Here is a 56277-nt window from a genome sequence, read left to right on the forward strand (position 1 = left end):
ACGCCGCGCAGGTCGGCTGGCGCGCCACACTGGGCACCCTGCTGTCCGTGGTGCGCCCATGGCGCGGAACGCTGACCGCGACCATCCTGCTGGGCGTGGCGCGCGTCGCGGCTTTCATTGGCGTGGGCGTATTCAGCGCACTGATTGTCGCGGCCATCCGCGACGGCCGCGACATCGGAGCCCTGCTCGCGGGCCTGCTGGTCGCGGCGCCGCTGGCCGCGCTGTTCCACTGGCTGGAGTCCTGGCTGGCGCACGCGATGGCCTACCAGCTGCTGGCCGACATGCGCGTCAAGCTCTACGACAAGCTCGAACGCCTGGCCCCGGCGTACCTGCTGCAGCGCCGCTCCGGCGACCTGGTCGCGCTGGCCACGCAGGACGTGGAGATGGTGGAGTATTTCTACGCGCACACCATTGCACCGGCCATCGTATCGGTGCTGGTGCCCCTGTCCGTGCTGGGCTTCCTGGGGTTCTACAGCTGGCCCGTCGCGCTGGCGCTGCTGCCCTTCCTGGCCTACGCGCTGGTGTCGCCGGTGCGCGGCCGCCGCAAGGTCGATGCCCTGGGCGACAAGGCGCGCGAGGCGCTGGGTGAAATGAGCGCCCACACCACCGACACCATTCAAGGCCTGGCCGACCTGACCGCCTTCCAGGCCACCGGCCGCCGCCGCGACCAGTTCCTGCAGGTCGCCGACCGTTATCGCGCCCGCCGTCTGGACATCCTGCGCGACCTGTCCCGCCAGACCGCGTGGTTTGAAGTGGCGATGGGCCTGGGCGGCCTGGCCGTGGCCGTCATCGGCGCACTGCAGGTGCAGGCGGGCGCGCTCGCCGCCGGCATGCTGCCGCTGCTGGTGCTGATTGCGCTGGCCACCTTCCTGCCGGTGTCGGAGATCTCGCAGGTCAGCCGCCAGCTGGCCGACACCATCGCCGCCACGCGCCGCCTGCACGTGGTCGCCAACGAGCCCGAACCGGTCGTCGACGGCCCCCTGCCCGCGCCGGTGGCCGCCAGCGGCCTGTCGCTGGCGTTCGAGCATGTGAGCTTCGCCTATCCCGGCAAGAACGAAGACACCTTGCGCGACCTGAGCTTCACGGCCCCGGCCGGCGCCACCGTCGCGATCGTGGGCGCCTCCGGGGCCGGCAAGAGCACCGTGGCCAGCCTGCTGCTGCGCTTCTGGGATCCGCGCCAGGGCGCCGTGAAGCTGGACGGCGTCAATGTGCGCCAGCTCCAGCTCGACGGCCTGCGCGAACGCGTCGCACTGGTCACGCAGGACACCTACCTTTTCAACGACACGCTTGAAGGCAACATCCGTCTGGCGCGTCCCGAGGCCAGCCGCGAGGACCTGGCGCGCGCATTGGAACAGGCCGCGCTGGCCGACTTCGTGAAGAGCCTGCCCGACGGGCTGGCGACTCGCGTGGGCGAACGCGGCATGCAGTTGTCGGGCGGACAGCGCCAGCGCATCTCGATCGCCCGCGCCTTCCTGAAGAACGCGCCTGTGCTGATTCTGGACGAGGCCACCTCGCACCTGGACACCCTGTCCGAAATGCAGGTGCGCGGCGCGCTCGACGTGCTGATGCGGCACCGCACAACCCTGGTCATCGCGCACCGGCTATCCACCATCCGCGACGCCGACCTGATCCTGGTGCTGGACCGCGGCACGCTGGCGGAAGCCGGCACGCACGACCAGCTGCTGCGCAAGCAAGGCGCCTACGCGCGCCTGGCGAGCCACCAGGGCGGCTACGCGGCCAGCGGTGCGGCGTCCCTGCCGGGCTAGTCCCGCGTTGAAAAAAACCGACAGACCCTCCTGTCCCCGGCGCGCGGCCCGTTGATTCGCCTACATCGCTTCGATAGAATCAGCCATTCGGGCTTCGCGCCCATTCCTTTTTTCTCCATCACCCACCGACAGGGAGGCCGCATGATGAACCCCATGCCCAACGCCGTCCCGCGCGTGTCCCCGCGACGCCATTAAGTCGTCGCCCGCGCGGCACCATCGCCAGCTTGCTATCTGGCGACAGGTCCGCCACGTCCATCTGAACCCATAACGCTCCGCCGTCGCCCCCCTGGCGTCCGGCTTGTTTTCCTTCTTTCCCCACAAGGACATCCCGGCGTGTCTTGTGCCGCCGGGCCATTGCAATGGCTAGAAAAAAAATCGACTTTCGAGGACAGGCGTTCAAGGACGTCCTGGGCTTTACCTTCCGCTATTGGGGCCGGCAGCCCCTGCGCATCGTGGTCATCGTGGCGCTGGCCCTGCTGTCTGCGGTGGCCGATGTGCTCACGCCGATGTACGCCGGCCGCCTGGTCGACGCCGTGGCGTCTGGCGCCGCGGGCGGCCAGTTGGCCTGGGACGCCGCCATTACGGCGTTCTGGCTTCTGGTGGCCCTGGGCGTCGGCGGCACCCTGCTGCGCCAGGCGGTGTTCCAGAACATCATCACTTTCACCCTGAAGATGATGAACGGCATCGCCTCCAATGCCTTCTACCGCGTACAGCGCTTTTCCACGGACTGGCACGCCAACAGCTTCGCGGGTTCCACCGTGCGCAAGATTACGCGCGGCATGTGGGCCGTGGACCTGCTGAACGACACGCTGCTGGTGGCGTTGCTGCCGTCCGTGGTGATGCTCGTCGGCGCTACTGCGCTGCTGGGTGCGCACTGGCCGCTGATGGGGCTGGTGGTGGGCCTGGGGTCGGTGCTGTATATCGCGGTCACGGCCGCACTGTCGCTGGGCTACGTCGCGCCCGCCGCGCGCCTTGGCAACGCGTGGGACACCCGCATGGGCGGCGCGCTGGCCGACGCCGTAAGCTGCAACGCGGTGGTCAAGGCGTTTGGCGCCGAGACGCGCGAAGAAGCCAGGCTGGACCGCGTCATCGACAAATGGCGCCGGCGCACGCGCCGCACCTGGATCCGCGCCACGCTGAACGGCGGCGTCCAGGGCGCGATGCTGGTGGCCATGCAGGCCGCCATCCTGGGCGCGTCGCTGCTGCTGTGGTCGCGCGGGCAGGCCAGCGTGGGCGACATCACGTTCACGCTGGCCATGTTCTTCGTGCTGCAGGGCTATCTGCGCGACGTGGGCATGCACATCCGCAACCTGCAGCGCTCTGTCAACGACATGGAAGAACTGGTGTCGCTGGAAAAGCAGCCGCTCGGCGTGGAAGACAGGCCCGGCGCGGGCGCCATCGCGGTGACGGCCGGTGAAATCCGGTTCGAGGACGTGACGTTCCGCTACGGCTCGCAGGGCGCGGCGCTGTACGACGGCTTCTCGGCCCGCATCGCACCCGGAGAGCGCGTGGGCCTGGTCGGCCATTCGGGGTCCGGCAAGACCACGTTCATCAAGCTGATCCAGCGCCTGTACGACGTGGACGGCGGCCGCATCGCCATCGACGGGCAGGACATCGCCCAGGTGAAGCAGGCGTCCCTGCGCAGCCAGATCGCCATCGTGCAGCAAGAGCCCGTGCTGTTCCACCGCACGCTGGCCGAGAACATCGCCTATGCCCGCCCCGGCGCCACGCAGGCCGAAATCGAACAGGCCGCGCGGCTGGCCAGCGCGCATGACTTCATCATGGCGCTGCCCAAGGGCTACGACACGCTGGTGGGCGAGCGCGGGGTGAAGCTGTCCGGCGGCGAACGCCAGCGCGTGGCGATAGCGCGGGCGTTCCTGGCGGACGCGCCCATCCTGATCCTGGATGAAGCCACGTCCAGCCTGGACAGCGAAAGCGAGGTGCTGATCCAGCGCGCGATGGAGCGCCTGATGGAAGGCCGCACGACGCTGGTCGTGGCGCACCGCCTGTCGACGGTCCGCGCGCTGGACCGCCTGCTGGTGATGGACCGCGGCCGGATCATCGAAGAAGGCAGCCACGATGCGCTGATCCGCCTGAAGGGCGGCCTGTACCGGCGCCTGTTCGAGCGCCAGGCCCTGGAGCTGACCAAGGGCCTGAGCCCGGCGGAACTGCTGGACGACGGCGCGGCGCCCCCGCCCGCCAAGGAGCAGGACGTCGACGCGTCGTCCTACGCCTTCGGCAAGTAAGCCCTGCCCGACCGGAGCAAGACGCCCGGCGCGACTACGTGCCGGGCGTCTTTTTTACGTGTCGCGGGCGCGCGCCGGCCGCGGCGTCAGGCCGGACGCTGCGCGAAGGTCAGGCGCAGGCCGAAGCCGATCAACGCGACGCCGAACACGGCGCCTTGCACCTTTTGCGCGCGGGGGCTGGCCGCCATCCAGCGGCCCACCGCCCCGCCCGCCAGCGCGCAGAGCACGTCAAAGGCCAGTCCCAGGCCGACCAGGATGACGCCCAGCACGGCGAACTGCTGGCCGATCGGACCGTGCGCGGGCGACACGAACTGCGGCAGCAGCACCGAGCAGAACAACAGCGCCTTGGGATTGAGCACATTGGTCAGCACGCCACTCAACAACGCGGCGCCCAAACCCGCAGGACGCGGCGCCGCCGCATCCGTGGCCGCGGGAACCACCGGCTGCGCACGCAACAGGCGCACGCCCAGCCAAACCAGATAGCAGCCTCCCGCCGTGCGCGCGGCGTCAAATGCCCAGGGATGGGTTTTGAACAGCGCCGCCAGGCCCAGCGCGGCCAGCGTCACATGCGCCGCCCGTGCAATGGCCAGCCCCGCCGCAACGGCCAGGGCCTGGCCGCGGCCGCGCAGCAGGCCGGTTTCCAGCAGCAGGATCATGTCCGGCCCCGGCACCACATAAACGATCAGCAAAGCCCCAAGAAACAACGCCATATCAGCCATCTTCGCGCTCCCCGCAGCTGTTTTCGATGGCGTCATTCTAGGAAAATCGGGCTGGCATGTGCTTGCTATTCATGCCAACTGAATTACTATGCCTGGCATATTTCGCTAATTAATACCCTTCTATTTTTATTCCATGCCAAAGCGTGAACTCGACGCCTACGACCGGCGCATCCTTGAAGCCCTGCAGAAGAACGGCCGCCTGACCAACGTAGAGCTGGCCGAGCAGATCGGCCTGTCCCCTTCGCCCTGCCTGCGGCGCGTGCGGATGATGGAAGAAGCCGGTGTGATCCAGGGCTACGAGGCGCGGCTGGACCCGCACGAGGTCGGGCTGGGGCTGACGGTGTTCGTCGGGGTCAAGGTGGAACGCCACCATGAACGGGATGCCGAGCGCTTTCGCAAGGAAGTCAGCGCCCTGCCGGAAGTCATCGCCGCCCACCTGGTGTCAGGCGAGTCCGACTTCCTGCTGCAGGTGGTGGTGCCGGATCTGCGCGGCTACGAACAATTCCTGCTGCACACCCTGCTGAAGCTGCCCGGCGTTAAAGACATCCGCAGCAACTTCGCCATCCAGACGGTCAAGCAGCAGAGTCCGCTGCCGCTGGACCACCTGGCAAAGTAAGGCCCGATCCCCTCAGGGCATGGCCGCTGCGGCCCGGTCCACGGCCGCGCTGCGCCGTTCGAAGCGCGCCTGGGACATCGCCAGGTAGCGTTCCACCACCGCCGGCTCGGACGTCTTGGGCGTGCCGCCCGGAAACGGCGGCTTGGGGTCGTATTCGATCTGCAACTGGATCAGCTTGGCGACGTCGTCGCCGCACAGCGCCGCCACCACCTTCAGCCCCATGTCGATGCCCGACGTCACGCCGCCCGCGGTGTATACATTGCCGTCCACGCACATGCGCTCGTCGCTGGGCGTTGCGCCGAAGCGGGACAGCAGCTCGCGCGCGCGCCAATGGCTGGACGCCCGCTTGCCGCGCAACAGGCCGGCCGCCCCCAGCAGCAGCGATCCGGTGCAGATGCCGAACAGATATTGCGCGCCCAGCCCCTGCCGGCGCGTGAACGCCACCCAATCCGGATCGACGATGGCGTCATCCGTGCCCGGCCCGCCCGGCACCACCAGCAGGTCGCAGGGCGGCGCCGACGCCAGCGTCTGGGTGGGCACGAAGCGCAACCCCCGATCGCAGCGCACCGGCTCCAGCGTTTTTGCGACAAAATCCACGGTAAAGCCCGGCGCGTTCGCCAGCACCTCGTAAGGCCCGGTCATATCCAGCTGGGTCAGTCCCTCGAACAAGACAAAATTCACATGCATGACGATGCTCCCTTGGAAACGCCAGCGCCCAGCATAGGCCCACGGGCCCGGCCGGCTGCGCCAGAAAAGTCGCCAAATGCGCCACAACGCGTGGTGTTCGTGTTGTACGACGGATTTCAGCCGCTGGACCTGGCCGGCCCGTGGCAGGCGTTCAGTTCGGCCAACGAAGAGGCGGGCCGCACGCTGTACCAGCTAAGCACGATCGCGGCCGCGCCGGTCGTCTCCACGTGGGAACAGGGACTGCGCATGCAGGTGGACGGCACGTTCGAGGAAGACGTCGATACGCCCATCGACATGCTGCTGGTGCCCGGCGGCCCGGGCGTGGACCGCGCCTCGGCCCACGGCGAAACCCGCGCCTGGCTGCGCCGCCGCGACGCCGGCTCGCGCCGCACCTGCAGCGTCTGCACGGGCGCCTTCGTGCTGGCCGCGGCCGGCCTGCTGGAGGGCCGCAGCGTCACCACGCACTGGCGTTCGGCCGACCGGCTGCGCCTGTTGCACCCCGCCCTGCGGGTGGATGACGACCGCATCTACATTGAAAGCGGCAAGTACTGGACGTCCGCCGGCGTCACCGCCGGCATCGACCTGGCGCTGGCGCTGATCGAACGCGACCACGGCGCCGCACTGTCGCAGCAGGTGGCGCGGCGGCTGGTCGTCTTCATGCGCCGCAACGGCGACCAGCGCCAATACAGCCAGGCGCTGCGCCTGCAGGACCGTGTCGCCGCGCCCTTCCGCGAACTGGTCGAGAAAATGGAGGCGCGGCTGTCGGCACGCTGGTCGGTAGATGAAATGGCCGACGCCTGTCACATGTCGCGCCGCACCTTCCAGCGCAAGTTCGCGGCGCACTTCGGCGTCGCGCCCACCGAAGTGCTGCGGCGCCTGCGCGAGGAACGGGCCCGCGCGCTGGAAGGCGCCGGCAAGATGACGCGCAAGGCCGTCGAACAGCATGTCGGGCCCCTGCACAAGCGGACCCGGCCATGATCCGGCAGGCTAGCCCGCCAGCCCCACCGACATCCCGCCGCACACGTACAGCACCTGCCCGGTCATGAAGCCCGCGCGCGGGTCCAGGAACATCGCGACCGTATGCGCCACTTCTTCCGGGCGGCCCACGCGGCCCACCGGAATCGAGGCTTCCAGCGCCTGCGTTTTGGGTGCGCCGGGCGGATTGGACTGGTTGAAGAGTTCAGTCGCGACCGGACCTGGCGCCACGGTGTTCACCGTAATGCCGTCGCCCGCCAGTTCCAGCGCCCAGGTGCGCGTCATGCCCGCCAGCCCGGCCTTGGATGCGCCGTACACCGACCGCCCGCCCTTGCCCAGGGCCGCGCGGCTGCCTATGTTCACGACCCGCCCGTAGCCCGCGCGGCGCATACCCGGCAGCAGCGCCTGCATCAGCAGGAGCGGCGCGGCAATGTTCAGCGCCATCGTGCGCGCCAGTTCTTCCTGCGTGACGTCTTCGATGTTGGCGACCTGGATCATTCCCGCGTTGTTCACCAGGTTCAGCACCGGGTGTTGCGCCGCGAGTTCGCGGGCCGCGGCCTGGGTCGCGGCCGCATCGCCCAGGTCGACGGACCGGAAGGTCTCGCCGGGCAGCGTTTCCTCGGGCGGCGTACGGCTGAAATTGACAACCTGGTAGCCGTCCTCAAGCAGCCGCACCACGATGGCGCGGCCGATTCCCCGGCTGCCGCCGGTGACTAAAGCGATGGGCGTGTTCATTGCGCTTTGATTCCCTGGTCTTTGATGAGCCCGCCCCATTTCTTGCGCTCCGCAGTCTCGAACGCGGCAAGGTCCGCGCCGAACAGCGTGCCGGGTTTGGCGCCCATGGTGGCGAAATTGGCGGCGATGGCCTGCGTCTGCAGGCCGCTGCGGGCGGCGGCGATCAGCTGCTCGACGACCGGCCCCGGCGTATTGCGTGGCGCATACAGCGCAAACCAGGCCGTGACATCGAAGCCCGGCAGGCCGGACTCGGAGACGGTGGGCAGGCCGGGCACCGACGGATCGCGCGCGGCCGAGGTCACGGCCACGCCGCGCACCAGGTTGCCGTCCTTGATCTGCGCCAGCGCGCCCGGCAGGTTGTCGAACAGCAGGTCGACTTGTCCGCCCGCCACGGCGGGCAAGGACGCGGACGTGCCCTTGAACGGCACATGCAGCATCGTCACGCCAGCCATGGCCTCGAAGTACGCGCCGGTCAGGTGCACTGACGACCCGATGCCGGGCGAGGCATACGTCAACTTCTTGTCCGGCGACTGCTTGGCCGCCTTGATCACGTCCGCGACCGTCTTGTAGGGCGACTTGGCGCTGACGGCGATGACATTGGGCGTGGTGGACACCAGTGCGATGGGAACCAGGTCGCGTTCGGGGTCGAACGCCATGTTGCTGTAGAGGAACTGGTTGATCGTCTGCGTGCCGATCGTGCCCAGGCCCAGCGTGTAGCCGTCCGCCTTGGCCCGCGCCACATAGGCCATGCCGATGTTGCCGCCCGCGCCGGGCTTGTTCTCGACCAGCACGGTCTGCTTCAGGCCTGGCTGCAGCGCATTGGCGATGGCCCGGCCGAAGATGTCCGCGCCGCCGCCCGGCGGATACGGCACGACAACGGTGACGGGATGTTCGGGATAGCCCGCGGCATGGACGGCGGGCAGCGCCAGGACAGCTAGCGCGCCGAAGGCGATGCGCCATGCGGCGCGCGGATGCGGCAGTTGCGTCATGGTTTTGTCTCCTATCGAATCCGCTGATTGCGGATTTCTTTTTAAAGTACGTAAATACGTACTATATTCATAAGAACATATAAAACCGACTGGAGACAAGCAGATGAAACGCTGGACGCAACGCCCCGAAGGATCCACCTGGGGCGACTTCGGCCCGGACGACGAGCTCGGCCGCCTGAACCTGCTGACCGAGGAAAAAGTGCTGCAGGCGGTGCGCGAGGTCCGCGCCGGCAAGGTGTTCTGCCTGTCGCTGCCGCTGGACCTGCCCGGCGGCAATGTGCTGAATCCGCGCCGCCACGCGCCCACGCTCAAGCCCACGTTCCGCGAGGGCACGCCCTACCTGAACTTCGCGATGTCGGAGGTGCAGCCCGAAGCCGTCGACGTGCTGTCCGACGACCAGGTGACGCTTTCCATGCAGTACTCCACCCAATGGGACGGCCTGTGCCACGTGGGCGCCCTGTTCGACATCCAGGGCGACGGCGAGGCCCGCCGCGTCTACTACAACGGCTATGCCGCCGGCGTGGACGTGTTCGGCGGCGCTGACCCGGACACCGCCGAGCAGGCCTGCTGCCCGCCCGGCGGTTCCTATGCGCGCAAACTCAGCGTCAGCCGCTATGCGGAAAAAGGCATGCAGGGCCGCGGCGTGCTGGTGGACCTGGCGCGGGCGTTCGGCCCGGGCCGCACGCTGGTGGGCCATGAGCAGCTCCAGACCGCCATGCGCGAGCAGGACGCCGTGCCGGAAAAGGGCGACATGCTGGTGCTGCGCACCGGCTTCGCGGAAGCTGTGGTGGCCATGAACGGCAACCCCGATCCGCACAAACTGGAGCAGACGGGTGCGGTGCTCGATGGCGCCGACCCGGCGCTGCTGGACTGGATCACCCAGTCTGGCATCGCGGCGATCTGCGCGGACAACTACGCCGTGGAATCCTATCCGGCGCGCACGTCCGGCCCCGGCCACTCGATCCTGCCGCTGCATCATCATTGCCTCTTCAAACTGGGCGTGCCGCTGGCCGAACTCTGGTATCTGAAGGACCTGGCCGACTGGCTGCACGAACACGGACGCAGCCGCTTCCTCCTGACCGCCCCGCCCCTGCGCATGCCCGGCGCGGTGGGCTCCCCCGTGACGCCCATCGCCACGGTGTAGACCATGACCCTGCCGTACTCGACGTTCTCCGCCCACCTGGACGCGCTGGCCGCGCGCCAGCCCGGCGCGCCCGCGCTGATCGACCAGGACCAGCCCATCGGCTGCGCCGAGCTGCGCACGCGCAGCCGCGCGCTGGCCGCGGGCCTGGCCGGCATCGGCGTCAAGCCCGGCCATCGCGTGGCCGTCTGGCTGCCCAATTGCGCGGCCTGGGTGGAATCTTTCCTGGCCTGCGCCCACCTGGGCGCGCTGGTGCTGGCGGTCAACACGCGCTTCCGGGCGCTGGAAGTGGCCGACATCCTGGGCCGCGGCAAGGCCGACTGGCTGGTGTACTGGCCGGGCTTCAAGGGCATCGACTTCCAGGGCATCCTGGACGGCGTGGCGCCCGCGGACCTGGCCGGGCTGCGCGGCGCGGTCGCCCTGGCCGGCGCCGACGGCGCGGCGCCCGTGTCCGTGCACGGCAAGCCCGTGCACCGCTACGATGCCCTGCTGGCCTGCGCCGACCCGGCGCCCGCGGCGCAAGCCAATGCCGGCGTGCTGTGCTTCACTACGTCCGGCACCACGTCCAAGCCCAAGTTCGTGCTGCACGACCAGCAGACCCTGTTGCGCCACGGCATGGCGGTGGCGCAGGCATTCGACTACGACGACAAGGCCTGCGTGCTGGCCAGCGCACCGTTCTGCGGCGCCTTCGGCTTTGCGACGCTCGTCGGCGGGCTGGCGCGCGGCGTGCCCGTCGTGTGCGCGCCGGTGTTCAATGCGGCGGAATCGGCGCAGGCCGTCGCCCGCCACGCCGTGACGCATACCTACGCCAACAACGAGGCCTTGGTCGGCATGATGCAGGCCGCCGCGCCCGAGGCCTTCTCGTCCGTGCGGCTATTCGGCTTCGCCAGCTTCACGCCCGCGCTGGACAACATGCTGGACCTGGCCCGCGCGGCGCACGTGCCGCTGACCGGACTGTACGGCTCCAGCGAGCTGATCGCGCTGGTGGCCGGCCAGCCCCGCGATCCGGCCGAAGGCGATGTGTCGGCCCGCCACCTGCCCGGCGGCACACTGATCTATCCCGATGCGCGGGTGCGCGCCCGGGATCCGGAAACGGGCCAGGTACTGCCGCACGGCCAGTCCGGCGAAGTCGAAATCCTGTCGCCCAGCCTGATGCAGGGCTACCTGGACAATCCCGAGGCCACCCGCGCCGCCCTGACCGACGACGGCTACTTCCGGACCGGCGACCTGGGCTATACGCTGACCCCGCGCCAGTTCGTGTTCCAGACCCGCATGGGCGATTCGCTGCGGCTGTCGGGCTTTCTGGTCAACCCCGTGGAGATCGAACAGGTCGTGGAGACCCTGCCCGGCGTGCGCGCCTGCCAGGTGGTGGGCGCCACGCGCCAGGGCAAGATCGTGCCGTATGCGTTCGTGCTGCTGCACCCGGGCGCGCAGGCGGACCCGGCCGGCTGGACCGCCGCCTGCAAGGCCGCGATGGCGGGCTTCAAGGCGCCCGCGGGCTTTACCGTGCTGGACGCCTTCCCGTCGGTCGAAAGCGCCAATTCGGTCAAGATCCAGAAGCATCGCCTGCGCGAGATGGCGGACGCTATGCTCTTGGATTCTTCATCCTAGCCGTCTCCCGCCATGCCCGCCCGCAAGCTTTTCTCGCGCAGTCCCCAGCCGCTCTATCTGCAAGCGGCCGCGCTGTTTCGCAGCCACATCCAGAACCGCACCTGGCGGCCCGGGCAGCAGATCCCGCCGCTGGAGTCGCTGATGGACACCTACGGCATCTCGCGGGCCACCATACGCCAGGCTTTCGGCCTGCTTGAGGAAGACGGCCTGATCCGGCGTTCGCGCGGGTCGGGCACCTTCGTCAACGCCGAACTGCCCGAAACGCCCACGCTGCTGATCCCCAAGACCTGGGCCGAAACCGTGGAACTGAGCAATCAGTTGGGCACGGTGTCCCTGGTGGAGTCCAACGCGGACTCGCCCCTGCCCGACTCGCTGGGCATGCCCTGCGGCGCCGATCGCAGCGGCAGCTTCCAGTACCTGCGCCGCATCCACACCACCGAAGCCGGGCCGTTCTGCTATAGCGAGGTCTTCCTGGACAGCGGCCTGTTCCGCAAGCACCGGGCCCGCATCCAGAAAAGCACCGTGGCGCCGGTGCTGGACCAGTTCTACGGCGCGCGCATCTCCGAGGCGCGCCAGGTGCTCAACGTTATCGAAGCGGGCCAGGAATCGGCGGAATCGCTGCAGATCCCGGTGTCGTCGCCGGTGGCCGAGCTGCGCCGCTATGCCTGCATCGACGGCCGCGTCGTGTATTTCGCGCGGCTGGAATTTCCCTTCCGCAAGGTGCGGATGGAGTTCGACCTCCTCACCAGCCGCTGACCGCAACCCGCAACCGCAGAACCAAGGAGCCCATCGCCCCCGATCGCCAACCGCCGCCGTCCGAACCCACAGGGCGCAGCAGCAAAACAAAAGAAGCGCCCGCAACATCCGAAAAGAATCCGGCATACAGGGAGACAACCATGAAACATGCCGACAAGACCCGGATTTCATTGCAGTGCCGCAGGAAGACAACCCGATTGTTCGCCACCGCGGCCCTCGCCGCGGCGGCAGCCGCCTCGCAGGCGCAGGCGCCCGCCGTTTCCGACGATGTGGTGCGCCTGGGCCTGATCCTGGATATGAGCGGCATCTACGCCGACGTGACCGGCAAGGGCAGCGCCACCGCCGCCGAAATGGCGATCGTCGACTTCGGCGGCACGGTCCTGGGCAAGAAGGTGGACCTGCTGGTGGTGGACCACCAGAACAAGGCCGACATCGCCGCGGCCAAGGCCCGCGAGTGGTACGACACACAGAAGGTGGACGCCATCATGGACGTAGCGGGCTCCGCCCCCGCGCTGGCCGTGCTGGAAGTCGCGCGGGAAAAGAAGAAGATCGTGGTCTTCAGCGGCCCCGGCACCGAACGCATCACCAACGACCTGTGCTCGCCGTACTCGGTGCATTACACCTACGACACATGGTCGCTGGCCAACACCACCGCGCGCGCCACCGTCGAACAAGGCGGCAAGAGCTGGTACTTCCTGACGGCCGACTACGCCTTCGGACATACGCTGCAGGCGTCGGCCACGGACGTGGTCAAGGCCAACGGCGGCACGGTGCTGGGCGCCTCGCGCCACCCGCTGGGTTCCAGCGATTTCGCGTCCTATCTGCTGCAGGCGCAGGCCAGCAAGGCGCAGATCGTGGGGCTGGCCAATGCGGGCGGCGACACGGTCAACGCCATCAAGGCGGCCAGCGAGTTCGGCCTGACCAAGGGCGGCCAGAAGATGGCCGGCCTGCTCCTGTACATCAACGACATCCACGCCATCGGCCTGGACGCCGCTGCGGGCCTGACGCTGACAGAAGCCTTCTACTGGGACATGAACGACCAGACCCGCGCCTGGTCCCAGCGCTACTACGACAAGCTCAAGAAGATGCCCAACATGAGCCAGGCCGGCACGTACTCGTCGGTGATGCACTACCTGAAGGCGGTGCAGGCCGCGGGCACGGACGAACCGGCGGCAGTCATGAAGCAGATGAAGTCCATGCCGATCAATGACTTCTTCGCCGCCAACGGCCGCATCCGCGAAGACGGCCGCATGGTGCATGACATGTACCTGTTCGAGGTGAAGAAGCCCTCGGAGTCCAAGCGCCCCTGGGACTACTACAAGCTGGTGGCCACCCTGCCCGGCGACCAGGCCTTCATGCCGCTGTCCAAATCCACCTGCCCCCTGGTGAAAAAGTAGCGGGCCGCGGCGGGCGACGGCCCGCCGCGCTATCCTGGCGGCTTTGGACTCGACGCGCCGACATGCCGCAAAGCGCCGCCCGCACCATCGAAGGAAGAATCGACCAGCTCCGGCTTGCAGTGCCCCAGCACCGCAAGAATGTGTTTCTGCGCATCGGCGCCGAAACGATATGGGCCATCGACCTGGACCCGGCCCATATCTCCGACCTGCGCGCGTGCCACATGAACGGCATCGCCGTCCGCGTGGGGGTATTGGAGGCCGGACACGGGCAGAACCGCTTCTGCTGGGCCGTGCCGGCCCGCGGCAAGCCCATTCCCCCAATCAGCTATCAGACCGCCCAGCGGCGCAGCGGGCGCGAAGCCGCGATCGGCGGCGCGGTGGGCGCGGCGGCCCTCGGGGCGGCCTGGCTGGCCGGCCTGGACACCATGGCGCGGATGTTCCTGATGGTGTTTGCGCTGGTTGTCGCCCTGATCGCGCTGATCCTGGCCGGGTACGCCCTGTTCGCCCTCTGGCACAACCGCCGCGAGCGTCCGCGGATCCTGGCGGCCGAGGCCCTGTACGACCCCGCGCGGCGGCCCGCCGCCACGCCGGCCGGCCCGCCGTCGCCACCGTCCCGGCCCGAGCCGGCGGCGCTGCGCGATGAGGGCGCCCCGCCCATTCTGCACGTGCGGGGCCGCCTGGACGGCATCACGCATGAGTCGCGGCACGTGCACAAGGGCCCCAGCTACGGCCACTATCGTTTTTCCGTCGGCGGCCGGAACTTCATGATGACCGTCGACGAATCGCTGGGCAGCTGGCAACCCTTCCTGGCCCAGGACGACCGCGTAGAGATGGCCGCCCACGCCAGCCCGGAACCAGGCCAGCCCCATGCCGTCTATGCGTTGCGCAATCTCGAGGACGGGCGCAATTACATGTGCCACCTGCGGTTCCGCTCGGGCCTGTCCGGCGACACGCCCATCGGCGTCGGCATGAACCAGCGCGGGCCCATGCTCAAGATGATCGGCGCGCTGATGCTGACGGCATGGCTGATTCTGGTCGGCATTTCCTGGTTCTCGGACGGCGACGCGTCGGCCGGCAATTTCCCCGAAGTGGCGACCTTCATCCTCGCCATGTTTTTCCTGGTGTGGCTGGGCTTTGCGCTGCCCCTGCTCTGGCTCGACACGCGCTGGCGGATGGGCAGGCCGACCCGGCGCCAGCGGATGACAGAACGCATCTACGCCATGCTCGACCTGGGCACGCCGTTCGCGCCGACCCGGCGCATCGAAGAAGTGTGACCCGTCCGGCGTATCCTTCCGGAACGCGCCATCGCCGCAGGAGACTTGCATGACCACGCCCGCCCCGCGCCCCATCGCCGCCACCATCGCCGCCGTCGTGCGCGACGGCCACGTGCTGCTGGTGCGCCGCGCCAACCCGCCCGACCAGGACCGCTGGGCCTTCCCGGGCGGCAAGATCGACGCCGGCGAACGCCTTGAAGCCGCGGCCGCGCGGGAACTGCTGGAAGAAACCGGCGTAACCGCCGAGCCGCTGCGCGTCTTCGACGCCGTGGACGTATTCGACCGTGACGACGCGGGCGCGCTGCGCCGACACTTCATCCTGATCGCGGTGCTGTGCCGCTGGCGCAGCGGCGAGCCGGTGGCGGGCGACGACGCGCGCGACGCGCGATGGGTGCCGCTGTCCGACCTGGACGGCCATGCGCTCGCAACCAGCTTCGGGGTGGCGGAACTGGCACACAAGGCCGCGGCGCTCATGGCCGCGGAATAGACAACGACACATGCTCCGATCCCATTCGATGTTCGATTCCTACCTCCAACGCTGGAACCTCGCGCCCGATGGGGCGCCCATCGTCACTCACGCCGCCCAGTTGCTGCCCGTCCTGCATGAAGGCGCGCCCGCCATGCTGAAGGTGTCGATCGAGGAAGACGAAAAGCAGGGCGGCGTGCTGATGAACTGGTGGGACGGCCAGGGCGCCGCGCGCGTGCTCGCGCACGACGACGAGGCGATCCTGCTGGAACGCGCCACAGGCACGCGCTCGCTGGCGCACTATGCGCGCACCGGACGCGACGACGAAGCCACCCGCATCCTCTGCGACGTGCTGAAAGCGCTGCATGCGCCCCGCGACAAGCCCCTGCCCGCCCTGCGGCCGCTCGAGGAATGGTTCGTGGAACTCTGGCCCATGGCCCGCGCGCACGGCGGCATCCTGGCGGACAGCGCCCGCCACGCCCGCGCCCTGCTGGACGATCCCCGGGACGTGGCGGTGCTGCACGGCGATGTCCACCACGACAATGTGCTGGACTTCGGCGAGCGCGGCTGGCTGGTGATCGACCCCAAACGCCTGCACGGCGAACGCGCCTTCGACTACGCGAACATCTTCTGCAACCCGGACCTGTCCGATCCCGTGCCGCCCGTGGCCATCGTGCCGGGGCAGTTCGAGCGGCGCCTGGAAATCATCGCCGCGCTCTCCGGCCTGGACCGCCGGCGCCTGCTGCGCTGGATCGTCGCGTGGTGCGGCCTGTCGGCCGTCTGGTACATGGGCGACGGCGACGACGCCGCGATCGACCTGAACATCGCGCGCCAGGCGCAGGCGCTGCTGGACCGGTGAATTCAGGTGTGCGGTAAGGTGTAGGCCCCTCACCCCTTGCCTCTTCATTCCTGGAGTATCGAATGACCGGATTGTTCATCGTGGTGGCGGCGCTGGCGTTCCTGATGCTGGCGGCGTATCGCGGCTACAGTGTGATTCTGTGCGCGCCCATCGCGGCCATGGGCGCGGTCCTGCTGACCGACCCGTCCGCCCTTGCACCGGTGTTCTCGGGCATCTTCATGGAGCGCATGGCGGGCTTCGCCAAGCTCTATTTCCCCGTGTTCCTGCTGGGCGCCGTATTCGGCAAGCTCATCGAGCTTTCCGGCTTTTCCCGCGCCATCGTGCAGGCGGTGCTGCGCCTGATCGGCGCCGAGCGCGCCATTGTGGCTATCGTGCTGGTGTGCGCGGTGTTGACCTACGGCGGCGTGTCGCTGTTCGTGGTGGTGTTCGCGGTCTATCCGTTTGCCGCCGAGATGTTCCGCCAGGGCGGCATCCCCAAGCGGCTGATGCCGGGCGCGATCGCGCTAGGGGCATTCACCTTCACCATGACCGCCCTGCCCGGCACACCGCAGATTCAGAACATCATTCCCACGACGTTCTTCGAAACCACGACCTGGGCCGCGCCCTGGCTGGGGCTGATCGGCGCCGCGTTCACGCTCAGCGCCGGCATCGCCTACCTGGAATGGCGCCGCAAGCGCGCCGCAGCAGCTGGCGAAACCTACGGCACCGACCTGCGCAATGAGCCCGCCACGCCGCCCAGCGAGCGCGACCACCATCCGCTGATCGCGCTGCTGCCGCTGGTGGTGGTGGGCGTGATGAACTACCTGTTGACGCGCTGGATCCCCGGCTGGTATCCGGCCGGCTCCGTGGTGGACCTGCCCGGCCTGCCCAAGCCCCTGCCCGTGCGCGCCGAGGAACAGGTGGCGCTGTGGGCCGTGATGGGCGCGCTGATTGCCGGCATCGTCACCATCCTGCTGTTCTCGTTCCGCGCCATCAAGGCGCACTTCGCCGAAGGCAGCAAGAGCGCGGTGTCCGGCGCGCTGCTGGCGTCCATGAACACCGCGGCGGAATATGGCTTTGGCGGCGTCATCGCGGCGCTGCCGGGCTTCCTGCTGGTGGCCGAGGCGCTGAAGGCCATTCCCGATCCGCTGGTGGGCGAAGCCATCGCAGTGACCACGCTGGCCGGCATCACGGGGTCGGCCTCGGGCGGCATGAGCATCGCGCTGGCGGCAATGTCGCAGACCTTCATCGACGGGGCGCTGGCGGCCGGCATACCCATGGATGTGCTGCACCGCGTGGCCGCCATGGCCAGCGGCGGCATGGACACGCTGCCGCACAACGGCGCGGTCATCACCCTGCTTGCCGTTACCGGCCTGACGCACCGCCAATCCTACGGCGACATCTTCGCCATCACGGTCATATCGACGCTGTCGGTATTCCTGGTGATCGCCGTCTTCTACCTGACCGGCATCGTCTGATCGAAGGCCGCGGCGAACACCCCGGTCAGCCACTGCGTGAAGACGCGCACCCGCGCGGGCACCTGCCGGTTCTGCGGATACAGCACCGACACCGGCATGGGCGCGGGCGGCGCGTGGGGCAGCACGATCCGCAGGTGACCGGCTGCCAGCTCGCGCTCGATGCGGTAGCGCGGCACCTGCGCCAGCCCCAGGCCGGCCAGCGCCGCACTGGTGTAGAGCTCGGCGCCCGTCACGCTGACCACCGAACGCGGCCGCACCAGCACATTGCGCCCGTCCACCGTGAAATCCAGCGGCACCCCGCGACCCGTGGCGCTGGACACGTAGTCCACGGCCCGATGGCCGTCCAGGTCGTCCAGGCTGGCGGGCACGCCAAAGCGCGCCAGGTAGGCCGGACTGGCCACTGTCACCTGCGGCATCAGCGCGATGCGCTTGCCCGCCAGCGTGGAGTCCTGCGGGACGCCCGCGCGCAGCACGCAATCGACCCCCTCGCGGACCAGGTCCACCAAACGGTCGTCCTCGCCCAGGTGCAGCGCAATGCCGGGATGGCGGTCCAGGAAGTCCGGCAGCCCCGGCATGACGAAGAAGCGGGCCAGCGTGCCCTGCGCGTTGACCCGCAGCAGGCCCTTGGGCGCGGCGTCCAGGAAGGCGCCGTCGGCCTCTTCCAGGTCCGCCAGCAGGCGCACGCAGCGCTGGTAGTGCGCCTCGCCGTCGTGCGTCAGCCGCACCTGGCGCGTGGTGCGCTCCAGCAGGCGCGCGCCCAGGCGGGCCTCCATGCGCTTGATCAGGTTGGTGACCGTGGCCCGCGGGATCCGCAGATCTTCGGATGCTTTGGAAAAACTACCGCGCTCCGCGATGCGCACAAACACCCGCATTTCCTCGAAACGATCCATCCCCGCCCCGGCCATTGTTAAAGCAAATGAAATTATCTTAGCAAATCAAGGGTAATTATCTTTGCGCCGGAATAGTCGATCATTCGTGTCATCCACTTAACGGAGAACCCCATGAACGACCAAGCCCCCCAACGCGTCGCCCTCGTCACCGGCGGCTCCCGCGGCATCGGCGCCGCCATCGCGCGCCGGCTGGCCGGCGACGGCTTTGCCGTCGCCATCAATTACGCCGCCAGCGCAGCGGAGGCCGACGCCCTGGCCGACGAACTGCGCCAGGCCGGCGGACGCGCCCTGGCCGTGCGCGCCGACGTTTCCAAGCCGGCGCAGGTGCGCGCCATGTTCGAGGCCGTGGAGGCCGGCCTGGGCAGGATCGACGTGCTGGTCAACAGCGCCGGCGTTTTGCAGGTGCAGCCGCTGGCCGATACCAGCGACGAACTGTACGACCAGACCTTCGACATCAACACCCGCGGCACCTTCAACACCCTGCGCGAGGCGGGCGCCCGTCTGGCCGATGGCGGCAGCATCGTCAACGTGTCCAGCACCACCGTCGCGCTCAACCTGCCCGGCTACTCGGTCTACATCGCCAGCAAGGCGGCCGTAGAGAGTTTTACCCAGGTCTTCGCCAAGGAACTGCGCGGCCGCCGCATCAGGGTCAATGCGGTGGCGCCCGGCCCCGTCGCCACGGCGCTGTTCTTCAAGGGCAAAAGTCCCGAACTGATCGAGCACTACGCCAAAATGCCCCCGCTGGAACGACTGGGCGAGCCCGAGGACATCGCCGGCATCGTATCGTTCCTGGCGGGCCCCGACAGCGGCTGGGTAAACGGCCAAATCCTGCGCGCCAACGGCGGCGTCGCCTGATTTTTTTTCGCGCGCGGCCGCCGCGCCGCGCCGCCTGCTCATCCCTACGCACGAGCCCGCCAGTCCTGGCGGGCGTTTCTTGCGCCGCCCCGCGCGGCGCGAGTTCATTGAAGCCCTCATCCGTTCTACCCATGGCGGCATCGACTGATGGGGGGAGGCGTCAACGCCGTTTCTCAAAATTCCGCTTTGCGCGCTCGGGACTTTGATTTACGGATAAGTCTGGCCAGTTGGACGAGGTTTGCATGAGACGGAGACCGGAAGGTGTGGTTTAGCCTGACCCGGCAGTACTCCGACTCACCTTGATCGATTGGACGAAAGCAATGAATCAACTCATTCATCCGGACTGCCATCCCTTCACCGCAGCAGGCAATCTGAAGCAGATCTCCGCGTATTACGAGGAGGGACGCCGCGTCATGTGGATGATGCTGCGCGCGCAACCGCGCCCGTGCTTTAACCTGGAACTGATCGACGAGATCATGACCCTGGCGCGCGCCGCCAAGGATTCCGGCCTGCCCATCGACTTCTGGGTCACGGGCTCGCTGGTGCCGCAGATCTACAACGTCGGCGGCGACCTCAACTTCTTCGCCGAGGCCATCCGCACGGGCAAGCGCGAAGCGCTCCGGGCCTACGCCCGGGCTTGCGTCGACTGCGTCCATGCCGCCACGCGCGGCTTCGACACCGGCGCCATCTCGCTGGCCATGATCGAAGGCACCGCGCTGGGCGGCGGCTTCGAGGCCGCGCTGGCCCACCACTTCGTGCTGGCGCAGAACAACGCCCGCATGGGCTTCCCGGAAATGGCGTTCAACCTGTTCCCCGGCATGGGCGGCTATTCGCTGGTGGCGCGGCGCTCGGGCATGAAGCTGGCCGAAGAACTGATCGGCTCGGGCGAGTCGCACACCGCCGAGTGGTTCCATGCCCGCGGCCTGGTGGACGTGGTGTTCGAGCCGGGCGACGCCTTCAAGGCCACGCGCACGTTCATGGACGTCATGCGGCCCAAGCTCAACGGCATGCGCGCCATGCTGCGGGCGCGCCAGCGCGTGCTGAGCCTGTCGCGCTCCGAACTGATGGACATTACCGAAGACTGGGTCGAGGCCGCGTTCTCGATCGACCCCAAGGACCGCGCCTACATGGAGCGGCTGGTGATTGCGCAGAACCGCCGCAGCTCGGTCAACACGGAGTCCGGGGAAGTGGCCACGATGCACTGACCCGGCGGCGCGCCGCCGGTTGCGTCAGGCAATCAGGTGCAGCCGGCGGCGCTGCGTGAGCCAGGCGGTGAACGCTTCGGCGGGCATGGGCTTGGCGTACAGATAGCCTTGCTTGGCGTCCACGCCCAGCGTGTCCAGGAACGCGGTTTCTTCCTGGGTTTCGACGCCCTCGGCGATCACCTTGAGCTCGAGCGTGCGCGCCACGGCGACGATGGCGCGCGCCAGCGCCTGCGACACCGGATTCTCGTTCACGCCGCGCACGAAGCTGGCGTCCAGCTTGATCGCGTCCAGCGGAATGCGCGCCAGCTGCGATAGCGAGGAGTAGCCCGTCCCGAAGTCGTCCAGGTGGACCCGCGCGCCCAGCTGGCGGAACTGCTTGATCAGTTCGATGGCGGCGCCTTCGTCGTCGATCAGGCAGCTTTCGGTCAGTTCGATATCAAGCAGGCAGGGATCGAGGCTGGCGTCGCTGATCGCCCGCATGAATTCGCTGACCACGCCCTTGTCGTCAAGCTGGCGGGCCGACATGTTGATCGCGATGCGGATGTTCAGGCCGTCGCGCTTCCAGGCCGCGGCCTGCCGGGCGGCCTCGCGCATCACCCAGACGCCCAGCGGCGAGATCAGGCCGGATTCCTCGGCGTAGGGAATGAAGGTGTCGGGCCCGACCATGCCGCGCTCCGGCGAGCGCCAGCGCACCAGGGCCTCCACGCTGTCGACCTCTCCCGTGCGGCCGGCCAGCTTGGGCTGGTAGTACAGCATCAGGTGATTCTCGGTCAGGGCCTTGCGCAGATTGGTGTCCAGCCACACGTAGTCCGCATTGCGGCGGTCCATATCGTGCTGGAACACGCGATAGGTGTGGCGGCCCGCTTCCTTGGCCACGTACATGGCGATGTCGGCGCTGCGCACCACGCTGTCCAGGTCGGCGCCATGGTCGGGGTACATCGCGATGCCGATGGAGCAGCTGGTGTAGACCTCGATCAGGCCCTGGCGGAAGGGCTCGCGCAGCCGTTCGATGATGCGCTGCGCGGTGGCTTCGAGCTGCCAGGCCTGCGCCTCTTCCTGCAGCACGATAAATTCGTCCCCGCCCAGGCGCGCCAGGGTCTGGCCGTCGGACAGGCAATTGGAAATCGCGACCGCCACCGCCTTGAGCAGGCGGTCGCCGAAGCCGTGGCCATAGTGGTCGTTGATGCGCTTGAAATTGTCCAGGTCCAGGAACAGCACGCCGCCGCGCCCTTCCCGGCCCGCCGCAAGCGCCGACTTCAGCCGCGAGGTGATCGCGTGGCGGTTGGGCAGGTTGGTCAGCATGTCGGTGTTGGCCAGCACCCGCAGGCGCTCCTGGGCCTGCCGCTCTTCGGTGATGTCGGTGCCGGAGCAGATCAGGTAGACGCGCTTTTCGCCGCTGCCGCTGGTGACGAACTTGTTGCGGAACAGGAAAAGCCGGGGGCCCTTGACCGTGTTGATCGTGCGCTCGACTTCATAGGACTGGCCGCGCTTGTAGAACTCGGCGATATTGCGCCGCGAGGCGACGGCCTCTTCGCGCGTCATGAACATCTCGAAGACGCTGCGGCCCACGATGTCCTGTTCGCGCTTGCCGGTGTATTCCTCGCTGAGCTTGTTGAAGCGCTGCACCCGCCCGTTCTGGTCGACGATGACGATGACCGAATTGGCCTCGGACACCACCGTTTCGGCAAAGGACAGGCCTTCCACCAGGTCCTTGGCGACGGATTCCGTGTCGGTATGGGCGGACGCCGTGCCGGCCCATTCGTTGGGATTGATCTTGCGGCCGACCAGATGCAGGTGCAGCAGTTCGCCATACAGCGAAATGTCGATCCGCACGCTGGATGTGATGCCGGTGAGCCCGCGCACGGCCTCCGCCTGGTCCGGGCGCAGCGCCATCGCGATATTGGTGGCGCCCTTGACGGCGGCGAGTTCAATCGCGTCGCTGTCGGCGGACAATCGCCAATATGGGCTATGCGTACCGAAATGCGTGTGCAGGATCGACTTTTCGTCCTGGTTCTCAGTCATTGGTATCCCCCCGCCGTCCTAAGGCCCGCAAAGCACATTACGTTCTCCTTAATTTGGGGTCAACCACATTATTGAGGTCCGAAAAACCCATATTGCAATTTATTGCATAGGGGTTCGCCTGAGTTATGCAAACCTTTGAAATACTGCGGAGTTTCAAGCGCGACAAGTCCGAATCGCAAATCTAATATTTCGTTTTTTTCAAACCTCGTATGAACGAAAACGCCGGAGAATCCCTGGAGGATTTCCGGCGTGTGGCGTAAATGGCGCAAAGCGCGCCGGCGCAGGGATATCACTCGCCCTTGACGCCAGCCTCGTCGATGACCTTGGTCCAGCGCGCCACTTCGGCCGAGACGCGCGCGCTGGCGTCAGCCGGCGTGGTCCAGGTGGCGATGGCGCCCTGATTCAGCAGCGAAGTCTTCACTTCCGGCTTGGCCAGGATCTTCTTGAGTTCGCTGTTCAGGCGTTCGATCACCGGCGCCGGGGTGTTGGCGGGTGCGACGATGCCGAACATGGAGCTGACCTCGAAGTCCTTCAGGCCTGCCTCCGCGGCGGTGGGCACGCCCGGCAGCGCCTCGACGCGCTGCGACGAGGTCACCGCCAGCGCGCGCAGCTTGCCGGCCTTGATGTTGGCCTGCGAGGCCGGCACGGTTTCGATCATGCTGAGCACCTGGCCGCCCATCAGGTCGGTCATGGCGGGGCCGCTGCCCTTGTAGGGCACGTGCAGGATGTCGGCGCCGGCCATGCGCTTGAACATTTCGCCGGCCAGGTGCTGGGGCGAGCCGTTGCCGGCCGAGGCCATGGTCATGAAGCCGGGCTTGGACTTGGCCAGCGCAATGAACTCGGACAGCGTGTTCGCCTTCACCGACGGGTTCACCACGAACACCAGCGGCACCGTGCCCACGATGGACACCGGCGCGAAGCTCTTTTCCACGTCGTAGGTGACGCGGCCGCGGTACAGCGCGGCGTTGATGGAATGGCTGGTCAGCGCGCCCATCAGCAGCGTGTAGCCGTCCGGCTGCGCCTTGGCGACCTGGTCGGCGCCGATGTTGCCGGCGGCGCCGGCGCGGTTCTCGACGACGACGGTCTGGCCCAGCGCGCCGGTCAGTTCCTGCGCCAGCACGCGGCCGATCACGTCGGTCGCGCCCCCGGGCGGATAGGGCACGATCAGGCGTACGGGCTTGTCGGGATAGGCGTCGGCGGAGAACGCCGGGGCGGACACGCCGGCGCACAGGGCCAGCAGGGAAAACAGAACGGCGCGGCGCGGCCGCAGACGCAGGTCTGACATGTGGGTATCTCCAGCCGGGATGGGTATAGGAATGAACGGACGCCCGGTTCGTCAACGGCGCCAGTGTAGGAGGCCTGGCTTGATTGAAGAATCAACATTTTTCTATCGACTGATCTACAAAAACGATCAATTTGAAAGGCGGGAGAAACCGCTTGCCGCCACCGCGAAGGGCTGGATATGATGTCTGCCCTGGATTATCAATAATATTATCGGGACTGAAAATGACGGACGAGACCAAGGGCGGCAAGCCCGCCAAGGGCCCCTTTGACAGCGACAGCGCCACCGCGCAGGGCGTGGCCCGCGGGCTGACCAACTACGGCGACAAGGGCTTTTCGCTGTTCCTGCGCAAGGCCTTCATCAAGGGCGCCGGCCTGTCGGACGACGCGCTGGCGCGTCCCATCATCGGTATCGTCAACACCGGCAGCAGCTACAACCCCTGCCACGGCAACGCCCCGCAACTGATCGAAGCCGTCAAGCGCGGCGTAATGCTGGCCGGCGGCCTGCCGATGGACTTCCCCACCATCTCGGTGCACGAGAGCTTCTCGCAGCCCACCAGCATGTACCTGCGCAACCTCATGTCCATGGACACCGAGGAAATGATCCGCGCCCAGCCCATGGATGCCGTTGTGCTGATCGGCGGCTGCGACAAGACCGTGCCGGCGCAGCTCATGGGCGCGGCCTCGGCCGGCGTGCCCGCGATCCAGCTCGTCACCGGTTCGATGCTGACCGGCTCGCATCGCGGCGAACGCGTCGGCGCCTGCACCGACTGCCGCCGCTACTGGGGCCGCTACCGCGCCGAGGAAATCGACGCCGTCGAGATCGCCGACGTCAACAACCAGCTCGTCGCCAGCGTCGGCACCTGTTCCGTCATGGGCACCGCCAGCACCATGGCCTGCATCACCGAAGCGCTGGGCATGATGGTGGCCGGCGGCGCGTCCGCCCCTGCCGTCACCGCCGACCGCGTGCGCGTGGCGGAACGCACCGGCGCCACCGCCGTCGCCATGGCGGCGTCGCGCCTGACGCCCGACCGCATCCTGACGGGCAAGTCCATCGAGAATGCGCTGCGCGTGCTGCTGGCCATCGGCGGATCCACCAACGGCATCGTCCACCTGACTGCCATCGCCGGCCGCCTGGGCATCGACATCGACCTGGCGGGCCTGGACCGCATCAGCCGCGAAACCCCCGTGCTGGTGGACCTGAAGCCGTCGGGCCAGCACTACATGGAAGATTTCCACGACGCCGGCGGCATGCCCGCGCTGCTGCGCGAACTTCGCCCCTTCCTGCACCTGGACGCGCTGACCGTGTCGGGCCGCACCCTGGGCGAAGAACTGGACGCCGCGCCCCCCGCCTTCAAGCAGGACGTGATCCGCACGGCCGCCTCGCCCATCTATCCGGTGGGCGGCCTTGCCGTGCTGCGCGGCAACCTGGCGCCCGGCGGCGCCATCATCAAGCAATCTGCCGCCAACCCCAAGCTGATGGAGCACGAAGGCCGCGCCGTGGTGTTCGAGGACGCCGAGGACATGGCCCTGCGCATCGACGACGACGCGCTGGACGTGACCGCCGACGACATCCTGGTGCTCAAGCGCATCGGCCCCACCGGTGCGCCGGGCATGCCGGAAGCGGGCTACATGCCGATTCCCAAGAAGCTCGCCCGCGCGGGCGTCAAGGACATGGTCCGGATTTCCGACGGCCGCATGAGCGGCACGGCGGCCGGCACCATCGTGCTGCATGTCACGCCCGAGTCCGCCATCGGCGGGCCGCTGGCCTACGTGCAGAACGGCGACCGCATCCGCCTGTCGGTGGCCCAGCGCGAGATCGCGCTGCTGGTGGACGACGCCGAACTGGCGCGGCGCGCGGCGGCCAAGCCGATCACCCGGCCCACGGCCGAGCGCGGCTACCGCAAGCTGTTCCTGCAGACCGTGACGCAGGCCGACCAGGGCGTGGACTTCGACTTCCTGCGCGCCGGCGTCACGAACGACACCGTACCCAAGAAGTAAGCAGCCCCTTCAAGCCATGAACGCCATCACGCCCGACGCCTTGCAGGAGCAGGCCCCCGACGCCATACAGTCCGCCGTGGCCGTCCTGGAAGAAGACATCGTCTTCGGCCGGCTGCATCCGCGCGAACGCCTGACCGAGGACGAACTGATGGCGCGGTTCGGCATGAAGCGGCATGCGGTGCGGCAGGTCCTGGCCGACCTGGAACTGCTGGGCGTGGTCGAGAAAAAACGCAACATCGGCGCGGTGGTGCGCGATTTCTCGGTCCGCGAAGTAATGGAACTCTACGCGCTGCGCGCCGTGCTGGAAGTGCATGCCGCCAGCCAGATGCCGCTGCCCGTGCCCGAAGCGCGGCTGGCGGCGCTGGTGGCGGTGCAGCGCGAGCACGACGCGGCGGTGGCCGCCGGCGACGCCCGCGGCGTTTTCCGCAGCAACCAGCGCTTTCACCACGAATTCTTCAGCCTGCTGGACAACGCGGTGCTGGGCCAGGCCATCGAAGAATACGCGCGCCGCACCCACCCGATCCGCTTCGGCTCGCTGGTCACTGCCGGACACCGGGAACGCGCCCGCCAGGAGCACTGGACCATGATCCAGGCGCTGCGCGACGGAGACCGCGATGCGTTGATGACGGTGTGCCGGGATCACCTGATTCCCTCGCGCGATGCGTACCTGGCGTCGCAGCAGGCGTTTTCACAGACCAGCGGGGCGTATCCGGCAACAATTTGACAAGCCCCTCCCGGATTCGGTAATAATAACAATTACTATTTCCGCAATTCGCATGAGCAGTTGTCCCGTTTCGTCACCCGAGGCGCCGGCGGCTTGATCAAAAGGTTGGATCTTGAGTACGCCGGGATGCGCCTTCCCCTCCTCCATCGAAACGCTCTATAGCGACCACCACTCCTGGCTCAGGGGCTGGCTGCGCCGTCGCCTGGGCAACGCCGATCAGGCCGAGGACTTGGCGCACGACACGTTTATCCGCCTGCTCAGCAGCGACCGCGTGCCCGCCACGCTGTCGGAACCTCGCGCCTTCCTGACCACGGTCGCCCAGCACCTGCTATCCAACCACTGGCGCCGCGAGAAACTGGAGCGCGCGTATCTGGACGCGCTGGCCCAGGCGCCGCAGGCGGTGCACTGGTCGCCCGAAGACCGGGCCATCGTGCTGGAGACGCTGCTGGAACTGGACCGGCTGCTCGACGGGCTGCCGCCCCTGGTGCGCCGGGCCTTCCTGCTGTCGCAACTGGAAGGGCAGACCCATGCCCAGGTGGCCGACGCGCTGGGCATTTCCATCCCAACCGTCAAGCGCTACCTCGTCAAGGCCTTGCAGCGCTGCTGCTTTGCCGATCTTTCCTTCACGGGATGAGCCGACCTTGAGCGCTTCTCCCTGGTACCGCAGCACCCGCGACGCGTCCACGTTGTCCCCCGCCGTCGCCCAGCGCGCCCTGGAATGGCTGGTGGAATTGCAGGCCGACGCCGTCGCGCCCGAAACGGTGCGCGAATGGACCTGCTGGCGCGCCGCGCATCCCGACCACGAGCGCGCCTGGCTGCGCATCGAATCCGTGCGCGGCACACTGCAGCCGCTGGTCTGTCCGGCCAGCGCCGCCATCGCGCACGCGGCCCTGTCCGCCCCTGCAGCCCCGCATCGCCGGCGCGCGCTCAAGGCGATGGGCGTCCTGGCGCTGGCGGGCGGCGCAACCTGGAGCGCCGGCCAGTACACGCCTTGGCGCGAGTGGACGTCCGATCATCGCACCAGGGTGGGCGAACGCCGCAACCTCATATTGCCGGACGGCACGCGGCTGGCGCTGAACACGGACAGCGCCATCGACGTACGCTTTAGCGCGGCCGAACGCCGCGTGGCCCTCATCGCGGGGGAAATCCTGGTCGCCACCGCCCATGAAGCGCGCCCGTTCCTGGTCGAAACCGGCCACGGCACGGCGCGCGCGCTGGGCACCGAATACACCGTGCGCCTGCTGGACGCGTCGACGGAGGTGGGCGTCTACCAGGGCGCCGTGCAGATCCGCCCGCGCGACGACGCCGGCCACGGACTGACCCTGCAGGCGGGCCTGCGCGCGAACTATTCGTCGCACGGCGTCGACGCCCCCTCCCCGGCGGAGGAAAACCGCCTGGCATGGAAGGACGGATTCATCGTGGCGCGCGCCATGCGCCTGGACGACTTCATCGCCGAGCTCGGCCGCTATTGCCGGGATTCGCTGTCCTGCGACCCGGCCGTGGCCGGCATGCGGCTGTCGGGCTCGTTCCCGGTCAACGACATCGACAAGGTGCTGGCCGCGCTGCGCGCCACCCTGGACATCCGGGTCGAGGCCCATACCCGCCTCTGGGGCGGCAGGCGGCTGCGCCTGATCCCCGGACCCGACGCGGCGCGGGCCTGAGCCGCTGTTACAAAAAAACCGCTGGAAAACTGATCCGTTTTTCGTCGCCGCGGGTCATGGCTGGTGAGAACACAGAAATCCTCATCTACCCATCGAAAGGCCAGCACATGAATCACGTCCGGGCGCCCAAGCGCCAGTCCCCCCACTTCCTGCGGCGCACGGCCACGGCGCGTCTGGCCGGACGCATCGCCACCGGCGCCCTGCTCGCCGCGCCCGTCCTGGCGGCCCCGGTGGCCGCCTACGCGCAAGCCGCCCCGGCCCGCGCCTACAACATCCCGGCAGGCACGCTCGAAGACACGTTGGGCCGCTACGGACGCGAGGCCGGCATCGTGGTGTCGTTCAAGCCCGAAGTCACCGCCGGCCTGCAAAGCAGCGGGCTGCGCGGCAACTACGGTGCGCGGGCCGGGCTGGACGCCCTGCTGGCCGGCACCGGCATCCGGGTCCTGCCGCAGTCGAACGGCAGCTACGTGCTGGACCGCCCCGCGGGCGCCGGCATCGCGACCACCCAGCTTCCCGCCGTGACGGTGACCGCGTCGGCCGCCGATCCCCGCCTGCCGGCCCCCTTCGCGGGCGGCCAGGTGGCGCGCGGCGGCGGCCTGGGCGTGCTGGGCACCGGCGACGTGATGGACGTGCCGTTCAGCACCACCAACTACACGGCCGAAATGCTGGAGAACCAGCAGGCCCGCACCTTGGCCGACGTCGTGATCAACGAATCCTCGGTGCGCACGACGACCGCCAGCGGCGGCTTTTCCGACGAGTTCCAGATCCGCGGCTTTTCGGTGGCCGCCGGTGACGTGGGCTTGAACGGCCTGTACGGCCTCGCGTCGGCCAGCCGCATGCCCGCCGCCATCATGGAGCGCGTGGAAGTCCTGAAAGGCCCCGGCACGCTGATGAACGGCATCGGCCCCAGCGGCAGCATCGGCGGCGGCATCAACGTCGTCACCAAGCGCGCTGGCGATGAGCCCCTGACTCGCCTGACCACCACCTACCAGAGCAAGTCGCAACTGGGCGGCCAGCTGGACATGGGCCGCCGCTTTGGCGAAAACAATGAATGGGGCATCCGCGTCAACGGCGTCTACAACAACGGCCACACCAATATCGACGACGGCAAGCAGGAGCAAGGGATCGGCGCGCTGGCGCTGGACTACCGCGGGCCCCGCCTGCGCTGGTCGCTGGACGCCTACACCCAGCACGAAGACATCGACAACTTCCGGCCGCAGATCGGCTTCCAGTCGAACGTGACGTCGCTGCCGTCGCCGCCGTCCGGCCACCGCAATTTCTACCCCGGCACCAAGCTCAAGCTGAACGATTCGACCGTGGCCACGCGTCTCGAATACGACATCAACGATCACCTGATGGTCTACGGCGCCACCGGCTACCGCTACGGCACCGCCGAGCAGACCTTCCCGTCCGGTCCCGCGGATGCGCTGGGCAATTTCACGGTGTCGAACGCCTATTACGACTCGTACTCGCGCACCTGGACGGGCGACGTGGGCCTGCGCGCCCGCTTTGACACCTGGGGTGTGGGCCACACCGTGACCCTGTCCGCCACGCGCCTGGACCAGGAGTCCGGCAACGCTTATGTGACGTCTTCGGGCCCCGGCGTCCCGTCCAGCATCTACCGCCCCGCGCCGCTGCCCCCGGTCACCGCCTACCGCGGCGCGCCGCAGAAGGCGTCCAAGACGGAACTGACCAGCTACACGCTGACCGACACGCTGTCCTTCGCGGACGACACCCTGCTGATCACGGGCGGCCTGCGCAACCAGCGTGTCGCGCTGGACAACTATTCGACGAGCACCGGCGCGCGCACCAGCGCCTATGACGAAAGCGCGATCTCGCCGGTCGCGGGCATCGTGTTCAAGCCCGTCTCCAATGTGTCGCTGTACGGCAACTTCACCTCGGGCCTGACGCGCGGCGGCATCGCGCCGGCCACCGCCGCCAACGCCGGCCAGGTGTTCGCCCCCTACAAGTCCAAGCAGTACGAGGCGGGCGTCAAGGTCGACTGGGGCAAGGTGATCACCAGCGCCTCGGTGTTCCAGATCACGCGGCCCAACTCGATGACCGATCCCGACACCCGGATCTACAGCTTCGACGGCGAACAGCGCAACCGCGGCCTGGAACTGTCGGCCTTCGGCGAAGCCATGCCCGGCCTGCGCATGATGGCCAGCGCCACGTTCTACGACGCGACCCTCAAGCGCACCGCGGGCGGCGTGAACGACGGCAACGAGGCCAACGGCGTGCCGAAGCACACCTTCAACCTCGGGGTGGATTGGGACACGCCGTGGGTGCGCGGCCTGAGCCTGAACGCCCGCGTGATCCACACGTCGTCGATGGCCTTCAACGCGGCCAACACGCTGAGCCTGCCCTCGTGGACGCGCTACGACATCGGTGCGCGCTACAACACCGAGATCCTGGGCCGCGCCGTCGTGTTCCGCGCCAACATCGAGAACCTGTTCAACAAGGACTTCTGGATCGCCAGCGGCTCGTACGCCACGGTCTCCGCGCCGCGCACCTTCCTGCTGTCGGCGCAGATCGACTTCTGACGCCAGCCGGGCCGCGGCTTGCCGCCCCGGCCCGCGCCAAGGCCTGCCCGGCGCCCGGGCGGGCCGCGCCGCCTTACCGCGCCTGGGCCGCCAGGTATTCCCGCAACGTCTGCACCAGGGCCATCGCCGCCGGCGACAGGCTGCGGTTGCGCGCGGTCACCAGGCCGATCGACCGCTCGGCCACCGGCCCCGTCAGCGGCCGCTGCACGATGCCGTTCTGCGCCACCGCGCTGGCGGCGATCTCCGGCAGCGCCGCCACCCCGAATCCGCATTCCACCATCGCCACGATGGTCGTCAGGTGTTCGGCCTCGAACGCCGGCGTGAAGCGGATGCGGTTCTGCAGGAACGCCCATTCCGTGTACTGGCGCACGCTGCTGGGATGCACCATCGACACGTGCTCCGCCGCGGCCGTGTCGGCCCAGCGCAGCGGCCCTTTCGCGCGGGCCAGCGGATGGGCCTCGGGGATCAGCAGGATGAAGCTGTCCGACATCAGCGGCACGTAGTGCAGGTCGGCGTGCTGCGGATCGGCCGCCGTCAGCGCGAAATCCACTTCGCCCGCCCGCACCAGGTCGAACGCCGGACCCGACAGGGTGTCGCGCACTTTCAGCGCGACCTGGGGATGCGACTGGCGGTAGGTCATCAGCACGCGCGGCAGCAGGCGGGCCGCCAGCGACGGCAGCGCCGCCACCGACACCTGTCCCTGCTCCGCGCTGGAAATCCCGCCGACCGCGGCGATGGCGTCGCGAAACGCCGCCTGCAGGGTCGCGGCCTGCTGCAGGAAGACCTCGCCGGCCGCGGTCAGGCGCACCGTGCGTGTGGTGCGGTCGAACAGCCGCACGCCCAGCGCATCCTCGATGCGCTGTATCTGCGTAGACAGGGCGGATTGCGACAGGTGAAGCTGCCCGGCCGCCTGACGGAAGTTCAAGGTGCGGCCCAGCACCAGCGTGGTGTCGATGTCACGCATCGACAGATTGATCTGCACGGATTGTCTCCCGCCTTATTGATCTGATTTGCCGATCATTCTATTCAAAAATTCTGATTCATCAATCAACCGCCCTTCTCTACACTCGCCCCCAACGTAGTTCCAGATCCAGGAGAAAACATGCAAACAGACGCGAAGGCGCTGCCCAACCCGGGCGCGGCGCATGCGGTGGTGGTGGGCGGCGGCACGATGGGCGCCGATGTCGCCGTGGTGTTGACCCGCGCGGCCTGCCGCACGACGGTGATCGAATCCAATGCCGAGCGCGCGGCGGGCCTGCCCGCCCGCGTGGCGGAAAACCTGAAGACCATTGGGCGCGAAGCCAACGCCGCGCTGCTGGCCACGGCGCCGTCCCTGGACGAGGTGGACTGGTCCAGCGTCGACCTGGTGATCGAATGCATCCCCGAGCGCCTGGACATCAAGCAGGCGCTCTTCGCGGACCTGGCGCGGCGCGCCCGGCCCGACGCCATCCTGGCCAGCAACAGCTCCAGCTTCCCGATCAGCGCGATCGGCCAGGGCCTGGACACCCGTGGCCGCATGCTGGGCCTGCACTTCTTCATGCCCGCGCACCTGGTGCCGCTGGTGGAAGTGGTGCTGGGCGAGGCCAGCGACGACGCCTGCGCGGACAGCCTGATCAACTTCATGCGGCGCTGCGGCAGCGTGCCCGTGAAGGTCAAGCAGGACCTGCCGGGCTTTTTGGCCAACCGCCTGCAACACGCCTTGTCGCGCGAGGCCTTCGACCTGATCGACCGCGGCATCGCATCGCCGGAAGACGTGGACGCCGCCGTGCGCTTCGGCTTCGGCTTCCGCTTCCTGGCCGCCGGCCCGGTCATGCAGCGCGACCACGCCGGCATCGACGTCCACGCCGCGGCGGGCGCCACCATGTACCCCACCTTCTGCAATTCCGACCACCCGGCGCGCTGCCTGACCGAACGCGCCGCCGACGGGCGCTATGGCATGAAGGCGGGCGAAGGCTTCTACGCCTGGACGCCCGACACCATCGCGGCCGAACGCGCGCGCTACGACCGCCTGCTGCGCGCCGGCCTGGACCTTATCGCCCCCGAACTGCCGGAGATCCAGCCTTGAACGCCCCCGCCCTGCCACGCGCCGCGCTGGCCGACTCGCCCGTCATCATCACCGTGGCGCCCAACGGCGCCTACAAAAAGGCCGCCGACCATCCGGCCGTGCCGCTCACCGCCACGGACCTCGCGCGCGAAGCGCGCGAATGCCTGGAAGCCGGCGCCGCCATGATGCACATGCACGTGCGCAAGCCGGACGGCAGCCATCTGCTGGACGCCCAGGCCTATCGCGATGCGCTGGCCGCGGTGCGCCGCGAGGTCGGCGACGAACTGCTGGTGCAGGTGACCAGCGAAGCCGCGGGCGTCTATAAGGCCGCCGAGCAGATCGCGATGGTGCGCGAACTGCAGCCCGAAGCGGTGTCGATCGGCCTGCGCGAAATCGCCGTGCCCGACATCCCGGAAGCGGAACTGGCCGCCTTCCTGGCCTGGCTGGCCGAGCGGCGCATCATGACGCAGATCATCCTGTACGACGATGCCGACGTGCGCCGCTGGCTGTCGCTGCGCGCGCGCGGACTGGTGCCGCCCGGCGCCTGGTCGGTGCTGTTCGTGCTGGGCCGCTACAGCGCGGGCCAGACATCGTCGGCGTACGACCTGCTGCCCTTCCTGGCCGCGTACGACCACTCGTTGCCCTGGGCCATCTGCGCCTTCGGCCCCGAAGAAAACGCCTGCGTCACCACCGCGGCGGCCTTCGGCGGCCACATGCGCGTGGGCTTCGAGAACAACCTGAAGCTGCGCGACGGCGCCACCGCCCCCAACAACGCGGCGCTTGTCCGCCAGGCCGCGCAGGGCGCACAGGCGCTGGGCCGGCCGCTGGCCACGGCCTTGGACGCGCGCCGCATCTACGGGGCGATCGCCTAGCGTTCCGCCCCGCCTACGCTGCTCCGGGCGCCCGCCCGAAGCAGCGTTATTCACGCTTGTATATAGCGCTCGTTTTTCGCTTTATGTCGCTGTGTTGCAGCATTGACGTAGCGCAAAGCCATCTGCTAAAAAGTTCCGCATCCGCACGTTCAACGCAATACCCCAACGTATCTGCAGCGAGGTGGTGTGTGCAAAACGAGTCTGATGGCTACACAAAGCCCCAGGAATTCCGAAGTTTCCTCTTCCTGACGGCAGTCATGGCCCCCGTATTGACTGTCATCATCGTGGCGGGCTATGGATTCGCGGTCTGGTTCTATCAGCTTTTCGCCGGCCCCCCGGGAAGCTGATGCGACGCGACGGAACTTCCCCCATGTCCGCGCCCCCTCCCGCTGGGACTTCCACAGCCCCCCCCGAATTGCATATCGCCAGCCTGGTGGTGCATGCGACTCCGCGCCGGCTATCTGACGTCCGCCTTGCGGTGCTGGCCATCGCCGGCGCCGAAATCCATGGTGCTTCCGACACCGGCAAGCTGGTGGTCACCCTGGAAGCCCGCTCTACCGACGACATGATGGCGCGAATTTCCGAGATCCAGCGCCTGGACGGCGTGCTGGCGTCGGCGCTGGTCTACCAGCATTCCGATTCGCTTGCCGCGATGAACGAGGAGATTGAAGATGGCCATGGCTCGTAGAGACTTCATCAAGCAATCCGCCGCCGCTGCCGCCGCCACCGTGGCGGGCATTCCCATTGTCGGCTACACCCAAAACATCGTCACCGAATCCGAGGCCGCCAAGCTGAAATGGTCCAAGGCGCCCTGTAGGTTCTGCGGGACCGGCTGCGGCGTCAACGTCGCGGTGAAGGACAACCAGGTCGTCGCCACGCACGGCGATTTCAACGCCGAGGTGAACAAAGGCCTGAACTGCGTCAAAGGCTATTTCCTGTCCAAGATCATGTACGGGAACGACCGCCTGACCACGCCGCTGCTGCGCATGAAGGACGGCAAGTACGCGAAGGACGGCGAGTTCGCGCCGGTGTCCTGGGACACGGCGTTCGACGTCATGGCCGAGCAGTTCAAGCGGGTGCTCAAGGACAAGGGCCCCACGGCCGTGGGCATGTTCGGCTCGGGCCAATGGACGGTCTGGGAAGGCTATGCCGCGCTCAAGCTGATGAAGGCGGGCTTCCGGTCCAACAACCTGGACCCGAACGCGCGCCACTGCATGGCCTCGGCCGCAGTGGGCTTCATGCGCACCTTCGGCGCCGACGAACCCATGGGCTGCTATGACGACATCGAGAATGCCGACGCCTTCGTGCTGTGGGGCTCGAACATGGCCGAGATGCATCCCATCCTGTGGACCCGCGTCACCGATCGGCGGCTGTCCGCCCCTAAGACCAAGGTGGCGGTGCTGTCCACTTTCGAGCACCGATCTTACGAACTGGCCGACCTGACGCTGACCTTCACGCCGCAGACCGACCTGGCCATCCTGAACTACATCGCCAACCACATCATCCAGACCAAGCGCGTGAACCGCGACTTCGTGGACAAGCACACAGTCTTCCACGAAGGCAACACCGATATCGGCTACGGCCTGCGCCCCGACCATCCCTTGCAGAAGGCCGCGAAGAACGCCGACAAGGCGGGCGGCTCCAAGCCCATCACCTACGAAGAATTCGCCAAATTCGTCTCCAAGTACGACCTGGACTACACCGCCAAGCTGTCCGGCGTGCCCAAGAAGCAGCTTGAAGACCTGGCCGAGCTCTACGCCGACCCCAAGGTGCGCGTGACCTCGTTCTGGACCATGGGCTTCAATCAGCACACCCGCGGCGTGTGGGCCAACAACATGGTCTACAACATCCACCTGCTGACGGGCAAGATTTCCACGCCGGGCAACAGCCCTTTCTCGCTGACCGGCCAGCCTTCGGCCTGCGGCACGGCGCGCGAAGTCGGAACGTTCTCGCACCGCCTGCCCGCCGACCTGGTCGTGACCAACCCCAAGCACCGTGCCCACGCGGAAGAACTGTGGCAATTGCCCGCCGGCACCATCCCCGAAAAGGTGGGCGCGCATGCGGTGCTGCAGAACCGCATGCTCAAGGACGGCCAGATCAATGCCTACTGGGTCATGGTCAACAACAACATGCAGGCGGCCGCAAACCTGATGAACGAAGGGCTGCCGGGCTATCGCAATCCCGACAACTTCATCGTCGTGTCGGATGCGTACCCCACCGTCACCACTATCTCGGCCGACCTGGTCCTGCCCGCCGCCATGTGGGTGGAAAAGGAAGGCGCCTACGGCAACGCCGAACGTCGCACCCAGTTCTGGCACCAGTTGGTGAACGCGCCGGGCGACGCCCGTTCGGACCTGTGGCAGCTCATGGAGTTCTCCAAGCGCTTCAAGGTCGAGGAGGTCTGGCCTGCCGACCTGCTGGCCAAGAAACCCGAGTACCGCGGCAAGACCCTGTACGACGTGCTGTTCGCCAACGGCAAGGTGAACAAGTTCCCGAACACCGAACTCAATGCGGACTACGCCAACCAGGAATCCAAGGATTTCGGCTTCTACGTCCAAAAAGGGCTGTTTGAGGAATACGCGGAGTTCGGCCGGGGCCACGGCCACGATCTGGCACCCTTCGACAGATACCACGAAGCCCGCGGCCTGCGCTGGCCGGTGGTCAACGGCAAGGAAACGCTCTGGCGCTATCGCGAAGGCAGCGACCCCTACGTCAAGGCGGGGACGGGCTTCGAGTTCTATGGCAATCCGGACGGCCGCGCCGTGATCTACGCATTGCCCTACGAGCCCCCTCCAGAGTCGCCGGACGAGGAATATCCGTTCTGGCTGTCCACCGGCCGGGTCCTGGAGCACTGGCACTCGGGATCAATGACGCGGCGCGTCCCCGAGCTGTACAAGGCGTTTCCGAATGCTGTCTGTTTCATGCACCCGGACGACGCACAGGCGATGGGTCTGCGGCGCGGGGTCGAGGTCGAAGTGGTCTCGCGGCGAGGCCGGATGCGCACGCGGCTCGAAACCCGCGGACGCGACAAGCCGCCGCGCGGCCTGGTCTTCGTGCCTTGGTTCGATGCCGGGCAGCTCATCAACAAGGTCACGCTGGACGCCACGGATCCCATCTCGTTCCAGACCGATTTCAAGAAATGCGCCGTCAAGATCGTCAAGGTCTGAGCCCGGGAGACAGTCATGAAGATTCGCGTCACCGCAATTGCGATCTGCATCCTGTTCGGGTCGGCCGCCTGGGCGGCGCCGCCTTTCGAGGTGGTGGACCCCATGCGTGGCCCCACGCCCGTCGCGGACGAGGCGGACCCTCCCCTCATCAGCCCGATCGAGAACAAGGACATCAAGCGGATGCGCACCTACTCGATGCAGCCGCCCACCATTCCGCACAAGATCGACGGTTACCAGATCGACAAGAACTTCAACCGCTGCCTGACCTGTCATGCGCGCGTCAACACGGAAGTGACCCAGGCGCCGCCCCTGAGCGTCACGCACTACATGGACCGCGACAGCAACGTACTGGCCGAAGTGTCGCCGCGGCGCTATTTCTGTGTGCAGTGCCACGTACCCCAGGCGGAAGCCAAGCCGCTCGTGGCCAATGACTACCAGGACATCGACGTGATCCTCAAGCGCCTGACCGCCCCGGCGTCCGACAAGAAGTAAGGGACAGGAGCCAGTCATGCTCAAGCTCATCAAGCGTTACTGGAACATCATCCGCCGGCCCAGCGTGCATTTCAGCCTGGGCTTTTTGACCGTGGGCGGATTCATCGGCGGCATCCTGTTCTGGGGCGCCTTCAATACCGCCATGGAAATGACCAACACCGAAAAGTTCTGCACGGGTTGCCATGAAATGCGCGACAACGTGTACGCCGAGCTCAAGGGCACCATTCACTTCACCAACCGCTCCGGCGTGCGCGCACTGTGCTCCGATTGCCATGTGCCGCACAACTGGACCGACAAGATCGCGCGCAAGATGCAGGCGTCCAAGGAGGTCTGGGGCAAGATCTTCGGCACCATCGACACCCGCGAGAAATTCGTCGAAAAGCGGCTGGAACTGGCGCAGCACGAGTGGGCGCGCTTCAAGGCCAACGATTCGCTGGAATGCCGCAACTGCCACAACTACGAATACATGGACTTCACGCGCCAGAGCGTGCGCGCGCAGAACATGCATTCCACCTACCTGGCCGACAAATCCAAGACCTGCATCGACTGCCACAAGGGCATCGCCCACACGCTGCCGCACATCCCGCCCGGCCAGACCTCCGAAGCGACGCCGCCGGCCAGGGCGTCCCAAGAGGTCGCGAATGCGGCCCGCTGACGCGCCGGCGCCCGTGCTGAGCGCGCGCGGGCTCGCCAGCCGGCGCGGGGGGCCCGTCCCCGTGGATTTCGACCTGCACGCGGGCCAGCTGCTGCATGTGCAGGGCGCCAACGGCAGCGGCAAGACCACCCTGCTGCGCATGCTGGCCGGTCTGCTGCGTCCCCTGAGCGGCGCCGTGCAGCGTGCGGGCGCCGACATCCGGCGCGACCCCGCCGCCCACTTCGCCCGCACGGCATACCTGGGACATGGCAATGGCCTGTGCGGGGAACTGACCGCGCTGGAGAACCTGCGCTGCGCGCTGCACGTGGCCGGCACGCCCCATGGCGACGACGCCATCGCGGACTGCCTGCGGGCATGGCGCCTGGGCGCCTGCCTGCACACGCCGGCCGCCCGCCTGTCGCAGGGCCAGAGCCGCCGGCTGGCGCTGGCAGCCGTGGCGCTGGGCGCCAAGCCGCTGTGGCTGCTGGATGAGCCCGACGCGGGCCTGGACGCCGCCGGCCTGGACCAGTTGCGCCAATCGCTGGAAGCGCACCTGGCCGCTGGCGGCGCGGCCGTCGTCGCCTCGCACCGGCTGCCGGGCACGCCCGCCGCCCATACCCAAACCCTGAACATGGATGACTACGCGGATGCTGGCTACGCTGTCTCAGTTGGCGCTGCGTGAGGTCCGGCTGGCCTGGAGGCGACCGGCAGACACGCTGGGCGCCACGCTGTTCTTCATCGTCGCGGGCTCGCTGTTCCCGCTGGCGGTCGGCCCCGACCCCGCCCTGCTCCTGGCGATCGGGCCGGGCGTGCTTTGGGTGTGCGCCCTGCTGGGCATCCTGCTGAGCCTGCATCGCCCCTTCGCGCAGGACTACGACAACGGCGCCCTCGAACAGCTATTGGTGTCGCCGCACCCGCTGCCCCTGCTGGTGGGCGTGAAGCTGGCGGCGCACTGGTTCAGCAGTTGCCTGCCGCTGATCCTGGCCAGTCCGGTGCTGGCCCTGCAGTTCGGCCTGCCGCCCCATGCGATCAGCATCCTGGCGCTGTCCCTGCTGCTGGGCACGCCCACGCTGGCGCTGGTGGGCGGGCTGGGCGCGGCGCTGACGCTGGGCCTGCGCGGCGGCGCGCTGCTGCCGCTGCTGGTGCTGCCGCTGTATGTGCCGGTGCTGATCTTCGGCGCGGGCGCGGTGTCGGCCACGCACGCGGGCCTGGGCGCGGGGCCTCAGCTTTCCCTGCTGGGCGCCTGCCTGTGCCTGGCGATCCTGCTTTGCCCCTGGAGCGCCTCGGCGGCGCTGCGTGTGGCGTTGGACTGAGGCTGCCGCCATGCAAAACCAATCCGCCCTCGATTCCCGCGCCGCCCCGCGACGCGCGGGCTGGCTGCGCTACGCATCGCCCGCGGTGTTCTATCCGCTGGCCGGCAGGATGATCCCGTTCCTGGCGCTGGGCGCCGCGCTCTTCGCATGCGCCGGGCTGTACATCGGCCTGGTCGTGGCGCCCGTCGACAGCCAGCAGGGCGAGGTGTATCGCATCCTCTTCATCCACGTGGCCGCGGCCTGGATGTCGATGTTCCTGTACCTGGTGATGGCGGGCTACGCCGCGCTGGGGCTGATCCTCAACACGCGGCTGTCGTTCATGATGATGCGCGCGTTGGCGCCCACGGGCGCGCTCTTCACCTTCCTGACCCTGTGGACGGGCGCATTGTGGGGCAAGCCGACCTGGGGCACGTGGTGGGTGTGGGACGCCAGGCTAACGTCCGAACTGATCCTGCTGTTCCTGTACCTGGGCTTCATGGCCCTGCAGGCCGCCACCGACGACACGCAGCGCGCGGACCGGGGCGGCGCGATCCTGCTGCTGGCCGGCGTCATCAACGTGCCCATCATCTATTTCTCGGTGCAGTGGTGGAGCACCCTGCACCAGGGCGCCTCCATCAACCTCACCACGGCGCCCAGCATGGCCCGCATCATGGTGACCGCCATGCTGCTGATGGTGGCCGCCTTCTGGCTGTACAGCGCCGCGGTGGCGCTGGCGCGCGTGCGCGGCATCATCGCGGAGCGGGAGCCGGGCGCCGTGCAAGCGGGCAGCCCGCGGGAGGACGCCCGATGAGCTGGGACACCCTGTTCTCCCTGCAAGGGCACGGCCCGTTCATCCTGGGCGCCTATGGCGTAACCCTGGCGCTGATGGGGCTGGAAGTCTATACGCTGTGGCGGCGTGCGCGACGCCGCCGCGACGCCTCCCCGCCCCCGGCGGCGCGGAGGCGGCCATGAGCCCGCGCAAACGCCGCGCCTTCGCCATTGCCGGCGGCCTCTGCCTGCTGGCGCTGGCCGCGGCGCTGGTGCTCAATGCGCTGCAATCGAACCTGGTGTTCTTCTTCAGCCCGACGCAGGTCGCGGCGCGCGAGGCGCCTGCAAGCGGCAGCTTCCGCGTGGGCGGCCTGGTCGAACAGGGATCGCTGCGGCGCGAGGCCGACGGCCTGACGCTGCGCTTTGCCGTGACCGACACCGCGCATGTGGTGCCGGTGACCTATCAGGGGCTGCTGCCCGACCTGTTCCGCGAGGGCAAGGGCGTGGTGGTGGCCGGCAAGATGGGCGCGGACGGCGTGTTCCGCGCCACCGAGGTGCTGGCCAAGCACGACGAAAACTACATGCCGCCCGAGGCGGCGGACGCCGTCAAGCGCGCCGAGGCCGCGGCCGCCACCTTGAAGACGGAGACCCGATGATTCCCGAAATCGGCCTGTTCAGCCTGATCCTGGCGCTGCTGGCGGCGCTGTGCCAAGGCATCCTGCCGCTGATCGGCGCGGCCACCGGCTGGCAGGCGGGACTGCGCGTGGCGCGCCCGGCGGCCATCGGCCAGTTCGGGCTGACCACCGTGGCCTTCGCCTGCCTGGCGTGGTCGTTCGTGCACAACGATTTTTCGGTGCTGTACGTGGCCGCCAATTCGCATGCGGACCTGCCGGCCGCCTACCGCTTTGCCGCGGTCTGGGGCGGACACGAAGGGTCCCTGCTGCTCTGGCTGTATCTGCTGACGGCCTGGACCCTGGCCGTGGCGCTGTGCAGCCGGGGGCTGCCGCTGCCATTCGTGGGCCGGGTGCTGGCGGTGATGGGCTGGATCAGCGTGGGCTTCCTGCTGTTCATGCTGTTCCTGTCCAACCCCTTCGAACGCCTGCTCCCGCCCGCCATGGCCGGACGCGACCTGAATCCGCTGCTCCAGGATCCGGGCATGATCGTGCATCCGCCCATGCTGTACATGGGCTACGTGGGGTTTTCAGTGGCGTTCGCCTTCGCCATCGCGGCGCTGCTGTCCGGAGAACTGGACGCGCTGTGGGCGCGCTGGGTGCGGCCCTGGACCCTGGCCGCGTGGACGTTCCTGACCATCGGCATCCTGCTGGGCAGCGCCTGGGCCTACTACGTGCTGGGCTGGGGCGGATGGTGGTTCTGGGATCCGGTAGAGAACGCCTCGTTCATGCCCTGGCTGGCGGGCACCGCGCTGATCCATTCGCTGATCGTCACCGAGCGGCGGGGCGCGTTCCGCAGCTGGACCGTGCTGCTGGCGATCTGCACGTTTTCGCTCAGCATCCTGGGCACCTTCCTGGTCCGTTCCGGCGTGCTGACCTCGGTACACGCGTTCGCCGTGGATCCCGGCCGCGGGCTGTACATCCTGGCCTTCATGACAGTGGTCGTCGGCGGGTCGCTGACGCTGTATGCGTGGCGCGCGCCCTCGGTGGGACTGGGCGGCGGCTTCTCGCTGCTGTCGCGCGAGTCCCTGCTGCTGTCCAACAATGTCGTGCTCACCGTCGCGGCAGGCTCGGTGCTGCTGGGCACGCTTTATCCCGTCGTGCTCGACGTGCTGGATTGGGGCAAGATCTCCATCGGGCCGCCCTACTTCGAAGCCGTATTCGTGCCGCTGATGACGCCCGCGATTTTCCTGATGGGCGTCGGCCCGGTGGCCCGCTGGAAACAGGCCGAGGTCCCCGACCTGGGCCGGCGGCTGCGCGCCGCGTTCGTTGTCAGCGTGCTGACCGCCGTGCTGACGCCGCTGGCGATGCCGGGCCCCTCGCGCTTCGGGTCCCCCATGATCATCCTGGGCCTGTGGCTGGCCGCCTGGTCCGTGGCCAGCGCCGCCACTCACGCCTGGCAGCGCCTGACCGACGGCGACGGCGAGCTGCTGCGGCGGCTGGGGCGCCAGCCCCGGTCCTGGTACGGCATGCTGCTGGCGCACGCGGGCGTGGGCGTCTTCATCGCGGGCGTCACGCTGGCCAATGGCTACGAGGTCAAGCACGAAGTGCGGCTGGACGTGGGCGCCACCCGCGAAGCCGGCGGCTACCAGTTCACCTTTGCCGGCGTCGGCCCCGCGACGGGCCCCAACTACAGCGCGCAGCGCGCCGTCTTTCATGTCGTGCGCGACGGCAAGCCGGTGGTGACGCTGTATCCGGAAAAGCGCCTCTACACCGTGCAGGACATGGCGCTGAGCCAGGCCGACATCGACAGCGGCTTTTCCCGCGATCTCTTTGTAGCGCTGGGCGACCCCGTGGGCGACAACGCCTGGACGGTGCGCATCCAGGTCAAGCCCTTCATGACCTGGATCTGGACCGGGTGCATCCTGATGGCCCTGGGCGGCCTGCTGGCGGCCGGCGACGGACGCTACCGGCGCGCGCGGGAAGCGGACGCGAAGGCGCGGGCGCGTGAGACGCGCGCCCCCGCGCCCGGCGCGCCCCAGGCCAACGCCGGCCGCGCCGCGCGGGAGGGCTACTGATGCTGCGCTACCTGCTGCCGCTGGCCGCCTTCCTGGCCATGGCCGTATTCCTGGCGATGGGCTTGTCGCGCGATCCGCGCGCGGTTCCCTCGGCCATGATCGACAAGCCGGCCCCCGCCATCGGCCTGCCCGTCCTGCTGGAACCGGACAGGAAGCTGGACGTGGAATCGCTGCGCGGCAAGGTCTGGCTGCTGAACGTGTGGGCGTCCTGGTGCGGCCCCTGCAAGGAGGAGCTGCCGGTGCTGCGCGAGGCGGCGCAGCGCCACGGCATCGCGCTTTATGGCCTGAACTACAAGGACAAGCCCGACGACGCGCGGGACTGGCTGGCGCGCAACGGCAATCCCTACATTGCGTCGGCCAGCGACGTCGACGGCCGGGTCGGCATCGAATATGGCGTCTACGGCGTGCCCGAAACCTTTGTGATCGACGGGGCGGGCCGCATCCGCTACAAGCACCTGGGCCTGATCACGCCCGAGCTCTGGCGCACCCGCCTGCAGCCCGTCATCGAGTCGCTGCAATGAAAGCGCCGTCTTCCCCGTTCTTCGTCCTGCTGCTCGCCGCGCTGCTGCTGGCGGCCGCTGCAGTCCGCGCGCAGCCCGCGCCACCGCCCCCGCTGACGGCCGCGCAGGAACAGCGCGCCGACAAGCTGGCCCACGGCCTGCGTTGCCTGGTCTGCCAAAACCAGACGCTGGCCGAATCGAATGCGCCGCTCGCGCTGGACATGCGCAACCTGATCCGCGGCCAGTTGGCCGACGGCAAGACAGACGCGCAGATCATGAGGTTCTTCGAGGACCGCTATGGCGACTTCGTCCGCTACGACCCGCCCTTCAAGCCCATCACCTGGCTGCTCTGGCTGGGCCCGTTCGCCTTGCTGGCGGTGGGCTTCCTGGTGTTGGCGCGCACCCTCAAGCGCCGCGCCGGCGTGCGGCCGCCCCTGACCGCGGATGAACGCGCCCGCGCCGCCCGCTTTCTGGATCCCGGCCCATGACCACGCTCTGGCTTGCCGTCGTGGCCCTGCTGCTGGCCACCCTGTTCTGCCTGATCCCGCCGCTGCTGCGCCGCACGCCGGCCGCCGAGGGCGACACGGACGCGAGCGTGCGCGCGTTCTACCTTGCGCAGCGCGAACAACTTCGGCGCGACCTGGCCGGCGGCGCGCTGAGCGCCGAGGCGCATGCGCGCGCTGAAGAGGAATTGCAGCGCGATCTGCTGCAAGACCTGGCGCTGCGCCGCGCCCGGGGCGCGCCCGCGGGCGGACAGCGCGCCGGGATTGCCGCCGCCTGCCTGCTCAGCATCGCGATCCCGGTCGGCGCGGTGCTGCTGTACGGCCAGTTGGGCAATCCGCGCGCCGCCGCCGACCTGACGATGGCCCCGGCCGCCGAACCGCACGCCGCGGACACCGGCGGCGACATGGCGCTGGCCGTCAATGCGCTGGCGCAGCGCCTGCGCGCCGCGCCCGACGACCCCGACGGCTGGTACATGCTGGCCCGGTCCTATGAAACCCTGGGACGATTCAACGATGCGGTGGCCGCCTATCAGCAGGTGCTCAGGCTGGTGCCCGGCCAGCCTGCGGTGCTGGCCGACCTGGCCGACGCCCTGCTTTCCGCCAAGCAGGGCGAGCCCGACGAGGCCTCGATCGCGGCCGTGGCCCAGGCCCTGGACGCGCAGCCGGACCAGCCCAAGGCGCTGGCGCTTGCCGGGATGATGGCGTTGCGCCGGGGCGACCCGGGCGACGCGCTGGTGCATTGGGAACGCCTGCGGACGTTGTTGCCGCCCGACTCCGAGGCCGCGCGCCAGATACAGACCAATATCGCCCAGGCCCGCGCCATGGCCTCGGGCGCGCCCGTTGCGGAATCGGCAGCCGCTGGTTCGCAGACTGCTGGACTGCCGGGCACCGGGGCGCCGGCCGCCGGATCGCCAACCGCGAGCGGCGCCTCCGCCCCGCCCTCTTCACCCGCGCGCATCACCGGCCGCGCCCGCATTGCCGAAGCGCTGCGCGCTAAAGTCCAGCCCGACGATACCGTCTTCATCCTGGCGCGGCCTGCCGAGGGATCGCGCATGCCCGTCGCCATCCTGCGGCTGCGGGTGGCGGACCTGCCGCGCGACTTCGTGCTGGACGACAGCACGTCCATGTCGCCGCAGGCCACCCTGTCGGGGGCCGGCAAGGTGCAAGTAGAGATCCGGGTCAGCCGGTCGGGCGGCGCCGCCGCCCAGCCCGGCGACCTGAACGGCTTGCTGCCCGGTGTCGGCGTCCATGCCGAAGGCCTGGACCTGGTGGCCGACACCGTCCTTCCCTAGGCTAGGCGCGTTCGACCCGCGCCGGCAGGCCCTGGCGCACCGCCGCGCCCGATACCCAGTCGATCCAGACGTTGGCGTGTTCGCCGCGCGTGGCGTCGCCGAAGCCCAGGTCGTTCAGATTGACTCCCGCCGCCAGCGCCGGATCGTGCGGCATGGGCTTGCCGTCCACGGTATGCGCGCGGGCGCCCAGCTCGGTATGGCCGTAGCCGTGCTCGATGCCCAGCGCGCCCGGCTGGATGCCGTCCCGCAGCAGCGCCAGCCCGGTCACCGAGCCGCCCGGCGTCACGATGCGCACCTTATCGCCGTTGCGGATGCCCAGCCGCTCGCCATCCTGGCGGTTGATCGACACCGGGTTGTGCGGGTGCACCTGGCGCAGCCGGTTCACGCCGATCGACATGGAACTCATCAGGTTGGACTTGAACGAGGTGAGCAGGAAGGGCCAGTTCTGCGCCGGATACTCCGCCCGCATGTCGCGCCCGTCGGCCAAGCGCGTCGGGTACCAGGTGGGACAGCCGCTGTAGCGCTCGCCCGTCATCGCATGGCGAAAGCCCGCCAGTTCCTCGCTCCAGACGTGCAGCGGCTTGGCGTAGGCCACGCGCGTCCGCCGTCCCTGGCCGCCGTCCGTCCAGGCGTCCTCCATTCTGTCGAAGCGGCCGCCGCGGCTCATCAGCATGGCCACCTGCCGCCATTCGCCCGGCTTGAGCTTCTGCTGCAAGAGCGGCGCATAGCGATCGACGCCGGTCAGCGCCATGTCGTCGTCGCTGGCCTCGGCCACGGGACGGCCGGCCGCGAAGGCGATGTTGGCCATGCCCCGCAGGAAGAAGTCCTCGGGCGTATCCAGCGCGTACTTGGCGCCGTCCTTGTCGGAAATGGCGCCGGCGCCGAAGCCCGGCATGCCCAGGCGCTTGGCGCAGGCGATCAGGAAGGTCTCCAGGCACACCGGCTCGTTCGTGGCCGTGCGCGCCACGCGCGGCGTCACGGCCGGCCAGCGCACGGTGGACGCCTTGGCGACCACGTCGGCCCAGGGCGCCGACACGCCCCAGCTTTCGTAGGTAACCGTGTCCGGCACGATGTAGTCGGCCAGCGCGTTGGTCTCGTTGATGAAGGGGTTGATCGACACCGACAGCGGCAGGACGCGCGGATCCTTCAGCTTGTCCAGGGCAACGCTCTTGAACCCGGCAATGCCGTAGACCGGATTGCTCATATGGTTGAACCAGACCTTGGCCCGGTACGGATACCCGGCCAGCGCGGACGCCAGCATCTCGGAGCTGAGGCCGCCCGTGGCCGGGTACCACGGCGCCGCCGCCGGATAGGCGGGCTGCCCGGCCGCCTTCTTGCGCTTGAATTCGCTGGACTTCTCGTACGGGAAGCGGTTACGCGACAGCGACACGCCCTTGGGCGTGGCCTTGTTGGCGAAGCCGGCGATGTTGTAGCGCGGCCCCGCGCCATAGGGCGGGAACGGGCCGGCGTCCAGCACCAGCCCGCCTTCCACGTTCAGGTTGCCCACCAGGGTGTTCAGCATGGCGATGGCGTAGGCGGTATAAAAACCCGCCCCGCTCATGGTGCCGCCATGCGCGTCGGCCACGGCGCGCTTGCCATGGCTGGTGAAGCGCTCGGCCAGCGACGCGATCTTCGCAGCCGGCACGCCGCACAGGTCGGCGTACTCGTCCAGCGACTTGCGGCGCGCCTCTACGCGCAGCAGCGACAGCGACGTGCAAACGCGCACGGGCGCGGACACGCCGGCCATGCCCGGCGCGTCGATTGCGTCATCCACGAACAGCTCGGCCGGCGAGGCCGCCGTGTGCGGCGCCAGCGTGCCGTCCGCAAGACGCACGACATACACGTCTTCCCACTTCTCGTCCGCATCGGCCGGACGCGCCCAGCCCATGTCCGCGCCGCGCAGAAAGCTCCCCAGGCGCGGATGGCCGGCCTCGGCCACCACCAGGTGCGTCGCGTTGGTCCAGCCCGCCTCGCCCGCCGCCTTCATCGCCGCGGGGCCGGGTTGCGCCAGCATGCGGGCGTCGAAGCGCTCGTTGTCCAGGATCCAGCGGATCAGGCCCATGGCCAGCGCCAGGTCGCTGGCCGGATTGACGGCCACCCATTCGTTGCCCGATCCCGCCGACAGGCTGGACGACGCGGGCAGCACCGGCGACACGACCACATAGGTAAAGCCGGATTCCTCCGGCCGCACACGCGCTTCCGCCAACTGGCGGGCCTGGCGCTGGAACGGGTTGCCGGCCTGCGCCGGCGCCGCGCCGATAAACAGGCCAAAGCGCGCGTTGTCCCAGTCGGGCTTGCCGTGCGGCATGCCCTTCAGATCGCCCAGAGCCGCGCCCGCGCCCACGCGGAAACTCTGTCCGCAATAAGAGCCGTGGTTGCTGAAGTTGACGGTGCCGAACGACTGGCCGGCAAAGCGCTGGATCAGCGGCGTGCGGCCTTCGTTGGAGGCGTCGGTGAACAGGAACTGGTTCACCTTGGCGCCGTATTCAGGATTCTGCGGGTCCAGCGGCGTCTCGCGGTCGTAGATCGCGCGCAGCCCGTCCACATGGCCCTCGCCGAACAGGTCGCCGCCTTCGCACACTTCCTCCACCAACTGCTCGAAGCTGATCGTCTGCCACTTGCCTTCGCCGCGCTTGCCCACGCGCTTCATGGGCTGCAGCACGCGGAAGGGGCTGTGCATCTGCTCCAGCATGGCCGAGCCGCGCGCGCACGACGTGGCGCGGCCTTCCAGACCGTTGTCGCCGCCCAGTTGCGCATAGACGTCGCGCACCGGCGTGTCCATGGCGGCGGGCCGCGTCGTGGCCAGCGGATGATAGGGATTGCCGGCCACGCGCAGGATGCGGTTTTCGGCCGTGTCCACGCGCAGCCGCACGCCGCACTGCGTCCAGCAGCCCAGGCAGCTGGACGGGCTGACCGTCTGGCCCGGCTGCGCGCTAAGCAGGCCCGACAACGGGTCGATGCGGAATTCGGGGGTGAGCGAGTTGCCGCGCACGGCGTGCGCCGTGGGAACGCCCGCGGTGCCCTGCGCCAGGCCCTTGACGGCCTTGGTCACGGTTTCGCCGTAGCCCGCCGCGAACGCCGCCATGCCGCCGGCCACCAGGCCGCCGCGCACCATCAGTTTGCGCCGGGCCTCGTCGCGAGGCTGGTCCGGGCCATCGTCCGCGGGGCGGCGCTTGTCGTCTTCGTGTTGATTGTCCATTGCTATCTTTTCCCTGTTCTTTCGTCTTGCGGCCGGTCTCAGGCCGCCACGGCGCGCGCGCGGGCGGGGAACAGCTCCAGCGCCCAGGTCACGGCCGCAACCAGCGCGACGCACAGACCCAGCACGCCGACCATGCCCAGCAGCCCGTCGCTGCCCCACGGCATTTCGTACAGGTAGAGTCCGGCGCCGTACTTGGGCACGCCCTGCACGCTCATGAAGACCACCCAGCGGAAGATCCACGCCGCGCCCAGCATGGTCAGCGCCAGCGCGGCCGACGGCAGCGGCGCCGCCAGCGTGCGCCAGGGGCGCTGCAGCAGCGCGATGATGCAGAAGACCGTGATCACCGCGCCCGCCAGGCTGACGCGCCATATCGGAAAGTCGGCGAACAGGCGCAGCGCGGCGTCGAACGACGGCTCCAGGCCCACCACGCCCAGCACGGCCCAGGCGCCCGCGCCCAGCGCGATCAGCACGATCGCGGTCACGCTCAGGCGGCGCAGCATGTCCACCGGCAGCGCGCGCATGCCGCCCGGCAGCCAGCGCCCGACCAGGAACATGGCGCCCAGCGCCCCCAGCCACGCCGTCAGCGCAAAGTTCACCGGCAGGAATACGGTGTGCCACAGGGGCCGCGAACGCAGCACCATCACCTCGGCGCCCGTGTAGACCAGGATCGACAGCGCGGACAGCGCCAGCGCCACGGCGACCACGCGCACCCAGCCCATCCGCCCCCACCACCAGGCCGCGCAGAACAGCAGGGCCAAGGTCACGAACACCGGCAGCAGCAAGGCGCCCAGCCACATCCACGACCACGGCGTAACATGCGCATAGAAGTGCCAAAAGCGGCCGGGCTGATGCAGGTCGGCAAGCAGCGACACGGGTGCGGCGATGGCGCTGACCAGCAGCACCGTCGTCGCGGCCGGCAGCAGGCGGCGAGCCGACGAATCCGCGCGCCCGAAAGCCGCAAAGGCGGCCGTCAGCGCGGTGGTGGCGGCAATGCCGATCAGGAAGAAATACTGCACGGCCCAAGGCAGCCAGGCGGCGTCGTAGACCGGCGTAAGCAATTCAGAGATTTGCATGAGAGTCCCCTTCGATGGCTCAGTGGCCGCCCGCCAGGCGCACGCCGGCCTGGCCGTCCACCTGATGCACGAACGCATCGGGCAGGCCGATGTAATAGACGTGGGGGTCGGTCTTCATCTCGGGCTTGAGCACCTTGATGTCGGCCTTGTGCTCGGCCAGCAGGCGCGAGATGGCGCTGTCGGGATCGTTCAGGTCGCCGATCACGCGCGCGCCGCCGACGCAGCTTTCCACGCAGGCCGGCAGCAGGCCGGCTTCCAGGCGGTGTTCGCAGAACGTGCACTTGTCCGCGGTCTGGGTCTCGTGATTGATGAAGCGGGCGTCATAGGGACAGGCCTGCACGCAGTAGCCACAGCCGACGCAGCGTTCGTTGTCGACCAGCACGATGCCGTCTTCCCGCTGAAAAGTGGCCTGCACCGGACAGACCGGCACGCAGGGGGGCTTGTCGCAGTGGTTGCACAGGCGCGGCAGCATGACCATGGCGCACGGGCCGCCGGCATCCGGCGTCACTTCGTACTGCAGCACGGTCGTGCGGAACTGCCCGATCGGGGGCACGTTCTCCAGCGAACAGCTCACCGTACAGGACTGGCAGCCGATGCATTTGCGCATGTCGACCACCATGCCGTAGCGCTTGCCGGCCATGCCGGGCCGGCGCGGCGGCTGGCCGTTGATGCCGGTCGCGGCTTCCGCGTGGATGGGAATGACGGTGGCGGCGGCGCCTAGCCCAAGCAGGCCTTTTAGAAAGCCGCGCTTGCCCGGGAGAGGGGTTTCCGGGGGGCTGTTAGGGGTGTGCATAGATAAACTCCGAAACATATAGCTGTTACGGAAATTAACTTATCACCCGTAGTTATATAGAGCCTTGATATCAGTCAATGGGGACAGATTAACAACAGGCTTTGGCCCAACGCGGCGCATTAACGATCCGAAATCGTCAGCGCCGGCGCCCAGGCCGCCAGCTTCTGGTCGAACGACGCAGCGGCATGGGCCGGACTGGTGGAAGGCAGCTCGACATACTGCAGGGGCGCGCCGGCCAGGCGAGGCAGCACGTGGCGGCGGTACATCGCGGCCGCCTTGGCGCCGTTGAAGCAGATACGGACGATGGACGGATGGCTGTCCAGGAACTGCTGGAAGTCGTTGGGCACGAGCGTGTCGCCGCGGATATCGGCGTCCAGGCTGCCGGGCCGCTCGCAGGCCTGCAGCACGTCCCAGAGCGCCACGCCGCCCGCTTGCAGCGCCTGCAGGCGCGCGGGGTAGTCCAGCCCGGGATCAAATCCCAGGATGCGGGCCGCCAGCGGCCAGAACGCGTTGCGCGGATGCGCGTAGTACTGGACCTGCCTGAGCGAGGCGACGCCGGGCATGGATCCCAGCACCAGCACGCGCGCCCCGGCGGAGGCCACCGGGGCAAAACCCCACACCTGTGCATCGCGCCGGCCCAGGGCGCTGTTCGAATCTGATTCCATTTTCGGGAGCATACTTCCCAGGAAAATCCCGGCGCCCTGCTCCCCACCCGATCGTCCGATCCATGGAACAGTGCTTATCGGTTTTGGGGTCTACCGGAACTATCGTTCCGCCCTTATCTTCATTCTTATGACGAACGGCCCCGATGGGGCCGCGCAATAGGAAACCTCATCATGAAGAAGATTCTCGGTTTGCATGCCAGCCCCCGTCCCCACTGGGTGGGCGACGGCTTCCCGGTGCGCTCCATGTTCTCGTACAACGACAAGGGCAAGAACACCAGCCCCTTCCTGCTGCTGGACTACGCCGGCCCGGCCGAATTCGGACCGGCCAGCCAGCCTCGCGGCGTCGGCCGGCATCCGCATCGCGGCTTTGAAACCGTGACCATCGTCTACAGCGGCGAAGTCGAGCACCGCGATTCCACCGGCAACGGCGGCGTCATCGGTCCCGGCGACGTGCAATGGATGACGGCGGCCTCGGGCATCCTGCACGAGGAGTTCCATTCCCATGCTTTCACCCGCACGGGCGGCAAGCTGGAAATGGTGCAGCTCTGGGTCAACCTGCCCGCCAAGGACAAGAAGGCGGCGGCGGGCTACCAGGGCATCCTCAGCGCGGACATTCCCGTGGTAGCGCTGCCGGACGACGCCGGCTCGCTGCGGGTAATCGCGGGCAGCTATGCCGGCCAGGCCGGACCGGCGCGCACCTTCACGCCGATGGACGTGTGGGACGTGAAGCTGGCCGCGGGCAAGTCGGCGACCTTCCCCATCCCCGCGGGGCGCAACAGCATGCTGGTGATGCTGCGCGGCACGGTGCTGGTCAACGGCGAATCGGTCGCTCGCGACGCGCAACTGGCCCTGTTCTCGCAAGAGGGCGAGGACATCACCGTCGAAGCCAACAACGACGCGGTGTTCCTGGTCCTGAGCGGCGAGCCGATCAATGAGCCGGTCGTCGGCTACGGGCCCTTCGTGATGAACTCGCAAGAGGAAATCGTGGAGGCCATCCAGGACTTCAACGCTGGACGTTACGGCCAGATGCACTGAGGCCGGCTGGACGCGCGCCTATCCGTCGGTATGCACCGGACTCAGCTTACTGACGCGATAGGCGCCCGGCAAGTTCTTCGGCATCGTCATCGCCTTGATGCTGGCCCTCTCGTTGGCCGTGTGCGGCCTGGAGACTGCCTTGGCGAGGCACGCTGGGTGCCTGGCCTGCGCTTCTAGGACGCAGTGCTTTGAAAATGGTCGTGAATTAGACGAACCATCAGACGTGCGGCCGGCGAAAGAGGTGCGTCAGTCCTGTAGACGATCTGGAACTCTCTGACGATGTCGGGATCGGTAATGGGCGCGATGCAGAGGTTGTGTGCTCGCGCGTCAAAGAGCGCAGGCATCACTGTCACGAAGGCGGCGGTTTGCACCAGGCTGATCATGGTCGCGAGCTGGTCCACTTCCAGCTTTCAAGGCCGGGGAATCCCATTCGCCTGCAGAACGCCGTCGATCTGCAGGCGCGTTGAACTGAGAGGATTCAAGCCTATTACAGGAAGATCGACCAGTTGGCGCCAGGTTACCTTCCTAATAGCGGGCTCCGCACCCGATCGCTTTGCGTACACCAGGTTGAAGTCGTACGTGGCGACCTTTTGCACGGTGAGGGACTCCGGAAATGGGACGGGGGTCGTCACTCCAAACTCGACCTCGCCGTTTTCCACGAGTTTCGTCACGACCGTCGCATTCGCATCGCGAATGCGCACATAAGTACCCGGATACGCTGCATAGAAGGCCGGAAGCACCTTGGGAATGACGGAATATCCGACCGATGCGACCGTACCGAACGCCAACGTGCGCCCCTCGCCCTTTGCGGACCGGGCGGCTTCCGCCAGCGATGCGTCGAGCGAACTGATCGCCGGAAGCACGCGTTCGTACAGGGCTTTGCCAAGCGGAGCAACCACCAGCCGGCGCGTTGTGCGCTCGAACAGTTTGCCCCCTATCTCACTTTCCAGCTTCGCGATGCGCCTGCTAAGCGCCGACGTAGTGATGCACAGCACCGATGCAGCCGCAGTGTACTGACCGCAGCGCACCAGGCAGCAGAACGCCCGCAGATCGTCGATGTCGTAATTTATTCCCATACCGCAATAATTGTTGATATTTATTCGATTGACGAAAATATAGCCTGGAAAGCATTCTTCGGTCCTCGATAGCAGGACGGATTTATGCAACTAAGCGGCGTTTCATTGAAATCGGTGAGCTCCTTTTTTATTGAAGGAAGCACTGCAGTGCTTGAAGGCTTGCCCATAGAGCACAGAAGCATGGTCCTTAACGGGTACCCGCGGGAAGTCGATCCGAATGGCGAACACGTGTACGGGCAGATGTATGTCCAGGAGTTCCGCCTGACGAACCCGCGTCATCCCGAGCCGGTGCTGCTTTGGCACGGCGGCGGCATGACGGGATGCACTTGGGAGACCACGCCCGACGGCCGACCCGGCTGGCTCATGCGCTTTCTGGAAGCGGGCTACGACGTCCTCGTCAGCGATGCGGTCGAGCGCGGTCGTTCGTCGTGGGCAAGGTTCCCCGAGGTCTACAAGGATTCCCCCGTGTTCCGACCAAAGAAAGAGGGTTGGACGACGTTCCGGATTGGTCCTGAATACAGCCCCGATCCGGCCGCGCGGATCGCGTTCCCCGGACAGTTGTTTCCTGTGGAGCACTTCGATTCATTTGTGAACCAATGGGTCCCCCGCTGGCCTGGCCATGAATCGCTGATCCTCGCAGCGTATGAGGCGCTCGTTGATCGCATTGGGTCCTGCCACATCGTGGCGCACAGTCAGGGGGCTGGTTTTGCAGCCGAAATAGCGCGGCGGCGGCCCGATTCGGTCGTATCTGTGGTCGGCGTTGAGCCGGGAGGGATGCCCCGGCCGGCATCGACCGGCCGACTACCCCGGCACCTGATCGTATGGGGGGACTTTATCGAGCCATCCGGCGCCCATTGGACCAACTACCGACGGCAGGCCGACGAATACCTTGCGAGTATCGCCTCGCGCGCCGACATCACGGTCATCGACTTGCCGGCAGACGGAATCAAGGGCAACTCGCACTTTCCCATGATGGATCGCAACAGCGACAAGGTCTTTCAGCGCGTAGACGCTTGGATCAGTCGATAGATGACCACAATCAACACAACGGAGACAACATGAATCGCCTTAATTTTGCTGTTCGCACCATCGCTATCGGCCTGGGACTGGCCGCATCCAACAGCTTTGCGGCAGAGGGGTATCCCACGCAACCCGTGAAGATGATTGTCGGTTATGCGCCTGGTGGCTCCGTCGACACCTTTGCGCGTATCGTCGCCCCAAAGTTGGGTGCCGAGCTCGGACAGCCCATCGTCATCGAGAACGTCCCTGGAGCTGGTGGAATTATCGCGGTAACCCGCGCCGTGAATGCAAAGCCGGACGGCTACACCATCCTGATGGGAATTGTCTCTGACGTTGTGATTGCCCCCCTGGTGCAGAACTCCGCCAAGTACACCTACAAGGATTTGACCGCTATCGCCCCATTGGGGATCAGCGGTGTTGGTTTGGTCGCGAATCCTCAATTGGGTATCCGAACGTTTGGAGACCTCATCCGGCGTGCAAAGGCGGAGCCCGGAAAACTCACCTACGGCGCGACTGGCGTCGGCTCATTGCCCGCGATCGCGATGGAGAGCTTTAAGAAGACGACCGGCGCCGATATCACGTTCATCCCGTACGCCAGCGCGTCTAAGATCGCGACGGACGTAATTGGCGGCAACGTAGATCTGGCGATTTCGGGGTTGCCCGCCCTCCTGGAATTCATCAAGAGTGGCCGGGTGACGCCTATTGGCGTCATGAGCCACGAGCGAGACATTGGCAACCTGGAGATGCCCTCCGCAGGCGAAACGCCTGAGCTCAAGGGCATGGATTACTACTTTTGGACAGGGATCTTCGCTCCTGGCGAGACGCCCGAGCCAGTCGTGAAGAAACTGAACGCAGCTTTCGCGCGTGTCATGGCCCAACCTGACGTACAGGAGCGGTTCAAAGCACTGGGGGTGAAAGTAAGTCCGCCGACAAGTCCTGGTCAGTTCGGACAGTTTGTCGCCAATAGCCACCAGCAATGGGCAACTGCAATCCAGGAAGCCGGCGTTCCCAAGCAGTAGCAGCTTTGCGCGGACAGTGGGGCAAACGACTCGCGCGACGCTAGCCCTGCTCCACCCGCCGCCACACGCTCGCCAGCCAAGGCTGCTGCTCTCGCGGCAGCCCGTCCGGCCGGTAGTAGTGTTCAAGCTCCTGGAAGCCGGCCTGTTCCAGCAGGGCGCGCCATCCGTCCAGATCGTGGTACGCCCCATAGCGCCCGCGATTCCAGCCTTCCTGGTTGCCGCCCCGGGGATTCGAGCTGAACAGCACGCCGCGCGGCCGCAAGGCGTTCCGCAGCTCGCGCAGCACCCGCGGCAATTCCTGTCCCGGCACATGGAACAGCACGGCGTTCGCGAAGATGCCGTCGAAGCGCCCGGCCGGCAGCGCCAGCCGCAGGAAATCCTGGTGCCATACCTCGCAGCCGCTGGCCGCCCGCGCCATGCCGACGAAGCGCGGCGCGCCGTCCAGGCCCACCGGCCGATGGCCTAGCGCGGCGAACGTCTTCAGGTCGCGGCCCGGCCCGCAGCCCAGGTCCAGGATGTCGTACGGCGGTTCGCCCTCGATGTGGCGCAGCAGCGCGGCGATATTCTGGCTGACGTCGTGGTCGCGCGTGCCGGCTTCGAACGAGACGGCGTTCTCGTCGTAGTGAGCCAGGGTCAGGGCGGAGATCTTGGCGAGGTCTTCGGGATCGAGTTTCATGGAACGATTGTGCATGAAAGGCGCCTATCGTGGCCGGCGCGCTGGACGGCATCGCCGCTGGCGGACGCGCCTGAACGCCGGCAGCGCCAGGCCGCCGGCAAGATCGCCGGCCTGGCCGACGGCCCAATAAAAAACCCGCCTGCTAGGTGAAAGCAGGCGGGTTTTCAGTGTGGGAGCCTGGTAACGTCAGGCCGCCAGGCGCCCTTCGATCTGCGTCTTGGTGGCCGGAAGTTCGTCGGGCAGGCCCTGGGCCAGCTGGCCGAACAGTTCCTGGTGCAGCGCCAGTTCGTCGCGCCACGCGGCGGCGTCCACCGACATGACCTGCTCGAACTTGTCCGGGCTGAATTCCAGGCCGGTCCAGTCGATGTCCTGGTAGCTGGGCGAAATGCCGAACACCTGGTCCACGCCCTTGGACTGGCCGTCGATGCGGCCCAGCATCCAGCGCAGCACGCGCATGTTGTCGCCAAAGCCCGGCCACACGAACTTGCCGTCCGGCCCCTTGCGGAACCAGTTCACGCAGTAGATGCGCGGCAAGGTGGCGCCGGCGGCTTCCAGCTGCTTGCCCAGCTTGAGCCAGTGGCCGAAGTAGTCG

At 67.8% G+C, this 56277-nt stretch carries 52 protein-coding genes and 1 pseudogene (2 of these 53 running past the window's edge); 38 read left to right on the top strand and 15 right to left on the bottom strand.

Features of this window, described 5'->3' with window-relative positions; genetic code table 11:
- Both cydC and KYC_RS09770 read left to right on the top strand, forming a co-directional pair.
- Nucleotides 1-1766: the 3' end of a thiol reductant ABC exporter subunit CydC gene (gene cydC, locus KYC_RS09765; RefSeq protein ID WP_008161478.1), read on the top strand. Its footprint begins 1846 nt before the window's first position; the window shows 1766 of its 3612 coding nt (coding positions 1847-3612); its start codon lies off the left edge, out of view; the stop codon is at nucleotides 1764-1766.
- Between the two features lie 359 nt (nucleotides 1767-2125).
- Complete coding sequence (locus KYC_RS09770; protein WP_008161480.1) at nucleotides 2126-4012, top strand: ABC transporter ATP-binding protein; 1887 nt, start codon at nucleotides 2126-2128, stop codon at nucleotides 4010-4012.
- Nucleotides 4013-4098: 86 nt separating this feature from the next.
- On the opposite strand, the gene KYC_RS09775 is transcribed toward KYC_RS09770, so the two are convergent.
- Nucleotides 4099-4722, bottom strand: coding sequence for a LysE family translocator (locus KYC_RS09775; protein WP_008161483.1), 624 nt, complete (start codon nucleotides 4720-4722; stop codon nucleotides 4099-4101).
- Nucleotides 4723-4864: 142 nt separating this feature from the next.
- Between KYC_RS09775 and KYC_RS09780 the strand changes: the two genes are divergently transcribed.
- Nucleotides 4865-5347: an Lrp/AsnC family transcriptional regulator gene (locus KYC_RS09780; protein WP_008161485.1), complete on the top strand. Its 483-nt coding sequence runs from the start codon at nucleotides 4865-4867 to the stop codon at nucleotides 5345-5347.
- Nucleotides 5348-5359: 12 nt separating this feature from the next.
- On the opposite strand, the gene KYC_RS09785 is transcribed toward KYC_RS09780, so the two are convergent.
- Entirely contained in the window at nucleotides 5360-6034 is a 675-nt protein-coding gene (locus KYC_RS09785) for a DJ-1/PfpI family protein (RefSeq protein WP_008161486.1), read from the bottom strand.
- 90 nt (nucleotides 6035-6124) lie between these two features.
- On the opposite strand from KYC_RS09785, the gene KYC_RS09790 reads away from it, so the two are divergent.
- Nucleotides 6125-7012: a GlxA family transcriptional regulator gene (locus KYC_RS09790; protein WP_008161488.1), complete on the top strand. Its 888-nt coding sequence runs from the start codon at nucleotides 6125-6127 to the stop codon at nucleotides 7010-7012.
- Nucleotides 7013-7021: 9 nt separating this feature from the next.
- Here the strand turns inward: KYC_RS09790 and KYC_RS09795 are convergent, their stop codons facing one another.
- Both KYC_RS09795 and KYC_RS09800 read right to left on the bottom strand, forming a co-directional pair.
- On the bottom strand, nucleotides 7022-7744 hold the full coding sequence (locus KYC_RS09795; protein ID WP_008161489.1) for an SDR family NAD(P)-dependent oxidoreductase: 723 nt from the start codon (nucleotides 7742-7744) through the stop codon (nucleotides 7022-7024).
- The gene (locus tag KYC_RS09800; RefSeq protein WP_008161492.1) at nucleotides 7741-8733 is read right to left on the bottom strand and encodes a Bug family tripartite tricarboxylate transporter substrate binding protein; all 993 of its coding nucleotides are present in this window, start codon (nucleotides 8731-8733) and stop codon (nucleotides 7741-7743) included. The genes KYC_RS09795 and KYC_RS09800 overlap by 4 nt, the downstream gene beginning before the upstream one ends.
- Nucleotides 8734-8836: 103 nt before the next feature.
- Between KYC_RS09800 and KYC_RS09805 the strand changes: the two genes are divergently transcribed.
- The 8 genes from KYC_RS09805 to KYC_RS09840 all read left to right on the top strand — a co-directional run bounded on the left by KYC_RS09805 (nucleotide 8837) and on the right by KYC_RS09840 (nucleotide 17694).
- Complete coding sequence (locus KYC_RS09805; protein WP_008161494.1) at nucleotides 8837-9877, top strand: cyclase family protein; 1041 nt, start codon at nucleotides 8837-8839, stop codon at nucleotides 9875-9877.
- Between the two features lie 3 nt (nucleotides 9878-9880).
- Nucleotides 9881-11485 (top strand): AMP-binding protein, encoded by a 1605-nt coding sequence (locus tag KYC_RS09810; protein WP_008161496.1) that lies wholly within the window; start codon nucleotides 9881-9883, stop codon nucleotides 11483-11485.
- Between the two features lie 12 nt (nucleotides 11486-11497).
- Nucleotides 11498-12241, top strand: coding sequence for a GntR family transcriptional regulator (locus tag KYC_RS09815; RefSeq protein ID WP_008161498.1), 744 nt, complete (start codon nucleotides 11498-11500; stop codon nucleotides 12239-12241).
- A 140-nt stretch (nucleotides 12242-12381) separates the two neighbouring features.
- Nucleotides 12382-13638 (top strand): ABC transporter substrate-binding protein, encoded by a 1257-nt coding sequence (locus KYC_RS09820; RefSeq protein ID WP_043518034.1) that lies wholly within the window; start codon nucleotides 12382-12384, stop codon nucleotides 13636-13638.
- Between the two features lie 62 nt (nucleotides 13639-13700).
- Nucleotides 13701-14912 carry a hypothetical protein gene (locus tag KYC_RS09825; protein ID WP_008161502.1) on the top strand — a complete coding sequence of 404 codons (1212 nt, stop codon included), beginning with the start codon at nucleotides 13701-13703 and terminating at the stop codon, nucleotides 14910-14912.
- A gap of 49 nt (nucleotides 14913-14961) precedes the next feature.
- A complete protein-coding gene (locus KYC_RS09830; protein ID WP_008161504.1) occupies nucleotides 14962-15399 on the top strand; it encodes an NUDIX hydrolase in 438 nt (145 codons plus the stop codon).
- Nucleotides 15400-15427: 28 nt separating this feature from the next.
- The gene (locus KYC_RS09835; RefSeq protein WP_043518035.1) at nucleotides 15428-16237 is read left to right on the top strand and encodes an aminoglycoside phosphotransferase family protein; all 810 of its coding nucleotides are present in this window, start codon (nucleotides 15428-15430) and stop codon (nucleotides 16235-16237) included.
- A gap of 62 nt (nucleotides 16238-16299) precedes the next feature.
- Entirely contained in the window at nucleotides 16300-17694 is a 1395-nt protein-coding gene (locus KYC_RS09840; RefSeq protein ID WP_008161507.1) for a GntP family permease, read from the top strand.
- Here the strand turns inward: KYC_RS09840 and KYC_RS09845 are convergent.
- Nucleotides 17673-18584, bottom strand: a complete 912-nt coding sequence (locus KYC_RS09845) for a LysR family transcriptional regulator (protein WP_008161509.1) — start codon at nucleotides 18582-18584, stop codon at nucleotides 17673-17675. The two genes, KYC_RS09840 and KYC_RS09845, sit on opposite strands and share 22 nt — an antisense overlap.
- 111 nt (nucleotides 18585-18695) lie before the next feature.
- Between KYC_RS09845 and KYC_RS09850 the strand changes: the two genes are divergently transcribed.
- Entirely contained in the window at nucleotides 18696-19439 is a 744-nt protein-coding gene (locus KYC_RS09850; RefSeq protein ID WP_008161512.1) for an SDR family oxidoreductase, read from the top strand.
- A gap of 320 nt (nucleotides 19440-19759) precedes the next feature.
- On the top strand, nucleotides 19760-20644 hold the full coding sequence (locus KYC_RS09855; RefSeq protein WP_008161513.1) for a crotonase/enoyl-CoA hydratase family protein: 885 nt from the start codon (nucleotides 19760-19762) through the stop codon (nucleotides 20642-20644).
- Nucleotides 20645-20668: 24 nt separating this feature from the next.
- On the opposite strand, the gene pdeR is transcribed toward KYC_RS09855, so the two are convergent.
- A complete protein-coding gene (gene pdeR / locus KYC_RS09860; protein ID WP_008161516.1) occupies nucleotides 20669-22666 on the bottom strand; it encodes a cyclic di-GMP phosphodiesterase in 1998 nt (665 codons plus the stop codon).
- Between the two features lie 289 nt (nucleotides 22667-22955).
- Entirely contained in the window at nucleotides 22956-23951 is a 996-nt protein-coding gene (locus tag KYC_RS09865) for a Bug family tripartite tricarboxylate transporter substrate binding protein (RefSeq protein WP_008161517.1), read from the bottom strand.
- A 221-nt stretch (nucleotides 23952-24172) separates the two neighbouring features.
- Here KYC_RS09865 and KYC_RS09870 point away from each other — a divergent pair, with 221 nt between their 5' ends.
- From KYC_RS09870 to KYC_RS09890, 5 genes are all read left to right on the top strand, one after another.
- The gene (locus tag KYC_RS09870) at nucleotides 24173-25948 is read left to right on the top strand and encodes an IlvD/Edd family dehydratase (RefSeq protein ID WP_008161520.1); all 1776 of its coding nucleotides are present in this window, start codon (nucleotides 24173-24175) and stop codon (nucleotides 25946-25948) included.
- Nucleotides 25949-25964: 16 nt separating this feature from the next.
- On the top strand, nucleotides 25965-26672 hold the full coding sequence (locus KYC_RS09875; protein WP_008161522.1) for a GntR family transcriptional regulator: 708 nt from the start codon (nucleotides 25965-25967) through the stop codon (nucleotides 26670-26672).
- A gap of 112 nt (nucleotides 26673-26784) precedes the next feature.
- A complete protein-coding gene (locus KYC_RS09880) occupies nucleotides 26785-27306 on the top strand; it encodes a sigma-70 family RNA polymerase sigma factor (protein WP_008161524.1) in 522 nt (173 codons plus the stop codon).
- Between the two features lie 7 nt (nucleotides 27307-27313).
- Nucleotides 27314-28333, top strand: a complete 1020-nt coding sequence (locus tag KYC_RS09885; protein ID WP_008161526.1) for a FecR domain-containing protein — start codon at nucleotides 27314-27316, stop codon at nucleotides 28331-28333.
- 107 nt (nucleotides 28334-28440) lie between these two features.
- Nucleotides 28441-30876 (top strand): TonB-dependent receptor, encoded by a 2436-nt coding sequence (locus KYC_RS09890; RefSeq protein ID WP_008161528.1) that lies wholly within the window; start codon nucleotides 28441-28443, stop codon nucleotides 30874-30876.
- Nucleotides 30877-30949: 73 nt separating this feature from the next.
- Here KYC_RS09890 and KYC_RS09895 read toward each other — a convergent pair whose 3' ends face one another.
- Nucleotides 30950-31858: a LysR family transcriptional regulator gene (locus KYC_RS09895; protein ID WP_008161530.1), complete on the bottom strand. Its 909-nt coding sequence runs from the start codon at nucleotides 31856-31858 to the stop codon at nucleotides 30950-30952.
- Nucleotides 31859-31978: 120 nt separating this feature from the next.
- On the opposite strand from KYC_RS09895, the gene KYC_RS09900 reads away from it, so the two are divergent.
- The 16 genes from KYC_RS09900 to ccmI all read left to right on the top strand — a co-directional run bounded on the left by KYC_RS09900 (nucleotide 31979) and on the right by ccmI (nucleotide 45129).
- On the top strand, nucleotides 31979-32941 hold the full coding sequence (locus KYC_RS09900; RefSeq protein WP_008161531.1) for a 3-hydroxyacyl-CoA dehydrogenase family protein: 963 nt from the start codon (nucleotides 31979-31981) through the stop codon (nucleotides 32939-32941).
- Nucleotides 32938-33792 (top strand): beta-keto acid cleavage family enzyme, encoded by an 855-nt coding sequence (locus KYC_RS09905; RefSeq protein ID WP_008161533.1) that lies wholly within the window; start codon nucleotides 32938-32940, stop codon nucleotides 33790-33792. Before KYC_RS09900 ends, KYC_RS09905 begins: the two co-directional genes overlap by 4 nt.
- A gap of 188 nt (nucleotides 33793-33980) precedes the next feature.
- Nucleotides 33981-34139 carry a periplasmic nitrate reductase, NapE protein gene (gene napE, locus KYC_RS09910; RefSeq protein WP_008161535.1) on the top strand — a complete coding sequence of 53 codons (159 nt, stop codon included), beginning with the start codon at nucleotides 33981-33983 and terminating at the stop codon, nucleotides 34137-34139.
- A 23-nt stretch (nucleotides 34140-34162) separates the two neighbouring features.
- Nucleotides 34163-34480, top strand: a complete 318-nt coding sequence (locus KYC_RS09915) for a chaperone NapD (protein ID WP_043518037.1) — start codon at nucleotides 34163-34165, stop codon at nucleotides 34478-34480.
- On the top strand, nucleotides 34464-36959 hold the full coding sequence (gene napA, locus KYC_RS09920) for a periplasmic nitrate reductase subunit alpha (protein WP_008161539.1): 2496 nt from the start codon (nucleotides 34464-34466) through the stop codon (nucleotides 36957-36959). Before KYC_RS09915 ends, napA begins: the two co-directional genes overlap by 17 nt.
- A gap of 15 nt (nucleotides 36960-36974) precedes the next feature.
- Nucleotides 36975-37451, top strand: a complete 477-nt coding sequence (locus tag KYC_RS09925; protein ID WP_008161541.1) for a nitrate reductase cytochrome c-type subunit — start codon at nucleotides 36975-36977, stop codon at nucleotides 37449-37451.
- Between the two features lie 16 nt (nucleotides 37452-37467).
- Nucleotides 37468-38106, top strand: a complete 639-nt coding sequence (locus KYC_RS09930) for a cytochrome c3 family protein (RefSeq protein ID WP_008161542.1) — start codon at nucleotides 37468-37470, stop codon at nucleotides 38104-38106.
- The gene (gene ccmA, locus KYC_RS09935; protein ID WP_008161544.1) at nucleotides 38093-38767 is read left to right on the top strand and encodes a heme ABC exporter ATP-binding protein CcmA; all 675 of its coding nucleotides are present in this window, start codon (nucleotides 38093-38095) and stop codon (nucleotides 38765-38767) included. Before KYC_RS09930 ends, ccmA begins: the two co-directional genes overlap by 14 nt.
- Nucleotides 38733-39398, top strand: coding sequence for a heme exporter protein CcmB (ccmB, locus tag KYC_RS09940; RefSeq protein ID WP_008161547.1), 666 nt, complete (start codon nucleotides 38733-38735; stop codon nucleotides 39396-39398). Before ccmA ends, ccmB begins: the two co-directional genes overlap by 35 nt.
- 10 nt (nucleotides 39399-39408) lie before the next feature.
- Nucleotides 39409-40188 (top strand): heme ABC transporter permease CcmC, encoded by a 780-nt coding sequence (gene ccmC / locus KYC_RS09945; protein ID WP_008161549.1) that lies wholly within the window; start codon nucleotides 39409-39411, stop codon nucleotides 40186-40188.
- Nucleotides 40185-40349, top strand: a complete 165-nt coding sequence (gene ccmD / locus KYC_RS28635; protein WP_008161551.1) for a heme exporter protein CcmD — start codon at nucleotides 40185-40187, stop codon at nucleotides 40347-40349. The genes ccmC and ccmD overlap by 4 nt, the downstream gene beginning before the upstream one ends.
- Complete coding sequence (gene ccmE / locus KYC_RS09950; protein WP_008161553.1) at nucleotides 40346-40801, top strand: cytochrome c maturation protein CcmE; 456 nt, start codon at nucleotides 40346-40348, stop codon at nucleotides 40799-40801. Before ccmD ends, ccmE begins: the two co-directional genes overlap by 4 nt.
- A complete protein-coding gene (locus KYC_RS09955; RefSeq protein WP_008161554.1) occupies nucleotides 40798-42834 on the top strand; it encodes a heme lyase CcmF/NrfE family subunit in 2037 nt (678 codons plus the stop codon). Before ccmE ends, KYC_RS09955 begins: the two co-directional genes overlap by 4 nt.
- Nucleotides 42834-43355 carry a DsbE family thiol:disulfide interchange protein gene (locus KYC_RS09960; protein WP_008161556.1) on the top strand — a complete coding sequence of 174 codons (522 nt, stop codon included), beginning with the start codon at nucleotides 42834-42836 and terminating at the stop codon, nucleotides 43353-43355. The genes KYC_RS09955 and KYC_RS09960 overlap by 1 nt, the downstream gene beginning before the upstream one ends.
- Nucleotides 43352-43822 carry a cytochrome c-type biogenesis protein gene (locus KYC_RS09965; protein ID WP_008161558.1) on the top strand — a complete coding sequence of 157 codons (471 nt, stop codon included), beginning with the start codon at nucleotides 43352-43354 and terminating at the stop codon, nucleotides 43820-43822. Before KYC_RS09960 ends, KYC_RS09965 begins: the two co-directional genes overlap by 4 nt.
- Nucleotides 43819-45129, top strand: a complete 1311-nt coding sequence (ccmI, locus tag KYC_RS09970) for a c-type cytochrome biogenesis protein CcmI (protein ID WP_008161559.1) — start codon at nucleotides 43819-43821, stop codon at nucleotides 45127-45129. The genes KYC_RS09965 and ccmI overlap by 4 nt, the downstream gene beginning before the upstream one ends.
- A gap of 1 nt (nucleotide 45130) precedes the next feature.
- On the opposite strand, the gene KYC_RS09975 is transcribed toward ccmI, so the two are convergent.
- The 4 genes from KYC_RS09975 to KYC_RS09990 form a co-directional block, all read right to left on the bottom strand.
- Nucleotides 45131-48328, bottom strand: a complete 3198-nt coding sequence (locus KYC_RS09975) for a tetrathionate reductase subunit A (protein ID WP_008161561.1) — start codon at nucleotides 48326-48328, stop codon at nucleotides 45131-45133.
- A 38-nt stretch (nucleotides 48329-48366) separates the two neighbouring features.
- The gene (gene nrfD / locus KYC_RS09980; protein WP_008161563.1) at nucleotides 48367-49401 is read right to left on the bottom strand and encodes an NrfD/PsrC family molybdoenzyme membrane anchor subunit; all 1035 of its coding nucleotides are present in this window, start codon (nucleotides 49399-49401) and stop codon (nucleotides 48367-48369) included.
- A gap of 19 nt (nucleotides 49402-49420) precedes the next feature.
- A complete protein-coding gene (dsrO, locus tag KYC_RS09985; protein ID WP_008161566.1) occupies nucleotides 49421-50194 on the bottom strand; it encodes a sulfate reduction electron transfer complex DsrMKJOP subunit DsrO in 774 nt (257 codons plus the stop codon).
- Nucleotides 50195-50313: 119 nt separating this feature from the next.
- Nucleotides 50314-50859 carry a DNA-deoxyinosine glycosylase gene (locus KYC_RS09990; protein WP_008161569.1) on the bottom strand — a complete coding sequence of 182 codons (546 nt, stop codon included), beginning with the start codon at nucleotides 50857-50859 and terminating at the stop codon, nucleotides 50314-50316.
- 171 nt (nucleotides 50860-51030) lie between these two features.
- On the opposite strand from KYC_RS09990, the gene KYC_RS09995 reads away from it, so the two are divergent.
- Entirely contained in the window at nucleotides 51031-51894 is an 864-nt protein-coding gene (locus tag KYC_RS09995) for a pirin family protein (protein ID WP_008161571.1), read from the top strand.
- Nucleotides 51895-52067: 173 nt separating this feature from the next.
- Here the strand turns inward: KYC_RS09995 and KYC_RS10005 are convergent.
- Nucleotides 52068-52970, bottom strand: a pseudogene (locus KYC_RS10005) (LysR family transcriptional regulator).
- An 84-nt stretch (nucleotides 52971-53054) separates the two neighbouring features.
- Here KYC_RS10005 and KYC_RS10010 point away from each other — a divergent pair.
- Complete coding sequence (locus tag KYC_RS10010; RefSeq protein WP_043518040.1) at nucleotides 53055-53999, top strand: alpha/beta hydrolase; 945 nt, start codon at nucleotides 53055-53057, stop codon at nucleotides 53997-53999.
- A gap of 29 nt (nucleotides 54000-54028) precedes the next feature.
- Entirely contained in the window at nucleotides 54029-55009 is a 981-nt protein-coding gene (locus tag KYC_RS10015) for a Bug family tripartite tricarboxylate transporter substrate binding protein (RefSeq protein WP_008161578.1), read from the top strand.
- Between the two features lie 40 nt (nucleotides 55010-55049).
- On the opposite strand, the gene KYC_RS10020 is transcribed toward KYC_RS10015, so the two are convergent.
- Both KYC_RS10020 and KYC_RS10025 read right to left on the bottom strand, forming a co-directional pair.
- Nucleotides 55050-55685: a class I SAM-dependent DNA methyltransferase gene (locus tag KYC_RS10020; protein WP_008161580.1), complete on the bottom strand. Its 636-nt coding sequence runs from the start codon at nucleotides 55683-55685 to the stop codon at nucleotides 55050-55052.
- Nucleotides 55686-55871: 186 nt separating this feature from the next.
- Nucleotides 55872-56277: the 3' portion of a phosphoenolpyruvate carboxykinase (GTP) gene (locus KYC_RS10025; RefSeq protein WP_008161582.1), read on the bottom strand. The gene runs 1451 nt beyond the window's last position; only the last 406 of its 1857 coding nucleotides appear in the window; the start codon falls outside the window, past its right edge; it ends in the stop codon at nucleotides 55872-55874.

The sequence above is a fragment of the Achromobacter arsenitoxydans SY8 genome (genome assembly GCF_000236785.1).
Lineage (GTDB): Bacteria > Pseudomonadota > Gammaproteobacteria > Burkholderiales > Burkholderiaceae_B > Achromobacter > Achromobacter arsenitoxydans.

What these genes read in the sequence shown, in the direction of transcription:
- KYC_RS09850 (WP_008161512.1), top strand. Translation starts at nt 18,696, where the DNA reads ATGAACGACCAAGCCCCCCAACGCGTCGCCCTCGTCACCGGCGGCTCC.
- KYC_RS09795 (WP_008161489.1), bottom strand. Translation starts at nt 7,744, where the DNA reads ATGAACACGCCCATCGCTTTAGTCACCGGCGGCAGCCGGGGAATCGGC.
- ccmC (WP_008161549.1), top strand. Translation starts at nt 39,409, where the DNA reads ATGCAAAACCAATCCGCCCTCGATTCCCGCGCCGCCCCGCGACGCGCG.
- KYC_RS09925 (WP_008161541.1), top strand. Translation starts at nt 36,975, where the DNA reads ATGAAGATTCGCGTCACCGCAATTGCGATCTGCATCCTGTTCGGGTCG.
- dsrO (WP_008161566.1), bottom strand. Translation starts at nt 50,194, where the DNA reads ATGCACACCCCTAACAGCCCCCCGGAAACCCCTCTCCCGGGCAAGCGC.
- KYC_RS09975 (WP_008161561.1), bottom strand. Translation starts at nt 48,328, where the DNA reads ATGGACAATCAACACGAAGACGACAAGCGCCGCCCCGCGGACGATGGC.
- KYC_RS09780 (WP_008161485.1), top strand. Translation starts at nt 4,865, where the DNA reads ATGCCAAAGCGTGAACTCGACGCCTACGACCGGCGCATCCTTGAAGCC.
- KYC_RS09955 (WP_008161554.1), top strand. Translation starts at nt 40,798, where the DNA reads ATGATTCCCGAAATCGGCCTGTTCAGCCTGATCCTGGCGCTGCTGGCG.
- KYC_RS09890 (WP_008161528.1), top strand. Translation starts at nt 28,441, where the DNA reads ATGAATCACGTCCGGGCGCCCAAGCGCCAGTCCCCCCACTTCCTGCGG.
- KYC_RS09930 (WP_008161542.1), top strand. Translation starts at nt 37,468, where the DNA reads ATGCTCAAGCTCATCAAGCGTTACTGGAACATCATCCGCCGGCCCAGC.
- pdeR (WP_008161516.1), bottom strand. Translation starts at nt 22,666, where the DNA reads ATGACTGAGAACCAGGACGAAAAGTCGATCCTGCACACGCATTTCGGT.
- ccmI (WP_008161559.1), top strand. Translation starts at nt 43,819, where the DNA reads ATGACCACGCTCTGGCTTGCCGTCGTGGCCCTGCTGCTGGCCACCCTG.
- ccmE (WP_008161553.1), top strand. Translation starts at nt 40,346, where the DNA reads ATGAGCCCGCGCAAACGCCGCGCCTTCGCCATTGCCGGCGGCCTCTGC.
- KYC_RS09915 (WP_043518037.1), top strand. Translation starts at nt 34,163, where the DNA reads ATGTCCGCGCCCCCTCCCGCTGGGACTTCCACAGCCCCCCCCGAATTG.
- KYC_RS10020 (WP_008161580.1), bottom strand. Translation starts at nt 55,685, where the DNA reads ATGAAACTCGATCCCGAAGACCTCGCCAAGATCTCCGCCCTGACCCTG.
- KYC_RS09815 (WP_008161498.1), top strand. Translation starts at nt 11,498, where the DNA reads ATGCCCGCCCGCAAGCTTTTCTCGCGCAGTCCCCAGCCGCTCTATCTG.
- KYC_RS09840 (WP_008161507.1), top strand. Translation starts at nt 16,300, where the DNA reads ATGACCGGATTGTTCATCGTGGTGGCGGCGCTGGCGTTCCTGATGCTG.
- KYC_RS09995 (WP_008161571.1), top strand. Translation starts at nt 51,031, where the DNA reads ATGAAGAAGATTCTCGGTTTGCATGCCAGCCCCCGTCCCCACTGGGTG.
- KYC_RS09960 (WP_008161556.1), top strand. Translation starts at nt 42,834, where the DNA reads ATGCTGCGCTACCTGCTGCCGCTGGCCGCCTTCCTGGCCATGGCCGTA.
- nrfD (WP_008161563.1), bottom strand. Translation starts at nt 49,401, where the DNA reads ATGCAAATCTCTGAATTGCTTACGCCGGTCTACGACGCCGCCTGGCTG.
- napA (WP_008161539.1), top strand. Translation starts at nt 34,464, where the DNA reads ATGGCCATGGCTCGTAGAGACTTCATCAAGCAATCCGCCGCCGCTGCC.
- KYC_RS10015 (WP_008161578.1), top strand. Translation starts at nt 54,029, where the DNA reads ATGAATCGCCTTAATTTTGCTGTTCGCACCATCGCTATCGGCCTGGGA.
- KYC_RS09810 (WP_008161496.1), top strand. Translation starts at nt 9,881, where the DNA reads ATGACCCTGCCGTACTCGACGTTCTCCGCCCACCTGGACGCGCTGGCC.
- KYC_RS09865 (WP_008161517.1), bottom strand. Translation starts at nt 23,951, where the DNA reads ATGTCAGACCTGCGTCTGCGGCCGCGCCGCGCCGTTCTGTTTTCCCTG.
- ccmD (WP_008161551.1), top strand. Translation starts at nt 40,185, where the DNA reads ATGAGCTGGGACACCCTGTTCTCCCTGCAAGGGCACGGCCCGTTCATC.
- KYC_RS09855 (WP_008161513.1), top strand. Translation starts at nt 19,760, where the DNA reads ATGAATCAACTCATTCATCCGGACTGCCATCCCTTCACCGCAGCAGGC.
- KYC_RS09875 (WP_008161522.1), top strand. Translation starts at nt 25,965, where the DNA reads ATGAACGCCATCACGCCCGACGCCTTGCAGGAGCAGGCCCCCGACGCC.
- KYC_RS10010 (WP_043518040.1), top strand. Translation starts at nt 53,055, where the DNA reads ATGCAACTAAGCGGCGTTTCATTGAAATCGGTGAGCTCCTTTTTTATT.
- KYC_RS09835 (WP_043518035.1), top strand. Translation starts at nt 15,428, where the DNA reads ATGTTCGATTCCTACCTCCAACGCTGGAACCTCGCGCCCGATGGGGCG.
- KYC_RS09775 (WP_008161483.1), bottom strand. Translation starts at nt 4,722, where the DNA reads ATGGCGTTGTTTCTTGGGGCTTTGCTGATCGTTTATGTGGTGCCGGGG.
- KYC_RS09845 (WP_008161509.1), bottom strand. Translation starts at nt 18,584, where the DNA reads ATGGATCGTTTCGAGGAAATGCGGGTGTTTGTGCGCATCGCGGAGCGC.
- KYC_RS09785 (WP_008161486.1), bottom strand. Translation starts at nt 6,034, where the DNA reads ATGCATGTGAATTTTGTCTTGTTCGAGGGACTGACCCAGCTGGATATG.
- KYC_RS09900 (WP_008161531.1), top strand. Translation starts at nt 31,979, where the DNA reads ATGCAAACAGACGCGAAGGCGCTGCCCAACCCGGGCGCGGCGCATGCG.
- KYC_RS09770 (WP_008161480.1), top strand. Translation starts at nt 2,126, where the DNA reads ATGGCTAGAAAAAAAATCGACTTTCGAGGACAGGCGTTCAAGGACGTC.
- KYC_RS09820 (WP_043518034.1), top strand. Translation starts at nt 12,382, where the DNA reads ATGAAACATGCCGACAAGACCCGGATTTCATTGCAGTGCCGCAGGAAG.
- ccmB (WP_008161547.1), top strand. Translation starts at nt 38,733, where the DNA reads ATGCTGGCTACGCTGTCTCAGTTGGCGCTGCGTGAGGTCCGGCTGGCC.
- KYC_RS09825 (WP_008161502.1), top strand. Translation starts at nt 13,701, where the DNA reads ATGCCGCAAAGCGCCGCCCGCACCATCGAAGGAAGAATCGACCAGCTC.
- KYC_RS09990 (WP_008161569.1), bottom strand. Translation starts at nt 50,859, where the DNA reads ATGGAATCAGATTCGAACAGCGCCCTGGGCCGGCGCGATGCACAGGTG.
- KYC_RS09965 (WP_008161558.1), top strand. Translation starts at nt 43,352, where the DNA reads ATGAAAGCGCCGTCTTCCCCGTTCTTCGTCCTGCTGCTCGCCGCGCTG.
- KYC_RS09800 (WP_008161492.1), bottom strand. Translation starts at nt 8,733, where the DNA reads ATGACGCAACTGCCGCATCCGCGCGCCGCATGGCGCATCGCCTTCGGC.
- ccmA (WP_008161544.1), top strand. Translation starts at nt 38,093, where the DNA reads ATGCGGCCCGCTGACGCGCCGGCGCCCGTGCTGAGCGCGCGCGGGCTC.
- KYC_RS09870 (WP_008161520.1), top strand. Translation starts at nt 24,173, where the DNA reads ATGACGGACGAGACCAAGGGCGGCAAGCCCGCCAAGGGCCCCTTTGAC.
- KYC_RS09805 (WP_008161494.1), top strand. Translation starts at nt 8,837, where the DNA reads ATGAAACGCTGGACGCAACGCCCCGAAGGATCCACCTGGGGCGACTTC.
- KYC_RS09830 (WP_008161504.1), top strand. Translation starts at nt 14,962, where the DNA reads ATGACCACGCCCGCCCCGCGCCCCATCGCCGCCACCATCGCCGCCGTC.